General features: G+C 46.9%; 43 protein-coding genes (2 of these 43 cut by a window edge). 16 read left to right on the top strand and 27 right to left on the bottom strand.

Annotated elements, in window-relative coordinates; translation table 11 throughout:
- Window positions 1-1,659, bottom strand: partial view of a parallel beta-helix domain-containing protein gene (locus EDC56_RS00500; RefSeq protein ID WP_123710586.1) — the 5' portion only. It extends 786 nt beyond the left edge of the window; only the first 1,659 of its 2,445 coding nucleotides appear in the window; the start codon lies at window positions 1,657-1,659; the stop codon falls past the left edge of the window.
- A gap of 568 nt (window positions 1,660-2,227) precedes the next feature.
- Here EDC56_RS00500 and EDC56_RS00505 point away from each other — a divergent pair.
- Window positions 2,228-2,800, top strand: coding sequence for a PhnA domain-containing protein (locus EDC56_RS00505; RefSeq protein ID WP_123710587.1), 573 nt, complete (start codon window positions 2,228-2,230; stop codon window positions 2,798-2,800).
- A gap of 68 nt (window positions 2,801-2,868) precedes the next feature.
- On the opposite strand, the gene meaB is transcribed toward EDC56_RS00505, so the two are convergent.
- The 5 genes from meaB to EDC56_RS00530 form a co-directional block, all read right to left on the bottom strand.
- Window positions 2,869-3,828, bottom strand: a complete 960-nt coding sequence (gene meaB / locus EDC56_RS00510; protein WP_123710588.1) for a methylmalonyl Co-A mutase-associated GTPase MeaB — start codon at window positions 3,826-3,828, stop codon at window positions 2,869-2,871.
- A gap of 135 nt (window positions 3,829-3,963) precedes the next feature.
- On the bottom strand, window positions 3,964-6,138 hold the full coding sequence (scpA, locus tag EDC56_RS00515; RefSeq protein WP_123710589.1) for a methylmalonyl-CoA mutase: 2,175 nt from the start codon (window positions 6,136-6,138) through the stop codon (window positions 3,964-3,966).
- Window positions 6,139-6,320: 182 nt separating this feature from the next.
- Window positions 6,321-6,734, bottom strand: coding sequence for a methylmalonyl-CoA epimerase (gene mce / locus EDC56_RS00520; RefSeq protein ID WP_123710590.1), 414 nt, complete (start codon window positions 6,732-6,734; stop codon window positions 6,321-6,323).
- Between the two features lie 108 nt (window positions 6,735-6,842).
- Window positions 6,843-9,704, bottom strand: a complete 2,862-nt coding sequence (locus EDC56_RS00525; protein ID WP_123710591.1) for an ATP-binding protein — start codon at window positions 9,702-9,704, stop codon at window positions 6,843-6,845.
- Between the two features lie 35 nt (window positions 9,705-9,739).
- Entirely contained in the window at window positions 9,740-11,467 is a 1,728-nt protein-coding gene (locus EDC56_RS00530) for an acyl-CoA carboxylase subunit beta (protein ID WP_123710592.1), read from the bottom strand.
- Window positions 11,468-11,898: 431 nt separating this feature from the next.
- On the opposite strand from EDC56_RS00530, the gene pabB reads away from it, so the two are divergent.
- On the top strand, window positions 11,899-13,287 hold the full coding sequence (pabB, locus tag EDC56_RS00535) for an aminodeoxychorismate synthase component I (protein WP_123710593.1): 1,389 nt from the start codon (window positions 11,899-11,901) through the stop codon (window positions 13,285-13,287).
- Window positions 13,288-13,422: 135 nt separating this feature from the next.
- Window positions 13,423-14,307, top strand: a complete 885-nt coding sequence (locus tag EDC56_RS00540) for a lysophospholipid acyltransferase family protein (protein ID WP_123710594.1) — start codon at window positions 13,423-13,425, stop codon at window positions 14,305-14,307.
- 51 nt (window positions 14,308-14,358) lie between these two features.
- On the opposite strand, the gene thrH is transcribed toward EDC56_RS00540, so the two are convergent.
- The 3 genes from thrH to cysB all read right to left on the bottom strand — a co-directional run bounded on the left by thrH (window position 14,359) and on the right by cysB (window position 17,586).
- The gene (gene thrH / locus EDC56_RS00545) at window positions 14,359-14,976 is read right to left on the bottom strand and encodes a bifunctional phosphoserine phosphatase/homoserine phosphotransferase ThrH (protein WP_123710595.1); all 618 of its coding nucleotides are present in this window, start codon (window positions 14,974-14,976) and stop codon (window positions 14,359-14,361) included.
- An 89-nt stretch (window positions 14,977-15,065) separates the two neighbouring features.
- A complete protein-coding gene (gene dbpA / locus EDC56_RS00550; protein WP_211333575.1) occupies window positions 15,066-16,448 on the bottom strand; it encodes an ATP-dependent RNA helicase DbpA in 1,383 nt (460 codons plus the stop codon).
- Between the two features lie 163 nt (window positions 16,449-16,611).
- On the bottom strand, window positions 16,612-17,586 hold the full coding sequence (gene cysB / locus EDC56_RS00555) for an HTH-type transcriptional regulator CysB (RefSeq protein WP_123710597.1): 975 nt from the start codon (window positions 17,584-17,586) through the stop codon (window positions 16,612-16,614).
- 388 nt (window positions 17,587-17,974) lie between these two features.
- On the opposite strand from cysB, the gene EDC56_RS00560 reads away from it, so the two are divergent.
- From EDC56_RS00560 to EDC56_RS00580, 5 genes are all read left to right on the top strand, one after another.
- A complete protein-coding gene (locus tag EDC56_RS00560) occupies window positions 17,975-19,033 on the top strand; it encodes an AraC family transcriptional regulator (protein WP_148059265.1) in 1,059 nt (352 codons plus the stop codon).
- Between the two features lie 144 nt (window positions 19,034-19,177).
- Window positions 19,178-21,436 carry a TonB-dependent receptor gene (locus EDC56_RS00565; protein WP_123710599.1) on the top strand — a complete coding sequence of 753 codons (2,259 nt, stop codon included), beginning with the start codon at window positions 19,178-19,180 and terminating at the stop codon, window positions 21,434-21,436.
- 176 nt (window positions 21,437-21,612) lie between these two features.
- A complete protein-coding gene (locus tag EDC56_RS00570; protein ID WP_123710600.1) occupies window positions 21,613-23,181 on the top strand; it encodes a flavin monoamine oxidase family protein in 1,569 nt (522 codons plus the stop codon).
- A gap of 342 nt (window positions 23,182-23,523) precedes the next feature.
- Window positions 23,524-24,093, top strand: coding sequence for a CBS domain-containing protein (locus tag EDC56_RS00575; RefSeq protein WP_123710601.1), 570 nt, complete (start codon window positions 23,524-23,526; stop codon window positions 24,091-24,093).
- Between the two features lie 304 nt (window positions 24,094-24,397).
- Window positions 24,398-25,180: a thioredoxin domain-containing protein gene (locus tag EDC56_RS00580; protein WP_123710602.1), complete on the top strand. Its 783-nt coding sequence runs from the start codon at window positions 24,398-24,400 to the stop codon at window positions 25,178-25,180.
- A gap of 93 nt (window positions 25,181-25,273) precedes the next feature.
- On the opposite strand, the gene EDC56_RS00585 is transcribed toward EDC56_RS00580, so the two are convergent.
- Window positions 25,274-27,262: a BCCT family transporter gene (locus EDC56_RS00585; protein WP_123710603.1), complete on the bottom strand. Its 1,989-nt coding sequence runs from the start codon at window positions 27,260-27,262 to the stop codon at window positions 25,274-25,276.
- A 416-nt stretch (window positions 27,263-27,678) separates the two neighbouring features.
- Here EDC56_RS00585 and EDC56_RS00590 point away from each other — a divergent pair, with 416 nt between their 5' ends.
- Window positions 27,679-29,220 (top strand): hypothetical protein, encoded by a 1,542-nt coding sequence (locus tag EDC56_RS00590; protein ID WP_123710604.1) that lies wholly within the window; start codon window positions 27,679-27,681, stop codon window positions 29,218-29,220.
- An 851-nt stretch (window positions 29,221-30,071) separates the two neighbouring features.
- Window positions 30,072-30,686 carry a VPLPA-CTERM sorting domain-containing protein gene (locus EDC56_RS00595; RefSeq protein ID WP_123710605.1) on the top strand — a complete coding sequence of 205 codons (615 nt, stop codon included), beginning with the start codon at window positions 30,072-30,074 and terminating at the stop codon, window positions 30,684-30,686.
- A gap of 684 nt (window positions 30,687-31,370) precedes the next feature.
- On the opposite strand, the gene EDC56_RS00600 is transcribed toward EDC56_RS00595, so the two are convergent.
- From EDC56_RS00600 to EDC56_RS00610, 3 genes are all read right to left on the bottom strand, one after another.
- Window positions 31,371-31,811 (bottom strand): hypothetical protein, encoded by a 441-nt coding sequence (locus EDC56_RS00600; RefSeq protein WP_123710606.1) that lies wholly within the window; start codon window positions 31,809-31,811, stop codon window positions 31,371-31,373.
- Window positions 31,812-31,826: 15 nt separating this feature from the next.
- Window positions 31,827-33,407: a hypothetical protein gene (locus EDC56_RS00605; protein WP_123710607.1), complete on the bottom strand. Its 1,581-nt coding sequence runs from the start codon at window positions 33,405-33,407 to the stop codon at window positions 31,827-31,829.
- Window positions 33,408-33,840: 433 nt separating this feature from the next.
- Window positions 33,841-34,701: a sulfotransferase domain-containing protein gene (locus EDC56_RS00610; RefSeq protein WP_123710608.1), complete on the bottom strand. Its 861-nt coding sequence runs from the start codon at window positions 34,699-34,701 to the stop codon at window positions 33,841-33,843.
- Between the two features lie 495 nt (window positions 34,702-35,196).
- On the opposite strand from EDC56_RS00610, the gene EDC56_RS00615 reads away from it, so the two are divergent.
- The 3 genes from EDC56_RS00615 (at window position 35,197) to EDC56_RS00625 (ending at window position 40,041) form a co-directional block, all read left to right on the top strand.
- Window positions 35,197-35,904, top strand: a complete 708-nt coding sequence (locus EDC56_RS00615; RefSeq protein ID WP_148059266.1) for a hypothetical protein — start codon at window positions 35,197-35,199, stop codon at window positions 35,902-35,904.
- A gap of 318 nt (window positions 35,905-36,222) precedes the next feature.
- Entirely contained in the window at window positions 36,223-37,800 is a 1,578-nt protein-coding gene (locus tag EDC56_RS00620; RefSeq protein ID WP_123710610.1) for an ATP-binding cassette domain-containing protein, read from the top strand.
- A 426-nt stretch (window positions 37,801-38,226) separates the two neighbouring features.
- Window positions 38,227-40,041, top strand: a complete 1,815-nt coding sequence (locus EDC56_RS00625; RefSeq protein ID WP_123710611.1) for an ABC transporter ATP-binding protein — start codon at window positions 38,227-38,229, stop codon at window positions 40,039-40,041.
- Window positions 40,042-40,148: 107 nt separating this feature from the next.
- Here the strand turns inward: EDC56_RS00625 and EDC56_RS00630 are convergent, their stop codons facing one another.
- The 10 genes from EDC56_RS00630 to EDC56_RS00680 all read right to left on the bottom strand — a co-directional run bounded on the left by EDC56_RS00630 (window position 40,149) and on the right by EDC56_RS00680 (window position 51,160).
- Window positions 40,149-41,651, bottom strand: a complete 1,503-nt coding sequence (locus tag EDC56_RS00630; RefSeq protein WP_162844036.1) for a hypothetical protein — start codon at window positions 41,649-41,651, stop codon at window positions 40,149-40,151.
- A 272-nt stretch (window positions 41,652-41,923) separates the two neighbouring features.
- Entirely contained in the window at window positions 41,924-42,295 is a 372-nt protein-coding gene (locus EDC56_RS00635) for a hypothetical protein (RefSeq protein ID WP_123710613.1), read from the bottom strand.
- A gap of 170 nt (window positions 42,296-42,465) precedes the next feature.
- Window positions 42,466-43,581: a porin gene (locus EDC56_RS00640; protein WP_148059267.1), complete on the bottom strand. Its 1,116-nt coding sequence runs from the start codon at window positions 43,579-43,581 to the stop codon at window positions 42,466-42,468.
- A gap of 482 nt (window positions 43,582-44,063) precedes the next feature.
- Window positions 44,064-44,579, bottom strand: coding sequence for a YgjV family protein (locus tag EDC56_RS00650; protein WP_123710616.1), 516 nt, complete (start codon window positions 44,577-44,579; stop codon window positions 44,064-44,066).
- 484 nt (window positions 44,580-45,063) lie between these two features.
- Entirely contained in the window at window positions 45,064-46,407 is a 1,344-nt protein-coding gene (locus EDC56_RS00655) for an alanine/glycine:cation symporter family protein (RefSeq protein WP_123710617.1), read from the bottom strand.
- Between the two features lie 261 nt (window positions 46,408-46,668).
- A complete protein-coding gene (gene trhP, locus EDC56_RS00660; RefSeq protein ID WP_245980652.1) occupies window positions 46,669-47,964 on the bottom strand; it encodes a prephenate-dependent tRNA uridine(34) hydroxylase TrhP in 1,296 nt (431 codons plus the stop codon).
- 319 nt (window positions 47,965-48,283) lie between these two features.
- Window positions 48,284-48,616 (bottom strand): preprotein translocase subunit YajC, encoded by a 333-nt coding sequence (gene yajC / locus EDC56_RS00665; protein WP_123710619.1) that lies wholly within the window; start codon window positions 48,614-48,616, stop codon window positions 48,284-48,286.
- 91 nt (window positions 48,617-48,707) lie between these two features.
- Window positions 48,708-49,481 (bottom strand): exodeoxyribonuclease III, encoded by a 774-nt coding sequence (locus tag EDC56_RS00670; RefSeq protein WP_123710620.1) that lies wholly within the window; start codon window positions 49,479-49,481, stop codon window positions 48,708-48,710.
- A gap of 77 nt (window positions 49,482-49,558) precedes the next feature.
- Window positions 49,559-50,344 (bottom strand): DUF4126 family protein, encoded by a 786-nt coding sequence (locus tag EDC56_RS00675; RefSeq protein ID WP_123710621.1) that lies wholly within the window; start codon window positions 50,342-50,344, stop codon window positions 49,559-49,561.
- 66 nt (window positions 50,345-50,410) lie between these two features.
- Entirely contained in the window at window positions 50,411-51,160 is a 750-nt protein-coding gene (locus EDC56_RS00680) for an SDR family NAD(P)-dependent oxidoreductase (protein ID WP_211333514.1), read from the bottom strand.
- 162 nt (window positions 51,161-51,322) lie between these two features.
- Between EDC56_RS00680 and EDC56_RS00685 the strand changes: the two genes are divergently transcribed.
- Window positions 51,323-52,582, top strand: coding sequence for a TIGR03790 family protein (locus tag EDC56_RS00685; RefSeq protein WP_211333515.1), 1,260 nt, complete (start codon window positions 51,323-51,325; stop codon window positions 52,580-52,582).
- A gap of 30 nt (window positions 52,583-52,612) precedes the next feature.
- On the top strand, window positions 52,613-54,091 hold the full coding sequence (locus EDC56_RS00690) for an FAD-dependent oxidoreductase (protein WP_123710623.1): 1,479 nt from the start codon (window positions 52,613-52,615) through the stop codon (window positions 54,089-54,091).
- Between the two features lie 72 nt (window positions 54,092-54,163).
- Here the strand turns inward: EDC56_RS00690 and EDC56_RS00695 are convergent, their stop codons facing one another.
- From EDC56_RS00695 to EDC56_RS00710, 4 genes are all read right to left on the bottom strand, one after another.
- Window positions 54,164-54,610, bottom strand: a complete 447-nt coding sequence (locus EDC56_RS00695; protein WP_123710624.1) for a nuclear transport factor 2 family protein — start codon at window positions 54,608-54,610, stop codon at window positions 54,164-54,166.
- Window positions 54,611-54,646: 36 nt separating this feature from the next.
- Complete coding sequence (locus EDC56_RS00700) at window positions 54,647-55,519, bottom strand: amidohydrolase family protein (protein WP_123710625.1); 873 nt, start codon at window positions 55,517-55,519, stop codon at window positions 54,647-54,649.
- Between the two features lie 109 nt (window positions 55,520-55,628).
- Complete coding sequence (locus tag EDC56_RS00705) at window positions 55,629-56,003, bottom strand: response regulator (protein ID WP_162844037.1); 375 nt, start codon at window positions 56,001-56,003, stop codon at window positions 55,629-55,631.
- Window positions 56,004-56,110: 107 nt separating this feature from the next.
- Window positions 56,111-57,016, bottom strand: a complete 906-nt coding sequence (locus EDC56_RS00710) for a diguanylate cyclase (protein WP_123710627.1) — start codon at window positions 57,014-57,016, stop codon at window positions 56,111-56,113.
- 624 nt (window positions 57,017-57,640) lie between these two features.
- Between EDC56_RS00710 and EDC56_RS00715 the strand changes: the two genes are divergently transcribed.
- A protein-coding gene (locus tag EDC56_RS00715) for a TetR/AcrR family transcriptional regulator (protein ID WP_123710628.1) crosses the window boundary here: on the top strand, window positions 57,641-57,671 show its start. The gene runs 605 nt beyond the window's last position; 31 of the gene's 636 nt are visible here — the first part of the coding sequence; the start codon lies at window positions 57,641-57,643; the stop codon falls past the right edge of the window.

Genomic DNA, 57,671 nt, shown 5'->3' on the forward strand with positions numbered 1-57,671 from the left:
CTCAGGGTAAGCCATATCTTTATCACTAGTATCCCCTGCCACACGATCAAAATCGATCTTTGCGCCAGGTGGTACGAACACCACACGATGCTTCTTCGAGTAATCACTAAACAGTGGTGTGCTCAAGTCATAGACAACACCGTTGTTATTACCGGTACTTAGCGGGTTACTGTTATCGGTAAATAAGTTGTAGTCGGATAACTGCGGGCAATCGACGACCAGCGCCTGCCAATTAACCTCTGACCCGGTATCTGTAGCACACAGTGCGGCAACTTCTTCAGGCGTATACTCATCAGTAACAGGTGGCTCTGTCTTCTCTGCCAAGACAACTTCTGGCAACAGGTCATAACTACAGTCAAACTTCGAGGCATCGGTATCGATAGGACCTAAAGGTAGACCTGTAGCCTGATCAATATTCCACATATTAAGATTAGCGAAGGCAGTTAGGTTTTCATTGCTATCAATGTTTTCACCAATGCAAATATCCCCTTCAGGCAAGGAATCCAAGCCCATGCCACCCATTTCAGGTGGCCCCTTGAAAATAACCTCAGCAATACCGTCGTATATAACTTCAGACGGCTTCATACCATTGCGTTCAAATAAGTTAATAATGCCGTAATTTAACAGGCTGCCGTCATACTGGTAACCCGCATCCTGTTCAAAAACGTTGTCGAAGATATAGGCTGCCTCAGGAAATGCATCGAAGCCATCGGGTACAGGGAAACCCGTCACCGCATAACTTGCAATACCGGCACTCATCGTATAATGCCCGCGAACCACATTCTCATAAACTTGTACTTGGTCGGTGCCCCCCATCAGAAGAAAGCCTGTACCTGCGGGAACAATGCCGACTATATTACCTGCAGGTGCAAAGTTCGGCAGTGTGTTATCTTCAATTAAGTTCTTAAAGACACGTACGCGATCACCTTCTTGACTCAGCCCTGGTAAATCAAACACCAAAACACCACCGGTATTGCGACGAGCAATATTGCCGTATACGTCGGCATCTTGTGAGTTTTCAATTTCGATACCGGCAACGTTCATCTCGGCAATATTGTTTCTAACGATAATGTTTTTTGACTGGCCAACATAGATACCGGCATCCGAAGCGCCAATAACGACACTATCTTCAATCAACACGTTGTTATCTTGTACTGGGTACAGACCATAAGCACCGTTGGTTGGGTCAGACTCATTGGTCCACTCAACTTTTACACGATGAAAATAAGAACCATCAACGCCTTCAGTACGGATACCATCGCCAGCAGGGTTAACAATAGCGAAGTCTTGAACGGTAAACTGGTCACCAAATGACAAGATACCCTGAGCACCAGTCTGCTGATCGGTGAAGTCGAGTATCGTCTTGTTCATTCCCCGACCGGCTAAGGTGATATGCGATGTATTAACAATCAATTCATCGGTAAACTTATGTGTCCCCCTTGGAAAGACTATCGTTGTTCCCGGCTTAGCCGATAACACAGCCTCTTGCGCTCGATACTCTAAGTCATCGCCAGCTTTAAGGAAAATAACATTTGGGCCTGGTCTGATTCTTTCAGGTTTAGTATTAATAGGTCCGTATTCAGGTTGTTTACAACCTGCTAAGGCGAGTGCCGCCACTAGCGGTAGCAGCATTGCTTTCTTATTATTCAATAGCTTCATTGTTAAACCTTTATTATTTTTTTTTATTCTTGTAGTAGGCCCTCAAAAGACCAAGTACAGCAAGCGACTTAAAATATACGGCAAAGGCTTCAAATACTCTTTCTATTCATGAATAAAGGCCATTGCTCTTAGCACTTAATATCTATGCAAATATATTCATAGGTAGCTTTTTGATAGTAACAACGCATTACACGATTGTCATTTCTAAAACTAAATTTCTACTGATTATTCAGTACGTTGCTTTATACAAAAGCGACACATACGTGGGAGCCAGCAACGTAGAGGGGGTCTTTTAAAAAGCAGCGCCTAGCGAGATTAAAAAACTGACCAAGAGGTCATCCTTATCAAGCTTAAATTTGATGGAATACGTCTTATATTGATGTAATTACAGCCTTAATAACGTCATTGATCGTCGATAATACTGACAGTCCTATCGATACGAGCACAATAGAGACCCAGCTGTTGACTCTTTAGCGTCTTAAGTTGCATATACTTTACCCACCAGAGGCTTGTTTTGTTTGCGTAGAAAGACAGGCATAATACGCCGCAATTATACTGAGGATCCTCCATGACCGAAAAGACTCTACGCCAACGCAGTGGCTCTAAGTGTGAGCTATGTGCTGCAAGCGATAACCTCTCCCCCTATCAGATCCCCCCTGTTATCACCGCTGCAACAGCCGCCAACAGCGTACTTATCTGTCAGACCTGTAACGACCAGCTATCGAACCCTGAGTCTATGGAACCCAATCACTGGCGTGGCCTCAACGACAGCATGTGGAGCACCGAGCCACCAGTACAAGTAATGGCCTACCGCGCTCTAAGTATGCTCAGCAAGAAAGAATCCTGGGCTCAAGACCTCATCGACATGATGTACATTGAAGAAAACATGGTTGAGTGGGCAAAAGAGGGAATCCCAGAAGATAGCGATCGCCTGCCCTGTCGTGACAGTAATGGCGCCGTTCTTTCTGATGGTGACACCGTCACACTGACCAAAGACTTGGTCGTTAAGGGAGCTAACTTCACGGCTAAACGTGGCACCGCTGTCAGAAACATATCTCTCACAGATAATCACGAGCAAATAGAGGGCCGCGTTAATGGCTCACGTATTGTTCTGCTGAGCTGTTTCCTGAAAAAACAATAAACCCCATTACAGCAGAGTAACGGGTGTAACAAAGCCAACAGAAGAGCCGCATCCGTGCGGCTTTTTCTTTACAGTAAACTAATAATGCTCTTTGCCGCAGCGTAAGGTGTTGTCTGCCCTCCTTCGACCAGAGACTTCTGTCGCGGAAGCTGCTCAAGCACATCCGGGTTCTGTCGCAACTTCATTTCGAGCATTTCATGAATCAACTTTTGCATCCAGTCGATATTCTGTTTGTCCCGCTTCTCGTGAAAGGCGTTTTCCTTTAACGCATCCACACGATAATTTGAGATCATGCCCCAAACAGAGTCAATATTGTCATGATTTAGCGCTGAACACGTTAGCACCTCCGGCGTCCAAAAGCTGTTGCTCCCCAGCAAATGAAAGGCATTGCGATAGTGACGCTGTGTCTGTTTAGCGAGATTGACACTCTCACCATCAGCTTTGTTAATCACCAGCGCGTCCGCTAGCTCTATAATGCCTTTCTTGATCCCCTGTAGCTCATCACCGGCATTCGGAATCATTAACACTAGAAAGAAGTCCACCATCGCCGCCACTTCATATTCTGACTGCCCCACACCCACAGTCTCAACGATAATGACCTCATAGCCAGAAGCCTCACAAAGTAGCATAGTTTCCCGTGTTTTCTGCGCCACACCTCCTAACGCTCCACCGGAGGGCGATGGACGAATAAAGGCATCATTCTCTCGCGAGAGCATCTCCATACGCGTCTTGTCGCCGAGAATAGAGCCGCCATGTACGGGAGAGCTCGGGTCCACCGCCAATACTGCCGTCTTCAAGCCCTGCTTGACCAAATGTAGACCGAACGCTTCGATAAACGTTGATTTACCCACGCCCGGGATACCACTAATGCCAATCCTGATACTCTTACCGGTATGAGGTAGTACCTGCTGGAGAATATCTTGTGCCTGCTCTCGATGCTTATCGAGCGTCGACTCAACCAACGTTATCGCCTTAGCTAACGAGCGGCGATTACCGGATAAAAGCTCTGGAATTTTAATAACCGACATAATTACGTTTCTTCAAAAATCAGCAGTTAACATAACAAAAAAAGGCCGGTACAGTCATCCTGTGCCGGCCTCTCTGACAATCTCTATAGCGCTTCAGTAAAAAACTTCAGTGCTAAAGAATTCCGCTACAATCAGCTAGGCCGATTCGCTGACTGTCGCTTCATTGATGGCCGTTAGCACATCACGTGCGGCGATAGGGATCTGCGTACCAGGGCCAAAAATCCCCTTAACACCTGCGTCATACAAAGTGTCATAGTCCTGTCGTGGGATAACACCACCTGCAACCACGATAATATCATCCGCGCCAAGTTTTTTAAGCTCGCCAATCAAAGCCGGAACCAGCGTCTTGTGCCCTGCAGCCTGCGAACTGACACCCACGACGTGCACGTCATTCTCAACGGCCTGTTTGGCGACTTCTTCGGGGGTGGAAAACATCGGCGACAAGTCGATATCAAAGCCGACATCCGCAAAAGCAGTTGCGATGACCTTAGCACCACGATCATGACCATCCTGCCCCATCTTACACACCAGCATGCGTGGACGACGGCCGTGCTCTGCAACAAAGTCTTCAATATCGGCCTGAATACCCTGCCACTCTTCATCCCCTTGATAGGCGCTACCATAAACGCCCGAGACGGTTTGTGCTTGCGCGTTATAGCGGCCCCATGAACGCTCAAGAGCATAGGAGACTTCACCAAGACTGGCACGTAAACGCGTCGCCTTAATAGCGAGGTCAAACACGTTGCCCTCACCTGTTTCCGCCGCTTGATAAAGAGCCTCTAAAGCGTCTTCGACAGCAGCCTCATCACGATTTGCACGTAACTCCTCGAGACGCTTAATCTGAGACTCACGAACAGCCACATTATCAACATCGAGGATCTCAACATCATCCTCTTCAGACAGCTTGTATTTGTTTACACCAACGATGACGTCTTCACCACGATCGATACGTGCCTGCTTCTTCGCGGCAGACTCTTCAATCTTCAGCTTGGGCAAGCCTGACTCAATCGCCTTCGCCATGCCGCCCTTCTCTTCGATTTCTTCAATCAGCCCCCAGGCTTTGTCCATGATCTCCTTCGTTAACGACTCCATCATGTAGGAACCGCCCCAAGGGTCAACAACGTTGGTAATACCTGTTTCTTCTTGGATAATCAGCTGCGTATTACGTGCTATACGTGATGAGAATTCCGTTGGTAGGGCAATCGCCTCATCGAGGGCATTCGTGTGTAGAGACTGGGTACCACCGAAAACTGAAGCCATTGCCTCAATCGTGGTCCGTACAATATTATTGTATGGATCCTGTTCGGTCAGCGACCAGCCAGAGGTCTGTGAGTGTGTACGGAGCATCTTTGAGCGAGCATTCTTTGGGTTAAAGCCTTCAACAATACGCGCCCACAACAAACGGGCTGCACGCATCTTGGCAATTTCCATATAGAAATTCATGCCAATGCCCCAGAAAAAGGAGAGGCGGCCTGCAAACTGATCAATATCTAGGCCGGCATCGAGTGCGGCATGAATATATTGCTTCCCGTCAGCGAGTGTATAGGCAAGCTCAAGTGCCGCATCTGCACCGGCTTCCTGAATGTGGTAACCCGATATGGAAATGGTATTGAACTTCGGCATGTGCTCAGTGGCGTAGGAAATAATGTCGCCAATAACACGCATCGAGGGCTCTGGTGGGTAAATATAAGTGTTACGCACCATAAACTCTTTCAAGACATCATTCTGGATCGTTCCGGCCAGTTGATCTTGACTAACACCCTGCTCTTCAGCGGCGACAACATATCCCGCCAAAACAGGTAAGACGGCACCATTCATCGTCATCGATACAGAGACTTTGTCCAATGGGATACCGTCAAATAACACCTTCATGTCTTCTACAGAATCGATCGCAACGCCCGCCTTACCAACATCGCCGGTGACACGGGGGTGATCAGAGTCATAACCACGGTGTGTTGCAAGGTCGAAAGCTACAGAGACCCCCTGACCACCGGCAGCCAATGCCTTGCGGTAAAAAGCATTAGACTCTTCAGCGGTCGAGAAGCCCGCGTACTGACGAATCGTCCATGGACGACCGGCATACATGGTTGGCTGAGGACCGCGGATGAAAGGCTCCATACCCGGCATAGTGTTGGTATATTCGAGATCGGCGATATCCTCTGCAGTATAGAGAGGCTTAACATCGATGCCTTCCGGCGTATTCCAAACTAGGTCTTCAATCGTCTTGCCGCTACGAGAAAGCTGCTTATTGGCGAGTTCCTGCCACTGTTCAACCGACATTTGCTCGGGCTTGTAGTTGTTATCTGACATAATACGACCAACCTTTCGAGTTATTCTTCATTCAGCTAGAGTAAACGGGCTTCGATCTGATCGAAGCGCTCTCGCTGGCTATTCTAACGCTTTTCTTCATAAACAAGGAGATAGAACCACAACCATTATCACCTTGCACCAACTGCTTACAACCACTATCACCCCAAGGGGCGAACGTTAAATCAATGATTTGCAGGCGGTTGGCTGAGTTCAATCAGAACGCCATCACTGCTCTTCGGGTGAATAAAAATCACCTGGCAGTCATGCGCACCAATCGTCGGTGCATCCGACAGAAACTGATAACCCTTTGCCTTTAGCATCTCAACATCAGCAAGAATATCGTCGGTAGAAAAACAAATATGATGCAAACCACCACCCTTCTTCTCTAAATATTTGGCAACGGGCCCCTCACCTTCACGAATAGGGTGCACCAGCTCAATCTGGGTGCCCTCTATCGGGAAAAAAGCCGTCGTGGTCTTCGCCCGCTCAACCTCTTCTGTGCCTTTAAACTCAATACCAAAATCATCCATAAAGCGCTTAATGGCTTTGTTCAGGTCAGGCACAGCAATCGCAATATGATCCAGTGCTGTAATCATCTTTACTCTCTCTTTTTATACGGCGGGGTAGTATCGACTACCGCAAGTAAAACTCTAATATAGGTGGAGAGAGGGGGCACTCAATGCCCCCTCTCTCTACTTGCCTAATTAAGCATTTGCGGCGAGAAAAAGGCCCGTCACTTTACGCTTACGCGCCATGATTTCTTCATCACTTTCGAACACTGCAACCTCATCTGGAGTGATCTTAAAGAGTGGCTGCCCTTTCTTGATAATCACCCCGTCACCCTCGAGTAATACTTTATCAATGGTGCCCGAGAAAGGCGCATAAACCTTATTAAACATCTTCATAACTTCGACGATGTACAGTGGGTCGCCAGCATTAAAATGCTCACCTTGTTTTATGAACTCCTCCATTCCTGGCGCTTCACGAGGGTAGAACATTCCGCCTGACTCCGCGACGATCTCATCAGATTTAGCCACTGGCGGCGGCACTAGAACCTTAGCCATTTGCTCCTGGAGTTGCTCGTCAAGTAAGGCATCAGGAATCTCAATGCTTAAATCGCTATTGATGACCAACGAGAAGAAATCCGTTTGGTCGGCGATGTAAGGCAGTATCGACAACAGGTCAACACCCGCTTGGAAGCCAATATGCGCGTTGACGACCGCATCCCAGAGTGGCGCATCAAAACCTGCAGGCGGTGTATTGCTCTGCAATGTGTTGCAGATGACATCCCAATTCTTGGTTTCTAGGCGTTGCTCAAGGTCTGCGTAAAAGGCTAATGCTTCAGACAACAACTCATCGTCATGATCCCAGATCTGATACAAGGCGGGAGCGCTATCAACATAATCCATATTCAGGTAATGGTAGAGCTCTGAGAGGACCTCTAAAGGGTTCTTCGACCAAGTTACTTCGCCCTTGTGAACCGAATAGTTAGCTTTATTCAGGCTCAACCAGCCTGAATAGATATGCGGCTCACTCAATAGCATCTCAATTGGACGCATCAACAGTGTCGACTTACGATCAATCGCAGTCGCCAAAGCCTTAGAGGTGGTCTGGTGCGCGGCACTTTGCACATAGGCATTTTTGAATTGTTGGAAGGCATAAGGAATATCGATGTTATTGGCGCGATCCTTCAGCTGCCCCACAGCGGTCAGATAAGGCACAATGAAGCGTGTCGTCGGTCGAGCGTTGATGCCTTGGCCAATAAACCAGTTAACGAGACCGTAATGGAATTCTAGGTTTGTACAAAGATTGCTGCCAGAGATCGTCGTTTGACGAATCGTCTCAGCCATCGCCTGGTAGGTGTCTAAGCGTGTTTGGCCGGTCGTCAGTAACAGCGCGATATTTGAGTCATAGGCACCGGCGAGATGGTATTTCATGAACACGTCGGTATCAGGATTGTGTACGCTGATTCCCTGATCGTCACGAATCTCACCCTCAACGGCATTAGACCACTGTGTGATCACACCACCGGCATGTGGCTGCAATGCTTGGTTGGTGGCATTGAGGCGCGCCTCAACAGAGGCGTTATCACGTGCAACACGCTTAGGTAGTGGCAGACGTGTACTATGACGCGCAATCAACACCATGGCTTCAACAAGGGAGTTAACAACGAAGCTATCCGAAGGGTTCGCAGGGTTAGAAAATTCAAGGCCATAACAAAGCTCAGTGACTCGATGCTCAACCTGAATCCGCGTATTCATCTCCATGAAGAAGTGGCTGGGTCCATCCACGATACACTCGAACGTTGAAACACTGTTCAAGCCAACTGCAGCGCCAAAGCGGGCCGCCTCTGCCTCCATCTTCTCAAGCACCACTAGATCTTGCTTGAGTGTGGCTATTTCGTCGGTATGGGCGTTACGTTGCTCTGCCTCCGTGATCGATGACTTGAGCTCTTCAATCGTCACCGATACCTCAAGTAACTTCTGCTCATGCATCTGCAGAGAGCAGTCACGCCCCCCCATGGTCATGCACCAGTCGCCATTACCAATAACCTGAATTTCTTGGTGGCGAGTTGTTTCGATGTTCAACTCAGCAAGAATATTCTTGTTATCACCAACACCGTTACACTTTACCTCGTTGAGAATTTCAAGCGCCAACTCAGGCGCTCTCGCTGTGGCCTGCTCGATACGCTCTTCTAACGATCCTTCATAGCTACTTGGTGCTGGCAAAATACGCTGTCCTTTACCACCACCACCCGAGATCGCTTTCATACGCACACGATTTTCTGGGTAGTCTGCGAACATCTTGGCGACAGCAACTTTGAGCTGCTCACCGAGCTCTTCAAGGTCAAAAAGGTCGATGCCCTTTTCGAACGAAGCGCTCAAAATGGCGTTGGCTTTTTCTTCAAGCGTTTTGTCTTTACTGTCAAGCAACGCTGGCTCGACATTCAGCGCCTCATCAGCCACCAACTTCTTCAGCCCAGCAAGATCTTTATACTTTTCTATGACAGTTAATGTCGATGCATTATCAATACCGGGAGTGACCGATACACCTACCGCCAAAGCGGTGCGCTTAGCCTCATCTTTCAAACCAGCGTCACGAACTGTGTCTGCGCAGGGACCGATAAAATTCAGCCCCGCATTTTCCATAGAGCGTACCATCTCTTCATCTTCAGCCATGAAACCATAGCCAGTGAAGATTGAGTCATAACCATTCTCGTGCGCGATAGCAATTATCTGGCGAATACGCTGCTGACGCTCTTCTTTATCTGCACCAGTATAGTCGGGTACACGGTGTACACGACCAGGGTCTGTTAACTTACGCAGCTCCGGCGCCAATGCATTAGCGTAGGTAATGGAGTCCTTCTCTGAAAGCAGGATACCGTATCCGTTAATACCCATCTCATCGAAGACGTCCATCGCCTCTTTGCGGATGGGGCCACGGCAAATGATCAACGGCTTCATGTCTGTGCAGGAGAAACTCTTCACCCACTCATTATCACTGTTCGCAAGCTGACGATCGGCGTGGACCTTGGGGTTGTGTAGATAATGCTTATTACTTGTCATTGGATAAACCTCTTAATCTTTCTCAGCTTGCCTAATTAATGGAATTCGCGCTGCGTACTAGCCAGTGGTTCTGGCTGATAATGGCCTAGGTGGAAGGCCATCTGGTCAGCAAGCACCTTACGTAGATCAGACGGCATAACAATCTGAGAGATTGAGCCGAGGCTCAGAGCTTCGTTCGGGTTCATCAATTCTTTTTCATAGCGCTGCACCAACAAGGCCTCTTGCTCGGCAACCCACTCTTTAATTTCTGTCTCTGCAGCTTGCACAGCCTCTTCCTGGGTTAAGCCATTGGCGACATGCTCGCCGCGTGCAGCCTCAATACGTCCTGCAACACTACCGCGAATTTCACGAAGCTCTTTCTTATAGACGTATTCAACACCAGCCGGCCCCATTACCGCCGCACGTGTGGTCGGTAAGGCGCAGACAAAGTCAGCTCCCGTAGGGTAGTTGTTATACGATGCGTAGGCACCACCGAAAGCGTTACGAAGAATCAACAAGAAGCGTGGCGTACGCAAATCAATAATCGCATCAAGCATCGCACGACCGGCCTGTACAATGCCCCCTGCTTCCTGCTCAGAACCTGGGAGGAAACCGGTAGTATCTTCGAGGAAAATAACGGGAATGTTATAGAGGTTACAGAAACGGATAAAGCGGGCGTTCTTGTAGGCAGCTGCAATGTCGATTTGACCAGAGGCAACCGATGAGTTGTTGGCGACGAAACCGACCACGTTACCGCCCAACCGGCCTAACGCTGTTATCGTGTTACGGGCGCGCTCCGGCTGAATCTCAGTGTAATCCCCGTGATCACAAATTTGCTGGATAATGATTGAGACATCAAGCGGTGTATTGAAGCCAGTTGGTGAGTTGAATGCCTTCTTCAATAGAATATCAACGTCCCAAGTTTTACGATCTGTTGGGTCAGAGGTCTCTTGATAAGGTGCTAATTCAGCGTTGTTGTCAGGCAGGTAGTTCAGTAACTCCTTCACTTTCTGCAGTGCAGCTACCTCATCCTCAACCACAAAGTCTGTCACACCGCTCTGTGAGTGAACTCCGGGGCCACCAAGCTCATCTGGCGTGACATCTTCACCCAGCACCGATTTAACGACACCAGGGCCAGTAAGGCCGAAGAAAGTCTCATTTGGTTGAATCAAGAACGAACCTTGACGGGGAAGATAAGAGCCGCCACCGGCATTAAAACCAAACATACACATGACTGAAGGCACGACACCGTTAATCTTGCGAAGCGCGGTAAAGGCTTCTGCATAACCGTCCAGGCCACCAACGCCCGCCGGTATATAGGCGCCAGCTGAATCGTTAAGGCCTATAAGCGGTATCTTGCGCTTGCCGGCCAACTCAAACAACTTAGCCAGCTTCTTACCGTTAGTCGCGTCCATTGAGCCGGCGCGAACGGTGAAATCATGGCCATAAAGGGCGACATATCGGCCGTTGATTTCAACAATAGCGGTCACCAGGGAGGCACCGTCAAGGTTCTTACCCCAATTTTGATAAAGCACCTGAGGCTCTTTATCCGTCAATACCTGGATACGCTCCCAGATGGTCATACGCTTCTTTTGATGCTGCTTAGTGACACTTGCAACGCCGGCAGCCTTCTTAGGACGCTGAATCAAGTCATAACCCGCCTTCAACGATTGCTCGTAGAGACCTGGCTCATAGTTAATCTGACCGGGGATGGTAAATTCAACTTCCTTGAGCTCTGCAAAAGGATTGGTCAGAGAAGGAGTCTGCTTTGTTGTTTTAGTCATAAGTTCTGTCTCAACTCAACGTATTGTACCCTGCTACGACAACCGACGATGTTTTTAGCGTTATCTCGTCACTTTATATCGGCATAGCTAATGGTCTTTATGCCTATTACTAGGTCTGTGCATTCCCAACACGTGTTATTATTATCAATCAGTCTAACTAGCACCGATTGCACATGCCAGGCGTTAACTCTTTAAGCAAGGTATTTAGCCCTACTCTTTACGCATTCCGCGGCTTTCCAGCCACTGAAACTATAAATTCGTCATTAAAGTAAGATTTTAGGTACGCAATGTCAATGTGATAAACGCTCATTACGATCGACATTTACGCTCACCAAGACTAGCTTTAAGGGCTATGGAGGCGTTAAAATCGCGTCCGCTGGCAACACCGGCAGAGAAAGACCACCACCCTCTATTCACAGGCGCAGTTTACCGTGATCAATAGTGATATCGTTCTGCTTGAAAGTATCGTCTACCAAAGCGATAGCAACCAACTCTTTGCCCCCATACATCAGCTCAAAGATGCGGTATTGCTTGATAGCAGTCATTATCCCAGCGAATCTCGTTGTACTGACATTATCAGTGCCTTCCCCGCCACCAGTATACGGTATGATGGTAGCCAATTAGCGATTAATAATCAGCTAACTAAAGCGACTATTAACGAGGTACTCAGCCGCCTACAGCAAGAGCTAAAAACCCTCCCCAAGATCAGTGGAAATGACTACCGTCACCTCCCCTTTTTAGGTGGACTGATCCTTCAATCCAGCTATGAGCTTGGTCTTCAGCTTGCGGGTATCGAAGCCAACCCCAGCCCCGACGGGCTCGCGGAACTTTCTGCAGGCATCTATCACTGGGCTATAATCAACGATCACGTCAGGCAGCAGACAACAATCGTTACCGTCAGCGAACAAGGGCGTGCCGCTGCCGAGCGCTATAAGCGACTCTATCAGCAATACACCGCTAAGAATGGCGCAGACAGCCCGAAATTCACTCTCAGCAAGCCCTTTACTGCCAGCACACAGAAAGAACAATATTTCGCCGATTTCGAAGTAATTAAAGATTATATAGCCTCTGGGGACTGCTACCAGGTTAACTACAGCCAACACTTTAGCGCCCCCTACCAGGGCGACAGCTGGGATGCCTACAAAGCACTTAAGCGTGCTCTACCCTCTCCTTTTTCGGCGTTTTATAATACCGGCCAGCATCAAGTGCTGAGCATTTCCCCAGAGCGTTTCATCGAGGTCCGTGACGGCAATATCAGAACCAAGCCGATCAAAGGCACTCGTCCTCGAGGTAAAACCCCACAGGCAGATCGTGCATTAGCTGATGAGTTACAAAACTCAAGTAAAGATCGTGCGGAAAATCTCATGATTGTCGACTTATTGCGCAACGATCTTGGTATGAGCGCTAAACCTGGCAGCATTAAAGTACCAAAGCTTTTTGCCCTAGAAAGCTTTGCTAATGTTCACCATCTTGTCAGTACCGTCAGTGCCGAACTAGCCGATGACTCAACGGAGCTCGAGTTACTGGCTAAAGCCTTTCCTGGAGGCTCCATCACCGGTGCCCCCAAAAAGCGTGCAATGGAGATAATATATGAGCTAGAAAACGTCGGTCGCTCAGCTTATTGCGGCAGCATCGCCTACATCAGCTGCCACGGCCAAGCTGATAGTAGCATTGCCATCCGCACCGTCGTCGCAGATGGCAAAAATCTACATTGCTGGGGGGGAGGTGGAATTGTCATGGACTCAGAATGCGAAGATGAGTATCAAGAATCCATCACCAAGGTCCGATTAATTATGCAAACATTAGAAAAGCTCGGCTAAATCTCCTCTTGGTAGATTCAAGCTTGCTACAATAGACCCGTGAAATTAGCAGCCGGCTAATAGCCACGCCTGCAGTCTCGCGTTTTTACTAAGCGAAGTGGCTTCTAAATCTAAACAATCAAAGGTTTCTCTATTATGGCCGTCCTTCTCGTCAAACTACTCGGACGATTACCCCTCAGCGTGCTTTACTCAATCGTTGCGCCAACGATAAGCTTTCTATTATTCACTATCGCTGGTTATAGGAAAAAAACCATTCGCGATAACTTGGCAAAAGCCATGCCTGATCTGAGCGACCAACAACGCGCGGTTATCGCCAAAGACTACCGTAAACATGTCGGTCAACTTGTCGTCGAGATACTTCACACTCGCTACCATAGTGAAGCGGAAGTGAAGCAGCGAGTCACATTCCGTAACCCTGAGCTTATCGAGCAGCACTGGCAACAGGGTAGTAAGGTCATCATCATGGCCCTACACCAGAGCAATTGGGAGTGGCTGTTACACGCCGTTGCCGTTCAGTTTGGCCATAAACTCGAAGTCGTCTACAAGCCGCTCCACAATAAAGGCTTCGACCAGTACTTCAAGGAGTCACGAGAGCGCTTTGGTTGCGTTCCTATACCACATAAAAAAGTGTTAGAGGCTGTTGGCCACCGTGAAGACCAATACTTCTTCGGTATCCTGTCAGATCAAAGCCCACTGAAAAAGAGCCCTAAAGTCTGGGCCGGGATGATGGGTATCGAAACAGCCTTCCCTATCGGCGTCGAAGTGATCGCCAAGAAAGGTCAAGCGACTGTTGTATTCTGCGGCATGCATAAAGTGAAGCGTGGGCATTACGAATGTTGGTTTGAAGAAATTGCCACGCCACCTTATGCCAAAGGTGATCACAGTATTCTTGAGGGTTACGCTGATTGCTGTACTCGGGCTATCACCGCCCAGCCAGAGACCTGGCTGTGGAGCAACCAGCGCTGGCGCTTCGATCGCAGCGAAGACCGCTATCAACTGAAGCCTGAGCACGATATATAAACCATAAAAAAGCCCGCCTAGGCGGGCTTTTAGTCTGCTACAAAGAAGAACCTATAAGCTTAGATCACGGTTACTCGCTTTAATAAACTCTTTCTTCAAATCATCAAAAGTCTGAACCGCTGGGAATTGAGGGAACTCATCGATAACATTCTGCGGTGAATGGAACAGAATGCCCGCATCCGCTTCCGCAAGCATAGTGGTATCGTTATATGAATCACCTGCCGCAATAACACGGTAGTAAAGACTATGAAAAGCAATGACCGATTGACGCTTCGGATCTTTCTGGCGAAGGTGGTAGTTGACTACCTTACCCTCTGCATCTGTCTCAAGCCTATGACATAACAGTGTTGGGAAACCGAGCTGCGCCATGAGCGGCTGAGAAAACTCGTAAAAGGTATCCGACAAAATCACCACTTGAAAGCGCTCACGCAACCAGTCTATGAATTCACGCGCTCCCTCTAACGGCTCTAGTGTTGCAATAACCTCCTGGATCTCATTTAGCCCTAGACCATGCTCAGCCAATATTGCCAAACGTTGTTTCATCAGAACGTCGTAATCAGGGATGTCTCGAGTGGTTGCTTTCAGTGCTTCGATACCAGTCTTCTCTGCAAACTTAATCCAGATTTCTGGAACAAGAACACCTTCAAGGTCTAGACATGCGATTTCCACGGTAGCACTCCATTTATTATAAATTTGATGCTGCCAAATCTACCTTGTTAACTACGTAATAGCAACGCTGTCAGCGCTATAGGCCGCGGCTAGTGCGCCTTTCTTGCCCGGAAGCGACGTCCCTTGATTCGCCCTTCTGTCAACATTTTCAAGGCTCGATTAGCGTCACTCTTAGCAATGGCGATGTAACTGACATTCGGGTAGATCGCTATATTACCCACCGCACTACCCTGGATACCGCCCTGCGCTGTCAGTGCACCCAACAAGTCTCCGGGTCGTATCTTGTCACGTTTACCTGCTTGCAACTCCAAACTAATCCATTCAGGGCGGCTTAGTGGCTTTGACTCGTCAAGCTCAGTAGGATCAAGGTAACTAATCGGCTGTTTACGGTAGTCCTCAATCGCCTCCAATTTGTAAGCTTCATTTGGGCTGTAGATACACACGGCGCGACCACTCTTTCCTGCCCTGCCCGTACGACCCACACGGTGAATATAGACCTCCACATCCCGAGGGATATCGTAGTTAACCACAAGAGCTAAATCATCGATATCAAGCCCTCGTGCCGCCACATCAGTAGCGACAAGAACACAGGCACTGGCCTGACTAAAACGAACCAACACCTGATCACGGTCACGTTGTTCGAGGTCACCATGTAACGCGACCGAGCTACCACCCGCCTGATAGATGGCGTGGCTGACCTCTTTCGTCTCCTGCTTGGTATTACAAAACACAACAGTAGAGTTAGGCTGATAGTGACTCAACAGCTTCAGTAATGTATTGACCTTTTCTTTACGTTCAACCTCGACAAACAGTTGCTCGATATGAGTGTCACTATGCTGAGCGTCAACACTAACTACTTGCGGGTCTTTCATCAGACGGCGACTCAGCGCCTCGATTTTTTCTGGGTATGTTGCTGAGAACAACATCGTCTGCCTTGAAGACGGACTATGACCTGCGATCGCCTCTACCGCGTCAACAAACCCCATTTCCAACATCCTATCGGCCTCATCTAACACCAAAGTGGTTAGACGGGATAGATCTAATGTGTTTTTTCGCAGGTGATCCTGTATACGGCCCGGCGTACCGACGATGATATGAGCACCGTGCTCGAGAGAGCCAATCTGCGGGCCAATTGATTGCCCACCACACAGCGTCAATACCTTCACGTTATGCTGGCTGCGCGCTAAACGACGAATCTCTTCTGCCACCTGTTGCGCAAGCTCACGCGTTGGACACAATACCAAGGTCTGAATGTAGTAATTCTTCGCATTGAGTTTATGCAGCATCGGTAATGCAAAAGCCGCAGTCTTGCCACTCCCCGTCTTCGCCTTGGCGATAAGATCTGCTCCAGACAATGCAATCGGCAGGCTTTTTTGCTGAATATCAGTCATCTCCTTATAGCCGAGGCGTTCGAGATTGCTGAGCTCTGCAGAGTTCAGCGGCAATGAGTCGAAGGAGGTATCTGTCACAATAGGTGCCTACAAAGTCAATCGGGAGTAAAGGGTGTTGCGCCAATAAAAACGGCAGGTGCTATCAACACCTGCCGTTTTTAGAGTAATTTTCACCATTATACATCTTGTGTTAACAAGCCTATAGCAATATCGTCGTTATCGACTTATTGACTCAACAAGCTGGTCAATAAACAGGCAGGCGGACGTTGGCAAACAACTGATCGAGTTCCTGTTTGGTATGGCACTGATAAGCTTCTTCAACCATCTCACGATCAAGGTGAGGGGCAAATTTTTCGATAAAATCGTACATGAAGCCGCGGAGGAAAGTGCCTCGCCTAAAGCCTATCTTGGTGACACTGGAGGTAAACAGATGGCTCGCATCCAGTGAGACTAGGTCCTCATCCTGGGTAAGGTCAAAAGCCATCGTGGCAACAATGCCAATGCCAAGCCCAAGGCGAACGTATGTTTTGATCACATCTGCATCGGCCGCAGTGAAGACAACCTTAGGCGACAACCCTTCATCAAGAAACGCCTCGTCAAGCTTTGAGCGGCCAGTAAAGCCAAAGACGTAAGTAACTATGGGGTGCGCGGCGATATCGGCCAGCGTAATCTTATCAATTTTCGTCAGCGGATGATCTTTAGGCACGATGACACACCGGTTCCAGCGATAACACGGCATCATCACCAGATCACTAAAGAGCTCTAGCGCCTCTGTTGCAATGGCAAAATCGACCGTACCATCAGCAGCCAGCTCGGCAATTTGCATTGGTGTTCCCTGATGCATATGCAACGATACATCAGGGTATTTCTCTATAAAACCACCGATTGTCGCCGGCAGTGCATAGCGAGCCTGAGTATGTGTCGTTGCTATCGATAGGCTGCCTTTCTGCTCGTTGCTAAACTCTTGAGCGACCTGCTTTATACTCTCCACTTTTCGCAGAATTTCACCGGCAGTCTTCAATATAGTCTCACCAGCAGGCGTCACCCGTGTGAGGTGTTTACCGCTACGAGCAAACACTTCAACACCCAATTCATCTTCTAACAGACGTATTTGCTTGCTAATCCCTGGCTGCGAAGTGTAGAGGCTCTGTGCCGTTGCGGAGACGTTTAAATCGTGATGTGCCACCTCCCATATATAACGAAGTTGTTGCAGTTTCATACGCCCTCCACTTTGGCATCTTATAATTAATTGTCTTATCGATAGATCGTCTGGTAACAAAAACCCTAACTGATAGAAAAATAGTACAATTTGATGAACTTGCTAATGAAAAGACGCTTTTTAATAGCCAAAAACCTAAATACTGGCCGCAATCAGCATCAAAAAAGTCAAAAAACACAAATAACCCATTGATATATTAAGATTAAATTTAATGCTAAGTTTACTATAGCAAATAGAATAAAAGACAACCAGCATATAACTTAAAACACAACCACTGGCGCCATTATGGAAACGTTGTTTTTCTACGGTGTGGCTTAAATTTCATTTGAATGCTCAAGCTCTAGGCATAAACTGACAGGCAAATAAAAAAATAATAACGAGGTCAGTTTTGCCAAAGCCTATGCCTAGCCGATACGCCCTCTCTCTGCTAAAAATGCTTCAGAGTGAAGAGGATCGCCAGCAGGTCCTATTACAAGTCGGCGTGAGCCTAAGTGAACTACAGTCGTGCGAATTTTCTAGCTGCAAAACCTACTGCGAGCTTTTCATCGCTATAGTTCACAAGTTACAGCACCAATTACACGGTGAGGATGCCAACGAGTTATCACGCCTAAGTAACTACCGCCTTATCTTAATGTCTATGGTGGAAGCAAAGACTCTGGGCGACGCCATAATCAGGCTCACCGGCTTTTTTCGTCGCCTCGGCGCAGATGGTAGTCAGTGTCGGCTGATAACCAATGGTGATACCGCAACGCTTCGCTTCGATTACGCCCGCCCGATAAGCGATGAGCAGCATCTATGGTCTGCTGAAATGTTCTCGATGGATCGACTAAACTGGTTACCTGGTACTTTAGGTATCATTATCAACTTATGGATATGGCACCGTTTCTGCAGCTGGCTTATTGGTGATTACCTTCCCCCTACCAAAGTCTCCGTTCAAACACCTTGCAGCGGCAGTAAAGCCGCCGGATATCAAGCACTATTTAATAATGCAATTAGCTTTGCTGAAGAAGGCTGCAGTATCAGTTTTGATGCGCGGTTCTTGCAAAGAAGCATTGTGCAGAACGAAAAGTCGACCGCGCAACTACTCAGCACCTTCCCTTATGAGTTAATCATCGTCGACCAAAAGTATGCGTCAATAGAGCAGCGAATACGCAGCATGATTGGCAATGACTTTAGTCGTCCGATGCCTGCAGCAGAAACTATCGCCGAGCGCCTTAGCATCGGTGTAGCAACGCTGCATCGTCGATTACAGAAACAGGGCACTAGTTATCAGACCATCAAAGATCAATGTCGCTTCCAGGCAGCACAGGACTTCCTTCACGATGGCGAAACACCAATAAAAATCATTGCACAACAACTCAACTACTCAGATGTGAGTACTTTTCATCGCGCCTTCAAAAAGTGGTCAGGGCTTAGTCCGGCACAGTTTAGAGGAACATTAAACTAATCGATCACGATCTTTTTGAACGATAGAATTTGCCAACAACACACGAGAGTTACCGCTATATGAGAATCTAGCTCCATCCCATAACCTAGTTACGTCATAACAATAATAGATCACTCATAGTGAGTGAACCTAGGGAGCATCACCATGCAATCCAACACTTTCCCTCGTCGTAGTCTCCTTACTTCGGCCATCAAACTCGTCATTGCCGCTAGTCTTGCCAACAGTACCAGCGCCTATGCTGAGCCCCTCGCCCTCGAGGAGGTCGTGGTCACTGCACAGAAGCGTGCAGAATCCCTACACGATACCCCTATTTCTATTTCAGCCTTCACCGAGTCGGATCTTGAGAATTACGACATAAAGGAAGTGCAGGATATCTCTAACACCACGCCCAATGTGCGCTTTAGTAAGTCTGGTGGTGGCAGTGGTGGCAACGTACTACTTAACATTCGTGGTATCGCAGAAACTGATCCCGCTATTACCCGCGACCTCACCGTAGGAATGTACCTGGATGGCGTCTTCATCGGCCGCTCTGCCGGTGCTGCCTTCGATATCGTTGACCTCGAGCGTGTCGAAGTGCTTCGTGGCCCTCAGGGCACGCTTTATGGCAAAAATACCATTGGCGGCGCCGTCAATTTCATCACTGCAAAGCCAACGGGCGAACTTGGCCTAAAACAAACCTTCAGCGCTGGCAACTACGGCCTACTTGGCTCTCGCACTAGCATCAACCTTCCCGCGCTTGGCGAAACGGGTGAAGGGCTCGGTAAGCTCAGTGCTAAACTCGCTTATAATTACACCCAGCGAGATGGCTACTATGATGCACTCCTAGGCTCCTCCGTCGATGAGTTTGATAATCTCGACTCTCAGGGGGGCCGTATCGCGCTACTATGGGAGCTGACTGATGACACACGGGTAAACTGGAGCAGCGACTACACAGACAAAAAGAACATCGGCCAACCACTCGTGTTCGATACTGATCGCGATGGAGACGTGAAGCGGCCTGACGAGGTTATGGGCTTCTATACCGACGAGAGCTCTCTTAAATCTCAGGGCCATGCCCTCGAAATTAGTAGTGACTATGCAGACCTTGGTTTCCTCGGAGACGTGACCTTCAAGTCTATCAGCGCCTACCGCAAACAAGCTCAAAAAGAAGCTGGTGATTATTCACCTAACGGCATTTTCTATTCCAACTCGACAACAGATGTTAAACAGCTCAGTCAAGAGTTACAGGCTGTCGGTACCACACTAGATGATCGCTTAGACTATGCCATTGGACTCTATTACTTCAGCGAGCAAGGTGATGTATGGAACCCACAAACAATTCTAAACCCAGGTAAAAATCCGCCAGCAACGATGGGATGGGTATCGACAATAGGCCGTTACGGTATGGATAACACTTCCTACGCAGCCTATGGCCAGGCTACCTATACACCTGAGTTTCTCGAAGAGCGCATGAGCTTCACTCTCGGTTTGCGCTACACGCGTGATGAGAAAGACCAGTACCTTGGTTATGACAGAACATTCAATGACTTCCCACTACCATCACCTATGCCAAGAGCAGAGGCAGAGGATACCTTTACTAAAACAACACCGACAATCACCGTCGACTTTGCTTGGACTGACAGCTTAAGCACCTACGCTAAGATCGCTACCGGCTTCCGTAGCGGCGGCTTCAATACCCGCACAGCCACGGCCGAAGAATTTCAAACTGCCTTTAAACCTGAAGATATGACTTCTTACGAGCTCGGTATGAAATCAGAATGGTTTGAAAACCGGATGCGCCTGAACGCAGCTGTCTTCTATAACGATTACACCGATATGCAAGTCGTAGACAGCGAATTTAACCCCGGTCTCGGTATCATGGGCGGCATCATTACCAATGCAGGTAAAGCTTCAGTTTATGGTGGAGAAATAGAATTAACCGCCCTTATCTCTGAGGATCTTACCGTCAACGCTAACTACGGTTACACCGACATTGATTACAAAGAATATGTCAAAGGTGGAGTCGACATTGCAAATAATGCTGACATGAGCAGTACACCAAACAATACTTTCAGCCTAAGCGCAGACTACTTTATTGCCGATATCGGTATCGGCCAGTTACGCGCCTTCGCCGACTATAGCTGGCAAAGTGACAGCGACTTTAACACCGATGTATTCGACCCCAGCGTGGTTAACCCTACCGGAGGGATGAAGCAAAGCTCATACTCCATTGTTAACGGCCGTATCGTATTATCAGAAATCATAGGTATCAGCCAAGGCGACTTGCAAATTGCGGCCTGGGGTAAAAACCTGACCGATGAGGAGTACTACGTCCACGGCATCGACTTTGGTCAACAGCTAGGGCGCTCAGTGACCTTTGGTGATCCACGCAGCTACGGCGTCGACATAACCTACCGGTATTAATCTCCCCCTAGAAGCTATCATCTGCTAAGTTCATAGCCGGGTTTCCCGGCTTTTTTGTCTCTAACTACAGGAGACTTAGCAAATATGTTAGATCAAAAAACAAGCAGCAGACAATAATATCAAAAACACATGCGTCGCATTGTTTCAATATTACCAAAAATTCAATAAGATACATTATGGTGCAATCTCGTTACGGCGGCAAAGATACCGTCACGGCAAGTGAGCGCATCTTAGAAATGAAATTAAACAAAATAAAACAAATAGTTACGGCAAAGCTGGGTAAAAGCATGCTAGCCACACGTAACAATAACAACCTATCAGGATATATTATGATCCCTTCTTTATTGAAGAAGTTAGCTGCAGGCTTAATGTGCTTCATTTGCTTGTTGCAAATTCAAGGCGCTAGTGCCGACGAGCACAAGGCAATCGTCGTCGGTGCAGGCCTAGCAGGACTAACGGCTGCGTATGAGCTTGAACAGAAAGGCTACCAAGTCACGTTATTAGAGGCAAGAGACCGTGTAGGTGGGCGCATGGGCACACTCGACATGGGTGATAAGCATGGCGAGATTGGCGGAGAGCTACTCGATCACAAAAAGGTTCACTCAGAAATTTTTCGCTATGCAAAGAAGTTTGACGTAGCAATAGTTGACGCGGGTAATTGGGAGAATGTCGAGGAAGGTGCCTACTATCTCGATGGTAAGCTCGTGCCTTACGGAGACTTCAAAGCGGAATATTCACGAGCAGTAAAGCGTGAAATGGATCGTTTTTGGGAAGCTTTCGAAGACCTGGCTTTAAACGTGCCAGACTATAAGCGTCCAGATCTAGCGCCGAACGCTAAGAAACTTGACAATATCAGTGGTCAAGAGTGGATTGACAGCTTAGGTTTATCACCTCTCGCTAAAACCCTCGCTGAACACTCCATCCGCAGCGAGTATGACGAGCCTAGGGACGTCTCTCTGCTTTGGCTCTCACATCAATCTAAAGTCTACGAAAATGTCAGCGACAACAAAATAGAAGTTAAACGCTTCCTCGACGGTGGTCGCGCATTTGCAGAGGCTTATGTTGATCATATTGACGGCCCCGTATTACTCAACCACCCTGTGACAAAGATACGTCAAAATAAGAAGGGCGTGACAGTGACCGCTGCTGGCAAAAAGTTCAAAGCCGATGTCGCTGTTGTCACTGTTCCCTTACCGGTATTGAATAAGATTAAGTTTCAGCCTGAGCTACCAAAGAAAAAGCTAAGGGCTGCTGCTGAAATTAACTATGGTTCACACACCAAAGTGTTGATGAAATACAGCAAAAGATTCTGGATTGAGCAAGGTTTAGGCGGCGATACTCTCTCTGAACTACCAATTGGCTGGGTCTGGGAAAGCACAGAGCGTCAAGGTGGTGAAGGTGGCATTCTAGTCTCTTATACCTCAGGTGATTTTACTGACGATCAAATTAACTGGTCTGAAGACAAAATTATCGAAGATCGCCTAGAGCAGATGGAGAAGATGTACCCCGGCTCTCAACAATATTTCGAGTCTGCTTCAGTACATGCATGGCATCGCGACCCTTACACCATGGGTGGTTTTACTGCGTATGGCCCAGGACAAATGACTCGTCACTGGAACGCATTCCTAAAGCCAGCCGGCAAGATTTACTTTGCAGGTGAGCATACTGCCGTAGACTATATCGGCTACCTCGAAGGCGCTGTTCGCAGCGGCATGCGAGTTGCAGAGCAGATTGCAGAAAAGTAATCTGAATTAAGCACTAAAAAAAGCCCGGTTTATCCGGGCTTTTTACTATTTAAAATATCATTCATCTATCACAACCAACTTCACATACCGCAAATATCAAACAAGTTACAAGCGCATTCTAAAAGTCTTACTAAAATTTTAACTTGTGCAATTAATTAAATTTAATTACCAGATTATCGATTGACCCAGCGACTTTTTTTGACATACATTGATAGACGTAAACAGCGCAAAGTCACTGTATACAAAACACAAAAAGAGTATTCACTGAAAACATAAAAACACAGGTGGGCACGTACATTAAATTAGTAAAGTGATTTACTTATAGAATAAGGTGGAAGGATTATGAGAAATTTAGAATTATTTAGCACAGCTTCAATCGACCATTTGCTTTGGTCCTCCGGTGAGCAGGCCACCCTGCTCAGCTCCCCTGCCCTGTCAATCCTCACCGACTTCGACCATTCACAACCGATGGTTATTGATGTCGACACCTCGATACCGAACACTGTCGATATCATGGAAAAAACGCACACTTATATGCGTCTAGTGGTCGATAAGAACAATAACTTTATCGGTATCATCAGCAAGAAGGAGTTATTACATCGCCGACTAATTAAACGCGGCACACAGTTAGGTTGTAACTTCACTGAGCTGACCGTCCAAGACCTCATGGTACCAAGGGACAAACTCCTCGCGCTTGATTACCAGCAGATGAAAACGGCTGTAGTGAGCGACGTGGTACGAGTACTACAAGAAAAGGGGCTTCACCACATGCTGGTCATTGATCAAGATAAGCATCATATCCGTGGCCTCATTTCAGCGAACGATGTGGCCAGAAAGCTGAATATACGTATCGATATTCATCAGCCACCATCATTTCAACATATATTCAAAGTCTCCAGTCACATCGCTTAATAAGCAATGCTAGACGATAAGACGCCTGCTTTGTGCAGGCGAATTACAGTCAAAAGCCGCCTTCCAAATTATAAACCCCCTCCACTTTCAACTATAACAACGATAGCCAGCCTTCTGTTTAGGGCTGAAAGCTCAATAACGGGGCTAAATATAAGCTTGTGAATCAGTCGGTTAAAAGGAAAAAGAATAACCACTTTAATCTCATGCCTGTTGGTTTAACAAAAGATAATCTTAATCAATGACGGCACCAATAATATCCCGCCTATAATGCGCAACTTATACTTCAACAGATCAAGGCTAAAGAATGAAACTACCGATACTAATCGCCGCGGCAACAATGGCATTAGCTGGCTGCCAGAGCGATCAATCAACACTTGACCTTTCGAAGCTCAACGCGGAGCAAAAGCAAGAGATCGGCGAAATCGCAGGGCAATACCTCAGTGAGCACCCCGAATTTCTCGTACAAGCCTCTAAAAATCTGCGCGAGAAGGCAGAGCAGCAACAGAACAATGCAATGCTGAAAGCAGCTGAAGCGCAGCAACAGCAACTTACTCAAGACCCGAGCAGCCCTTTTGTTGGGCCTGCTGACGCGAAAGTTACTGTTGTCGAGTTCTTCGACTACCAATGCATTATGTGCGCCAGAGCAATGCCGAGCGTACAGAAACTCATCGATGAAAACCCCGATGTTAAGTTCGTCTTCAAAGAGAGCCCTATCTTCGCGCAACGTTGGGAAGCCTCTAAATACGCCGCCGAAGCTGGCCTATGGTTATACAAGAGCTATGGTAGCGAGGCCTATGTGAAGTACCATGACGGTGTGTTCGCTACAGGCAAAAACGAAGGCAAACTCAGCATTGACGATGTCAACAAACAAATTAAGGTCGCTGGTGGTGATATCAGCAAGTTCAAGCCTAGCAATCACTACATGGACAACCTAAAGTTATTCCAAGGCTTGGGACTAGGTGGCACACCGACACTGTTTTTCATGCCTAGCAAGAATGCTAAGGCCGATGACATTGTCGTCGTCCCAGGACTTGCCCCCGACCGCTTCGAAGCAGCCATCGAGCAGGTTAAGAAAAGCGTCGGTTAATGCTTACGTGAAAGCAACAACAAACAAGGGCGCTGTAGCGCCCTTGTTTGTTTTTAGCTAGCCAATAGTCACACTGACTGTAGTCACGCCCTATTAGCTTTCTGCTGAATTGCTCCCCAGGTACTCCGAGTTCAATAGGTGCAAGAAGTGTAAGTACTTCTCATATTGAGTGACAACATCGGCCAATATCTGCTCCTGAGTGAAGCCCATAACATCATAATGCTGACCACCGTGCTCTAGGAACACCTCAACACGATAATACTTTTCGTCATCATTGCTCTCGTGCGGCTCTATCGCATTTGCCTGACTACTAAAAGCACGCACCCGTAGGCCATAGACAAAGTCGTCATGATCATCATTGACAATGATAAAGCGTAGTCGACTCTCTAAATTAAGCAGCTTGGCGGATATCTCACGACTAGCAAAGCTCTCGCAAATCTTCATCAACGCCGGTTTCGCGACATTATCGAGGAAGCTCTGTGCCTCTTCTTGCGTCGGGCGAGAGATCAATACATCCATGTGATCCTCCCAGCTCACATTGGTCTCAGTAAATTGCACGCTCGTATTATGCTGCTGCACACTTTTAATCTTTAACCAATCCTCTTGCAGTGCCTTATAAAGCCCCAGACACATCAACAACATCACCAACAGGAAGGGCAAGGCGCTAGCGATCGCCGCCGTTTGCAGAGCTTGCAAGCCACCTGCCAGCAACAAGACCGCAGCAACAACACCCTGCAACAGCGCCCAAAAAACACGCTGCCAAACCGGTGCATTAAGATCGCCACCAGAGGTCAGGTTATCGATAACCAGCGAACCCGAGTCCGATGAGGTAATGAAGAAGGTGGCAATCAAACACAGCGCAATAGTCGAAAGTAATGTTGATAGCGGCATGTGCTCGAAGAAGACGAATAAGGCGACCGAGACATCTGTACCGACGGCGTCGGAAAGATAGCTAGCGCCGTGGTTCATGATGGCATCGATAGCCGTGTTGCCAAATACAGTCATCCATAAGAAGGTAAACGCTGAAGGCACGAACAACACACCGACCAAGAATTCACGTATGGTTCTGCCGCGCGAGATACGCGCAATAAAGGTACCAACGAAGGGTGACCAAGAAATCCACCAGCCCCAATACAGCAGAGTCCAGCCCCCCAACCAATCATCTTTATGCTCATAGGCATAGAGGTTGAATGTCTTACTCACGATCTCGCTGAAGTAAGCGCCGGTGTTCTGCACAAAAGATTGTAGCAGCACAACGGTAGGCCCAAACACTAAGACAAAGAGCATCAGTAACGTGGCCAAGCCGAGGTTCAACTCACTCAAACGCTTAACCCCCTTGTCCAAGCCAGAGAACACCGACAACGTCGCGATCAGTGATATCACTATAATTAACACCACTTGGACACTGGCCGCCACAGGGATATCGAGGAGATAATTGAGACCGGCATTTAACTGAAGTACGCCAAAGCCTAGTGAGGTGGCGACACCAAACATCGTGCCTAGTACTGCAAAGGTATCCACTGCATGGCCGATCGGGCCATAGATACGCTCACCAATCAGTGGGTATAACGCACTGCGTGGCAGTAGTGGCAGCTTATGGCGATAAGAAAAGTAAGCAAGACTAAGTGCCACGACAGCATAGATAGCCCAAGCATGAATCCCCCAATGGAAGAAGGTAATCTTCATTGCCGCCTTGGCCGCTTCGATCGTCATCGGGTCGGCATCCGGCGGTGTCATGTAATGCATCACCGGCTCGGCCACACCAAAAAACATCAAACCGATACCCATACCCGCCGAAAACAGCATCGCGATCCAGCTTTTATAGCTGTAATCAGGCTCCGCATGATCAGGGCCAAGCTTGATACTACCAAACCGGCTAAACATGACAAATATGATAAATATCAGGAAAATAGCAACACCCAAGATGTACAGCCAACCGGCCTGAATCTCGAACCATGATTGCGCTGACTTAAAAAATAGGTGGGTCTCATTCGGCCAAACGGCAGCGACAAAGACCATAAGAACAATAAGAAAAACAGATGGGAAGAAAACTGATGGATTAATACTGGATTTAATCGGCATAAAACTCTCAGAAAGTGCTCCGTATAAGATTAGCGTAGTATGTTTTCATACCTAGGTCTCACCACTGAACGGATTGATCTTCCGTTTCCTACTACAGACATAAGGCTGTATGGGCGATAAAGTACGAGAGCTAAAAACAAGATGATTATAATTTCGATCAAATTTTACACTATTACTTAACATCTTGCTATACGGAAAGACGGTGACAGCGCAATGTTATGCGCTATTTAGCGGCATATTCATTCCTGATCGAGACGAATCGCGTAAATTATAGCGTAGGATAACTGAGCTATCCCCCCGGAGTCAGCACCAATAATAGTAACCCTAATTGGCTTGAAGCCTGTGCGTCTATTATTCCAGCAGGCAATCGTTATATCATATTCAAATAATCTAACAGTTTTACCATTGGAGACGCTATGAGCGACGGGCTATGGAAAGTCATTACAGAGGGCACCCCCGCCGAAGGGTATAGCCAGGAACAGGCAATTGCAGGCCTTATTACCTTGCTCAAGCTTTCACCTGCCAACGCTCAGCGACTATTACAGGGCCGTGAGGTCGTCGTTAAAAAAGACATCAGTAAGGCGACGGCTAGCGTTTATCAACAGAAACTCTATAGCGCCGGTGTCAACGTGCGCATACAGCGTCACGACGCCTTGGACAGCCCCGTTAACAGCACTGCAGCTGAGCGCAATAAAGACAAGCCAAAAAAGCTGACCTTAAGCCATAGCGATGACCACTCTACTGAAGACTACAACAACAAATTCTGCCCGAAGTGCTCAAAGCCGAGAGCAAACGGTAACGAGTGCCCGCACTGCGGTATTTTTTACACCAAATACATTGAGGGCCAAGCCAAACAAAACGACATCGCCGAGCAAGCATTAAGGCAAGAAGAACAAAACAGGCGACCAAAGGTAGAGCATCCCCCCCTACCCTGGTTTCGTATAGGTACAGGCATCGCGATTGTGGCTGCGATACTCCTCTCTAGGCTCTCTTATTTCAATCCCCCGGACTTCAGCCTGATCGGACAATCAGCAAAAGCTCAAGCAGCTGCTTGGGCTATGCATAACAACATCGAGAGCCATCATAGAGAAGCAGATACGGTTAAAGAGCATCTCGCTGATAAAGATTTTATCGGCCTCGAACAGATCATTGCCGATATTGAACAAACAGTCCAAGTAGATATCACTAAAGAGTGGTCATATTATGCAATCTATAACAACATCATAAATTCGATAGAGTCAGAGACCCTATTAGATGAATGGGTTGCGGCTACGGGATCTAGTTACGCTTATGCTGCACGCGGAATTTGGTATACCTCTAAAGGCGCCGATGTACGCGGGACCTGTTTTGCTCGATGCGTCACAGAAGCACAGTTTGTAGAGCACGCTCGATTAACCAAAATAGGCTTGAAAGACCTACGACTGTCACTCGATCAGAACGCAAAACTATTACCTGTCTACCTGTACTTAATTACGGCTAGTAGTGCTAGAGGTGTCAGAATCGATCTTAAATCGACCCTTGACCAATCCATTGAGCAATACCCTGCCAACTATTATATTCGTGATTATTACCTCGATAAGCTCAAGCCCCGCTGGGGCGGCAGCCACGCCAAAATGGAACGTTTCGCAGAGGAACAGCAAGAGTACTTTGAATACAACCCAAGGCTTTACACCCTGCTCGGAGAGTCTTATGCCGATCAAGCATGGTATGCAAAGTCAAACGATGCCTGCCCTACTGCCATCAAGCTGCTGCGTAAAGCCATTGGCTACGGCATCACTTCACACTGGGCAGATAGCATGGCTTGGTGCCTTGCCGAGACAGGACAAACACTGGAAGCCCTTGACTTCGCCAAACTCGCATTGAACATTAGCGAATCAGAAAAGCGCCAAGATATGGTAACGATGTTAGAACAACGAGCTCAAATACCTGTGCTTCAACAGCTTCTTAGTTATTTATGATGCCAACAACTAGAACCACCTGAACAAAAAGAGCAACAATATAAGTAAGGATTAAACAAATAAACGTTTACATACACACTACATTCACCCGCACGACTCTCTACACCTGTTTTACTGAGTTTTTTCTGCACTGCGACTCGACATAAAAGTCGAGCGCAGTCATTTGGCAGACATTAAAAAAAAATTCGAAGTTCTATGAGGCGGAAATAGTACCGAGCTTAGTCTAATCGGCGGCATTCAGTGTCAAAATTGGGGGCCAGGTGTAAAATATTCACGCTTTGATAGCGAGGCGAAAGGCATATCGACCTACCTTGTCGCCACCACCTACCCATTTGACTAAAATATGACTAACGCCGATATAAAGCCAAAGCCTAGTGTGTGTGTAATTAAAAGCGACATTAGTACTAAGACCATATTTTCTTTTCAAGTTAAGCAATAACGTTATTTATGGAACGCATAGCATCAATACCCTAAAACTAGCCTAACAACGAATAGCAGCGATAGTGCCCCCACATCAAAGTGTGAGTTTTCATCATAACTCAAAGTAAGCACCGCCGTCAGAAAGGCACATGCAATTCGAGAAAAACTCCTCAAAATAGAACGACAGACAATCGTAAGCCGATAATTACAAAGAGAATGACACGAAACAAGGTATAAACTGCAAGCGGAAGTTTATATAAAGTCATTAAATAAGAATGCGCAACTTGATTAAATTAACAGTAGATTTGTCGCTTAATTACTACGTGAACTTATTCGCAGAAAACGATTTAAAAAAAATGATTGCTGAAGCAATTAACACAAGTTAGAATCTCGCCGCGTAAGGACACACAAACAAAAAATGGAATACGAAAATGAACTTTAAGACAATCGCATTGACGGCGGCAACACTCGCACTATCAGTTAATACACACGGTGCAATCGTTACTTTTACAGATACTGACCTTGCCTCTGGCAATCCGCTCAGCGTTGATGGGGTCACACTCACAACAAGTAATACAGGTGGGAGCATAGCTTTCATCGGCAGTGGAATATATACCGGGCTTCACCTTGGCGGCAGTAATACGGGAGGAAGCTACTCCTTAAGCTTTTCTGAATCGATAAGCTCTATAGAAATTGAGTTCGATGCATTAAGTGGCGCTGAAGTTACAATTACTCCCGTTGAAACACTATTTAATTTTTCAACAGAAAATGGCGCTGCCAACATTGCTTATACCAATCAATTTGGCACCACATTCGATGGCAGCACTATTACGACAACAGAGCCTGATGGCCAAGGAATTATTGATTTCTCTGATATTGGCTTATTCAATACTTTTTCATTTGACCACGACCAAGGAACTCAAGCTGGATTTGTTATTGAACGCATTGTTATCGAAACTAATGAGGTGCCTATTCCCGCAGCAGCATGGTTATTTGGAACAAGCCTTGTAGGCCTCGTTGGAATAGCTCGTCGTAGAAAAGCTTAATTATATTCGAAAGAAATAATAGTGACCGCTGACAAGGTCACTATTGTCTTTCCTTTACGTGCAATAAATAAATTCCCCCCCCATTGATCAGTTCCTTACTACTCCCAACGACTAGCGTGAGATGTAAGCCTAAAATCACACAATAGGCAGCTATTTGATGGTCGCTTCCTTTATTAGCTCAAGCTAGCAACGAGGAAAACCTAGCGAGAACCTAGCGATATCATGAGTTTCATCCATGCTCTACATACACTCCGTGCTGCCCGCCTCGCCGCAAAGCAAAAGAATCAAAGGAAGGATTAAACCCAGCCTATACAGCACCGGGTGCTGAGGGTGGGTGTCCTATTGGGCTCATGGAAGTTTATCTAATGCTGAATTTACCGAGTTAACTAACCTTCTTGCGGATTTAGACAGTATTTCACCACTAAAACTCAACTATTCAGCGTTTTTTGGAAAAAGTTAGTTGTATAACCCATGATTAAATGAGCTTCTTTTAGATTAATGCCATGAGGGTTTGAATCAACACAATTTCTAACCAATGTGTTGTAATAAGCACCTTCTTCAGCCAACTCATCATACTTTGATTCAATCTGCTACTTCATCTAGATAGGAAGACGGTATCCCTTGCCTATTAACCTCAAAATCGAATCGATCAGGATTTCTTAGTTTAGTGTCTGGAGCTACGGGCTAAGCCAGATTATTCCAAATACGTTCAATTTCCACCCTGCCGATATAAGGCTCTAAAAATTCTTTGCCCTTTTTCTTCGTTCGGCTGTTTATTTCCGTCGGCCTCCAATAATCACCCACAGAATCATCAATTAGAATTCCACCCTGAAATTTTTCAACAAGACTAGCAATTAGTTTTAAGCAAGCAAGCCAACTATTAGAAGACCGACCAACGTCAATGCCTAAAACCGTCTTGAACTCTAATTTAGGCTCCACTCCAACAACTTCCACTCTGACATCTTCATCTTCATCCACAAATGGATATAAACAAAGATAAAGATTCGAGCCCTCAACACCATCAAAGAAGAGCTTCTCGATATCACTCCCCTTAACTCCAAAGTTGAAAAGCTCACTACTTACATAATCAATGTCTGACGTTAAAAATACAGCTATGGATTCCATCGTTCCCCTCTATTTCTATTGGTGAAGATCCCTAATAATTTCATCCAATTCATCAAAAGATGCCGCTACATCATGAAGCCCACTGTCCAGTAGATGCTGACGTTGCGCGGAGGTCATTCGCTTATGCGATTTAGAAAATTGTATGACAGGTTTTTGATTCGGGTTCAAGGTTTCACTCAGCAACCTCTCCCTCTGAATACGAGCCTTCCTACCTTTTTTCAGGCCAACAGAAACTTCAATTATAGTATTAGGCAGCTCAACATCAATCTCGCCATCCGCCCCATTAGGTCCGAATTTTTTATTGAAATTTTGGAGCTGATCTTTGTATCTACGAGCAACTTGACCTTCAAGAATATCTCCAGGATTACTTGATTGGAGCGACTTACGCACGTTTTGGAGCATTTCTAAACGCGCTACCCTATCAACAGTGTCTGGAACAACATCTACCTCATGCATCATACTGTTATTATCAGCATTTTCAACCGGAGGCCCTCGCCTGTTGCTTGTAGCCGGTTCGATCCAGCGCGCTGAGCTCCCGGCCGCCTCAGATTCGAAGTCTGCAAGCGAAGATGGCTGAGCATCGGCATCACTACCCACCTCGTGCTGGCTTTTCTTTTTCTTGCCACCACCGGTATAGCTCAACAACAAGTCACCGAGCTTGTTGAACTTCGGAGTCTGGAGCGATTTTCTCGCCGTATTGACCACTGCGCCAGCCCCCCCGATCGCTAGCAGCAAGAGGGTCAAAATCAATTCAAACACCGCTGCACCGGCCATCGTGGTATATTCTATGGCGTGCTGAGCATCGGCGTAGCCTTTGGCGAAACGCGTCAGATCGCCACGTAGCTCCGCATCCTCGTAGATCATTTCCGCTGCGGCCATCGCTTGCTGCAAATGCTGAAGAGTCAGCTTATTTGGGTCAAACCCTAAGACATCGACGAGCTCGCGCCACTCTGATGCCGCCAAGCTTTCCTTGCTAGCGGTGATAAAGTCATCACTGTTTGCTCCCGCCTGTATCGCACGGAAGGCATGCTGTGCTCGCACCACTGGGTTCATCAGGTCGCTAACATCCTTGAGCCAGACCGCTAAGCCCCATGCAGGCTGCCCTAGCCCAGTCATCGCCGCACCGGTATAGATTAAGGCCTTATTAATTGTCCCCTCTCGCCCCATCTGCGCCGCGAGCATCTTAGCGTGTTGCCGCTCATCCATCAGGATCTCGCTACAGGCATTGGCAATCTCTAGGCGTAACTGTGAGCGTGGTGGCGTTGTACTCGATCCATTGCTGCGAACTAAGATCAACTCACTGTTGACCATCGCGTCACCTAGCGCGATCTTGGGACAAACAGGTAATAAATCAACACGACCACGATAACCAGAGGAAGGTGTGCGTGCCTCAAGACAGCGATACAAATAGCCTTTGGCGTAACCTCGATAGAAATGATTGACCGCTTTATAAAGCTCAAGCGGGTCAAAACGCTCTAACTCAGCTCGACCTATAATCGGACACTGCGCTAAGTTATCTTTCGATGGCCATTGACGACCGCCACCCAAGAGGATGTCAAAATCATTACCATCTTTATCCTTGATTATAATAGACATATCCGTGTCGTTATATTCGCTAGCGAGACTAACAGTTTATGGCATTCTTACTCCGTACGCGAGCCCTTTAACAAACCCTACACTAACGAAAACAAACAGGAGTAAAAGCATCCACACTGGGGGGAATACAAATGAAGACTAAGCGACAATACATCGCCCTCTATTTCTCTTGGATTAATAGAGGCTTTAGATATTTCATAGAAACATCGATCAGAGTTAATCACTCATTGAGTACGTTATTATTGACTTGAATTGATGCGAAGAAGTAGTCGATGTGTCGAAATTTATGACACTTACCGTAATATTAATTAGGTTTTTGGCTTATAAAGCGTAGGAAATATGTTTATCGCTTTTCTTCCTGACCAACGCCCCTAGAACCGGAATAATAGACGCAGGCCAGGTACTACATGCACTTAGTTAGATAAGGTATTAATCAACAACTAGCAAGCAATGCCTCGTAGTCATCATACCCTAAAGGCTTTATATATTCCGCCCAACGAGCGTCAAAAGCACGTTTAACTGCCTCTCCAAAAGCTTCACCTTTACCGCTCTTACCTTGATGAATTTTCCCAGAAGTTGCCTGGTCAGGTTGCTGACCGTAAACAAGCTGCATTGTACGTTCATCAAACTTACCGGCATGCTGCTTCATAAACTCAAACGAACTATTTTTAATGGCAGTATTAATTGAGGCTTCATCGTCAACGCCAATGAATCGAGCTACCCTATTCACCGCACCGCTGAAATCTTTACAGTTGTTTTCGTAGGCCATAAACAGAACATTCTCCTCCTCTCTTCGTTTGATCCAGCTGGCTAAATGATGCCAATAGTGCTCGAGATGCGGATCGTCAAACATATACTCGAGCGCAAACTCTTCCATGGAGATACTGCCTTGCTGAAAAAACCACCCCTCCATATATTGATGGTATGACATCGCCACATCGTAAGGGTCTCTGGTGGTGAAGATATATCGCCCACCCTCGGGCAAGCGTTCTGCATGAAAGTGAGTCTTAAAAGCATGTGGCCTTGCCACTTGTGGCTGGTATAAGTCCGGGACCATCTGATCGCCGCCCTCAAGATACGGCACGATGGTGGAGATGTCGTCAAACGACATGTCACCGTTTGAGCGTAAACTATGTACTATTTGCTGCATCCAAGTGGTACCACTCTTAGGGTACGTGGCAATAAACACATCACTGCTATCTGGCTGATATTGTTCTGCTCTATCGCCGGCACCTTCTGGCAAGTAGCTATCCAAAGCGGCAATAAAGCCCTCTATATTATTCGGCTGCTCCATAACACTTCCTTGTCTGATCTTCGTTTCATCTAATCCCGCCTCAGCGTAACGGCTTATGGCTAGCGAGAAAACATGCAAGAACCGAAAATAACACGCTCATCACCCCATGATGCGTCTTAGTAATCGACAAGTTGAACAAATGCGTATATCAGAACGGCATTGCATTGTATCGAGAAAACAGACTGGTCGGTATTAGTGCAGAATAAAAGCTAATGCCTTATATGCTGGCAAATAAATTTAAACATTATTAGAAACAAGCGATATCTCACTAATATTTCTCATGATGAATTACGAAAAAAGAAGTATTCAACCCTCTATTCCAAACACAAAACAAAGTCGGCATTTAATTTGCTAAAGGTTAATAACCTTATTATCACGTTAACCGAGAAATAGAATGTAATAACCAATAAAAGTTCCAAGTAGCACACTGACGCCAAGGCTGAAGATGACTTATCTGCAGCCATCAATATAATTTTAGAGAGAGTGTATAATATTATGTCTATTATTTTTTGTTCAGGGGATAGCGTAGGCGGCCCTTCAAGACTCCAAATAAACAATGTTATGGGGTTATCAAGGAGAAGAGCGACTGGAATAGCAGGCAAAGTTGCAATGCGCCAATATCTATACCAGGTTCAGTGTTGGGCTGACAGTAACTCACCTACAGCAAAAAGGCTGCTCAATATAGCCCATGATAGTGACGAGAATATATATCTAGTAGGAATGAAACATGGTGGATACACATGCTTTGATGATGGGGAAGGCACCCCTGCCTATGGTGGAGGGACAGTCGGCCAACATGGAGGAAGCATCATTTATATTAATGTTGATATTGTCGCTCAAGTGAACCCAGGCGGCGCCACCACACACGCAGGATTCCAAAATATGCATCCGTACATTGCTTTCTTCCATGAGCTAGGGCATGCAATACAAAAAATAGAACAACCAGAGCTATGGGTTAATGGAGGTCGTGGGCTCGCGGCAGCCTTTTTAGGTGATATCAATAATGCCGCTCGTTCTTTCGCTCAAAGAGCACATGGACGAACCTTTGGGCAAGCAAGAGCCGAGTACAGCGCAACAGGTCATACTAGACAGCCATGGAGCGTTAGAATTGAGTATGACAATGTTTATCGCCATGAAAGGCCTATTTGCCAAGAAGCAGGTATGCCAATGCGGGATTTATATGGTGATATTCGAGAAGTATAAAGTAGTAGATTATTTATAAAGAAGGTATCTTAAACAACATTATACACCACGCCATCTCATCATGATTATAAAAATGCTTGCCAGTTTAGGTTAATAGCGTTTAGAATTCGAAAAACACTTTTTACGGAGCACTACGCCACGATGATTTACTAACACCTGTCATCCATCTTCATTTTTTATACTTTGGATTAACAGGGTTAGTAGGCGTAGCTTCGTCTTCTGCTTAACGGTATTTGTAGCATTGCTGCAACTCATTCTAAGCACTGCCATTCTCTACTCGCTACGCCTATTGCCACCCTGATACACAGGAGGCAATACATGCCACTACTTCAAGCACAGCAAATCAGTTACCAATTCGATAGCGGTGAAATGCTATTTAGCAATATATCCTGCAAGCTGTCGGCGCGACGCACCGGCTTGATCGGACGCAACGGCTGCGGAAAATCCGTGCTCGCCTCAATCTTAGCGAAACAGCGTAAGCCGAGTGATGGTAACGTGATACTAAACGGCAGTGTAGAAAGTTTTAGTCAACTCACGTCGACAACCGACTTAAGTCACTTGACTCTGCTGCAATATTTACAGCTCGACTCTATTTTAGGTGCGTTAAGGCAGGTAGAGCGAGGCCATTACGATGATAACTGCTTAGAAATTATCGGTGATAAGTGGCGGCTGGAAAACGAGCTCAAACTACTCTTTGCCGAGCTGGGTCTTAACGACGGTTTCAATAAAAAATGCGATGAGCTCAGCGGTGGCCAACTGACCCGCCTTAAACTGTGGAAGCTTCTTCATTCAGGGGTAGATCTGTTGGTTCTTGACGAACCCTCAAATCATTTGGATCACGAAGGAAGGCAGTGGCTAGCGCGGGAGATGGCACAGTTCAATGGCCACATCCTTCTTATTAGTCACGATCGTATGCTACTACGCCAAGTATCACAGATCTGGCATTTAAGCGGGCTCGGCCTGCGCCAATATGGTGGCAACTTCGATACATTCTTTGAGCAACAACAACTTGAAAAGTTAGCCATCGAGCGGCAGCTTGATAATGTGCAACGGCACCAGAAAAAGCTGAAGAAAGAAAGCCAATCGAACCGTGAGAAGGCAGATATACGGGCTAAAAAAGGTTTGCAAGATCGCCGCCAAGGCAGCCAGCCTAAGATTGCGATGAACACAATGCGGAGCATGGCTACAGCTTCAGCAGCAAATCGCGCCAAGAATGATCATGGCAGACGAGAACGGCTAGAAGCGAAATACCAGTCATTACAAGCCCGTCAAGAGAAGCTAAAACAGCAGGCATTCACTATTACAACAACGCACAGCAAAATAACAACACTCGTCAGCTTCACAGACTGCGTATTAGCCCATGGCATGCAACAACCTATCAGCTTTGTTGTTAAAACGGGCAGCAAAGTACATGTTTCAGGCCGCAACGGAAGCGGCAAGTCGACACTGTTAAAAACGTTACTAGGCAGGTTGCCTGTAGCTTCAGGTGAGGCCAGTGTGAACGCCCCACTCTATTATCTCGATCAACACTTCAGTTTGCTAAACAAAGAGCTATCATTGCTCGAGACGCTTAGCCTACACTGCCCTACCGTAGAAGAGCACCATGCACGAACAATGCTCGCCGGAATTGGCTTTAGGCATGAAAGCGTGCATCGCTTAGTCAAACAACTGAGCGGCGGTGAGAAAATGAAGTTGGCGATGCTGGTAGCTAGTCGGCAAGCTGCAAACCCTCTGCTGCTACTTGATGAGCCTGACAATCACCTTGATCTTGATTCGAAAACACTTTTAGCTAGGGCACTGAAAGAGTTTAACGGGAGCTTTCTTTTAGTCAGCCATGACCAAGACTTTATCTCAGAATGCGATATCAACTACACAATCGACATCAAGTTGCCATAGCAATATTATCTTGATATAAAAAAGCTGAGGGCGGACGCTCCTGCTACCCCCGTTAGCCTCACTAATAACTCTACTGACGATCCACTCTAGCTCTATGCGTCATTAACGTCGAGGATAGAAAATAGAGAAATATTACTATTTATTTCCAAAACAGACCGTGATTAGCTTTAAGCCGCCATAAATCAAAGGATCTGCCCTAAAACAACCTACTACGCTGTTGCGCCATTTGATACCCCCAAGGAAGTGGAAGCACATTGCGCCTACTAACCTCTAAATACTCGACTTTGTCCGTGCTAGCGCTTAAAATTTTCTGCCCTGTTTGCCATGGATAGCGCAACATGAATTCAGCACGGGTTAGCGGCCGTAGCGATTGAAGAGACTCAGCCAAAACTGGCCGGTCGCTCACACTTTAAAGGAATAAAAATAGTGGACAACAAAACACCCTCTAATTTCAGCATCGTTACCGTCTCGGCGAAATATATTTTTAAAAGCTTGCATGGAAAAAGGCTTCGTCAGATGGGCTTTGCCGTTATTTTAATGTGCCTTGCTGGCTGGATGACAAACTATCCCGCTATCCTATTGGGCGGGATGGTGACTGAAGCAACACAAACGGCCGTCTCTTTTTCGCTATTATATGACTATGCGATAATCGTAGGCTGCCTGCTCTTTGCACGCGAGCTTGTCGTCGTCTTAAGGAAGTATATTGTTGAGAAAATAGCCACCGAGCTGGAGCGAGATGAGTTTGTAAGTGTGGTTGCCCATCTGCTTAAGGTGGAGATTAATGTGCTCAGCAAAAATCAAGTCGGCGCATTAAACATCAAAGTTAACAGGAGTATTGAGGGCGTCATCAAACTAATTAAGCTTTGCTTTCTTGACTGCCTGCCCAACCTAATAACCGCCATCACAGCCCTCGTTATTGCCGCCTTATTTCACTGGTCTATAGCATTGGTGATGCTCGTCGTACTCATTCTTGGCGGCTCAGTGACCGCTTGGCAGGTCACCTCTCAAAAAGGTATTCGAATAGATCTATTTAGGGCGAAAGAAAAGATCGGCGCCAAGCTGGCGGAATTAATACTGGGAATTGAGTATGTTAGGGTTGCCGGAGCGAGCGAACGTGAGGTCGAAAAAACACGAGAAGTCGCAGCGAACTTGCAGGAGAAGGAGTTTCTGCATCATAAATGGATGATGTTCTTCGATGCACAAAAGATGCTGATTGAAGGCATTGGCTTTATCGCCGTTATTGCTATTGGCTTTTTCTTGCTGCAAAAACAACTCATAACTGCCGGCGACATTCTTACCTTTTCGGTTCTCTATATAGCAGCAGCGACACCGCTCAGGGATTTACACCGCATAGTGGATGAGGCTTTTGAAGCTAGCTTGATGATTTTCGACCTCCGCTCAATCTATGAGATGAAATCAGATGACTTGCTATTGGGACGCAAAGTGCCCGCCAAAAAAGACGCTATTTTCTTTCAGTGCGAGAATTTGTCAGTATTCATCGACGACGGCACGAAAGACATAAAAGTCTTATCTAACATTAACATGCAAATTCTATTGGGCCAAAAAATCGGTTTCGCCGGTGAGAGTGGCTCAGGTAAGTCAACCTTGTTAAAAGTTATGCTCGGCATTCAATCCTATGAAGGAAGCGCAAAGATTTTCGGCGTGGAAGTTAGGGATCTATCCAAGGATCATTTGGCTAAAATAATCTCATATGTACCTCAGTCTCCCTTCTTATTTAAAGGCTCGGTCATCGATAATGTTGCCTATCCTGATGAGCTGGAGTCTGTTGATATCGCAGAAGTAGAACATGCTCTCAGCGTTTCTTCTGCGACAAGCTTTGTTAACAATAAGTCTGAAGGCATATTGCACGAGCTTGATGAACAAGGTCGGAACTTATCCGGCGGCGAACGTCAGCGCTTAGCGATTGCCAGAGCGATTAGAACTCAGTGCGATATGCTAGTTCTCGACGAAGCAACATCCGCGTTAGATGCCGAAACCAAGGCCAGCGTAGAGGGGGGTGTAAGGGAATGCCTCGCAGATAAGTCGATTGTGACCGTTGCGCATCGCTTAAGCAGCATCGAGAAAGCTGATTATATTTACTGCTTTCAGCAGGGAGAGCTTGTCGAACAAGGCAATTATAGCGCCCTAAGCCGAAAGGAAGGTTACTTCAAGGAGCTGCTCAACAATGAGGATTTACGTAAAGTTAAGCTTGAACCTAAAGTAGAGTCGTTAGCGACTTGATCAACAAGAAAAAAGAGCATCCTAGCCCTATCAAAGGGCTAGCTGTAATCCATCTTACCTCTTTCTATCGATTACATTGATTATATTAACGACCTACCATTGAAGGCCTATTGAAACGCCCACCTTATAGTATAAGAGGACTTCAATGTAGGGTGCTGCTGGGCAAAGGAGGCCGTAAAAAACTCCCCCTGCTCTTTAACTGTTAACTGATAACAGTGGTCGACGACAAAGGCCTCGCTTGCCTCATCAAAAGTCGAATGTTCAATGATCAGCTCAGGTTGCTTGCCGCCACTCTTCTCAATAAGTTTTCGTGGGAAGTTGCATTGTATTGACAGAATACGAGTCGGTTTATTGATCCTACAATCAATTTGCTCAGTTTCATCTAGCTCAAAATACTCAGCAACCACCAACTTATCATCAGCTATAAAGTCTCGTTTAGCTGGCTCTAACAGATGGGAGAAATATTTCATCTCACCATTATTAATTGGCTCTGAGCCCCAGTCAGCATCAGCTATTTGAATATCTACCGAGTCCTTATTAATAGCAGAGTGCTCTTGATCAAAGCGATATTTCAATATATTACCGTATATTGCAATTGACTTGCTCGTAATATGCTTTACGTAGCCTGAAAAAGATAATTTTTGCAGGGCCTCTAACGAAGGATTCATATTCTCATCAAAGTATATTTTTATATCATAGCTATCAACGTGATGACGATAGGTGTCCTTATATTTCAAGAAGTTTTCAAAGGCAGACATTGCGGGCTTACTTTCACTGACCCTTGCTAGCGACACGAAGAAGGAAGATGGTTTAGCGATCTTTAAGCGACTAATAAACAAGCAAAGCCTAACGACCCACTTCATCAATCGCGAGTTTAAGATTGTCTGTGGTGCTTTGCTCGCAAGCAACTGGGGGATAAGCTGACCAAGCCAGAGCATAATAAGCGCATTTAGCAAACCCAGCTTAAAAGCGATGAAATCGATAAATGAAGGAATGCTAACAGTATGAATAACGCCTTTTATATTAGGGAAAGACGTCATTAGAGAGAATATTATCACTAACGCGACGACAAGAAGCTGACGACCAATAAGATAGTCCTCTATACCCTCTTTAGTTCTTATTAGCTTTTGTATTTGAGAAGCAATAGGATAACGATCAGCAACATTAGCAAGATCTTTATCAGCAATATCAATGATTGCTATTTGAGAGCCTTCTAAGAGTGCAATAAAGAATATAATAGCTACTGCAATCAAGATAACAAAGCCCGGCTGAATACCGAATTCAATAGTAGCTCTTGATTGTTCGTTAACAATAAGCCAAGTGAAAAGGCTAAACAGGCCGATAAAAGCAAGGTAAGAAAGTCCATCCGTAATAACGTCCAACCAACCTTTATCTTTATTCAGACCATCACCGTCATTTTCCCTAATCGTATCATTTAATTGAAACAGTTCTTTTTTAGAGATAGGTGGGTGGTTTTCGGGGCTATAGACCTTATTAACAATTTGAGCACAAACTTGCTCTTCAAGCCCCTGCCCTTTAAGCAGATCTTCAAGTATAACGGCATTTAATCCATTGTCGGCCTGTATCTCAGCCAATATCTTTTTATTCATGGTGCGGTATCCCAGCATAAAGGTAGCATAATGCTATTATTGCCACGTTATACCTGTGTCACCGAACTATCTGTCGTCAAGCTAACAACCTTGCCCATGACTCTTCTTTTAAATGAAGCCCGAGCCCAACAGCCTTGCCTGCATTTAAAAACGCTGTCTCTACTTGCCGCTAATAGCTTAGGAATTTTCAGCAGGTATAGTGCCGTGTTTATTATTGAACGTACCCTCCCTGCTTGAGGGAGCGATGTAAGCAACTTAAATACTCAAGTTTTTCAGCTTATATTGATCGATTCATTAGCGTCTAGCTCTGTCGACTCTGTTGAATTTATCCATTTCATTTCGAGCTTAAATACAAGCTCGCCCCTGGGTGCCCTTTCGTGGCGGATAATTAACTCAATGTTTTCATTCGGAAGCACAACTTCATTATTGTTAATATTAACGCGGCCCTCCTCTTGTATCTTACTACCAATACTTTTTATGTACTCACCGATTTGATGAGATGTAAGCTCTTCATTATGTATATTAAACAACCACTCAACATGATGTGGTGGACGATGTTTATGGTGACCTGCAGCGGCATGATGATGGGGTTTATGTCGCTTAGGACTGCCAATATGATGATGTGACTTAGGTGCTTTAGGCATAATATAAGCTCTTATTAAAAAATAATTATAAGTTATAATACTGCGACGACTGGCTTTTTTATCATTAAATTAATAGGCCTTGATTCGCCAAACATTACCACACTATGAGCAATGATTTACTTTTATTATCGCAACACCTCAAACAAAGAGGCGCTGCAACTTAATACATATTAAAATTTAAACCATATGCCTACACCGGCAATTTTATCTGTTTCCTCATTACCATCATAACCTGAAACATAGGAATAGTTTCGCGCAGAGATATAGCTGCTAAGAGTGATCACATCGGTTAATAGATAATCATAACCCAATGTCAGTTGCCTTGATTTTGTAGCGTTTTGCTTCAAGGACTCACTGGTAAAAATTAGCTCATTATCTGTCTCACGAGACTCAGAAAGCTGCATTTTGTAGATAGATCTTTTATTAGAATAAGCAGCATTGAAAAGAATAGCGTATTGATCATCATCCTGGGTGTTGGTCGCTAACTCTTTATGCGCCTCGGACTCTTGTACTACAGCGGTGTAGTAGAATTTCCCCGTTACATACTGAAGAATAATCCTGTTGATATCACGGTTAGCTATGTTTCTATCGGCTGCAAATAGCAAATAGATACCAAGATCCTTGCTAGTATAACTCAGAGCTTGCGATAACCCCGTCGACTTCCCATCACCTGTTTCCGTTTCTTCTTCTGGGCTTAGTGTCATAAAGTAATCAAAGTCTTTCAAGGTAGGGCTTTTGTAACCAACCATATGATCTAAGCGATTCTTTCCCATCAACGAATACTCATAATCTGCACCTGGGAAATTATGAAATAGATCGGTGGTTAGATTAGTCAACTTTGATTTGACGGTTTTTTTCAGTGCAGAATCATGACGACCCGCCATCACCTCACCCCAAATAGATGACTTAATACCCACTGCTTGGTTGCGTGAATAAAGCTCTTTTCCAACGCCGACCTCGTACTTGTAGACTATCTTTAGGGTCTCTATCATGGTCGGCAGCTCACCCTTAACACCAAAGCGTGAAGAGAGAGTATTTACCTCTGTTTGAGAGAACTCACCATCGCCGTAATCATCTATTTCATAGTTATCATTAATTTTATTGTAGCCATGATTACTATTGAGAAACACCTCCGCCCTTCCATATACCACTACTGAAGAAGGATTTTTTGCCCAGTACTCCCATAACGGGTTCATATCTTCAGTATCTTTATCCTCTGCTATAGCGGCAGCTGATACTAGGGGTAATGCTAAAAGCAAACTACGTATTTTGGTTATATTTTTCACTGTCAATTCAATCCCTGAAAGCGCTAATTATTATTTTTGGCAACACCTATTACCGGTTAACCCTGTTATTCTTGCTGTCATCGAATTCCCGTTCGATGTATCAAGCAGAGTATTTTCTCAAAATTATCACTCTTGTCATGCAGCGTGTTAAGCACCCTGCATTAAGCCGAACCTTCCCAGCTTTTGAACACCCCTACTACATTACCAGTGCAGCAGTAGAAAATAGCACGTTTTTAGCACAATTTTTGTTATTGCTCATGATAACGGCGACCAAACCCGTAGCTATCGGGTGCTCGTTTGTGGTAGCACAAGATACAGGATCCCGCGATTAATTAGAAGGTAGCTAGCCGAGAGTTAGTGTAAAATAATTCGACGCGTCACAAACACTACCATTCTTTATTTAATCAGCCTATCGCCCATGGCATACATGAGCAAAGTTCTTGGCGTGGATGCCTCGCTAACTCCTCGACACCAAGCCCCTGCTATTGCTCCCACGACTGCCGTGGCTTCTTACGCATATAATCGTGATAATATGCCGCGAGATTACTCACAAAAAATAAAATCTCCATCGCCACCGCTGCTGGAGAATGAACAAGATAGTTGTTCAAGATCCAGCAAGCGGCGCCAACCATCATCAACTGCCTTAGGCGCTCTCCTTCTTTCTTAAAAGCCGCCATGGTTTGAAAAATGGCCCCACTACAACTCAAAATACTGACTAATCCAGCATAGGTGTAAGCCGCTGCCAAAATCGACAATCCACAGAACCAGAACATCAATTTCGGTGAGGTTGAAAATACACTGGTCAAATATCGAAAAGTTGCTAGTACCATTAGCGTGGCGGCAGTCCACTGCTCAAGCAGGGCAAAATGAGTTGCGACCAACACCCCGGAACAAAATAAACAAGCAACAATACTACCCCGACCTTTAAAATAAAATGAAATCAGGTCGAAGAATATAGCAGCAACAATCAACATTTGAGAAATATAAAAGAACGACATCAACAACCTTAAAAAAAAATACGACAGCGACAAGAGCTACCTATCAATAACTCTACATATAAATATTAAATACAAAAATTACCCTATAAAAAGTATAGAATTATAAAATCAATTTATAGAATACAAAATATCGTTCAAAGAAAAACATTCAGAATACTTATCTAACAACCCAGCCAATAAACCTTACCCAGGCATCTTTTAGGGATGCAAAAGAAAAAGATATTTGCAAAAGCAATCACGACATACCTGTCATTAAAAATATTACCTTGCTTTTAACAATGCGGCTATAGCGTGCTTTGCGAAAGGGGTTAACACAGATCAAATGTATGCGGCTTTTACATAACTAGTACGATCGTACGCTTTTGAAATCATAGGCTTTATGCTTCTCATGTGTTAGATGACAACATGACCCTTTCCCACTTTACGCTATAGCTCAGAAACAAAAAAGCCGGCAAAGTGCCGGCTTTTTAGTCTAAAGAAACAGTTAGGCTTTCTGTTTTTCCCAATACTCTCGCGTTAACTTAAAGACTACTGGGCTTAGTAGCGCTAGGGCAATAAGGTTAGGTACCGCCATCAAACCATTCAACGTATCAGCTAACAACCAGACAAATTCAAGGTTGGCCATAGCACCTAGTGGCACGGCAAGCACCCATAAAACACGGAAGGGTAACACCGCTTTATTACCGAAGAGGTATTGAACACAACGCTCACAATAGAAGGACCAACCCAGAATTGTCGTGAAAGCAAACACGCTCAACGCCACCGCAATCACTACCCCCCCTATCGGCATGGTTGACTGGAAGGCATGTGAGGTTAGTACTGCACCGGTTTCACCGCTGGTCCACACTCCCGTGACCACAATCGCCAAGCCGGTAATCGAACAGACGATAATCGTATCGATAAACGTGCCCAACATGGCAACTAAGCCCTGACGCACCGGATCGTTCGTCTGTGCCGCCGCATGGGCAATCGGCGCGCTACCGAGACCCGCCTCATTTGAGAATACGCCACGAGCGACACCGAACCGTATCGCCATCCACACCGCGGCGCCGGCAAAACCACCTTCAGCCGCATGACCGGTAAAGGCCGACTCCAGCACCAGGGCAATGGCCCCTGGCAACGCTTCAATATTCAACGCCAACACAAAGAGCCCCAACGCCAAATATGCAACGGCCATAAACGGCACCAGCACACCGGCAACAGAAGCGATGCGCTTAACGCCACCGAGAACCACTGCCGCCGTTAATACCATCAGCACTAAACCTGTAATCATCGGATCAATTGCAAAGTTCTCTAAAAGTGCCTCGGCAACAGAGTTTGACTGTACTGAATTGCCGATACCAAAGCCTGCCAACATGCCAAAGATAGCAAAGGCTGTTGCCAACCAGGTCCACTTACTGCCTAGGCCATTCTTGATGTAGTACATCGGGCCACCGCGGTAGTTACCCTTTTCATCGACCTCACGATACTTCACAGCGCAGACTGCCTCGGCATATTTCGTCGCCATACCGACCAGCGCAGTACACCACATCCAGAACAGCGCGCCCGGTCCACCGAGTGCAATCGCCGTGGCCACACCGGCTATATTTCCCGTACCAATGGTCGCCGACAAAGAGGTCATCAAAGCATTAAAAGGGCTGATCTCCCCTTCTTTCTCATCGCCCTTACGGCCCGCAAACAACAACTTAAAACCATGCCCTAACTTAGTAATCGGCATCAATTTCAAGCCAAAAGAGAGAAACAAGCCGACACCTAGGATGAGCGTCAGCATAGGCACGCCCCAAACTACGCCATTAATGGCGCCAATAAACGATTCAATCGTTTCCATAAAACAGACCCTTTGTTTTTTATGGTTGATTTATAATGACAACTCAAGAGAGTCGATAAGTTTTTATCATTCTAAGCAGGTCAAAAACAGGTACTATCCCTTATCTGACTGCGCGACCTACATAGTGGGACAATACGCTACCATAACAAAGCGATCAGCGGTTATCTTAAGTGTTGTTAATGGGTTTTTTCTGCTATTTTGCGATCCATCAAAAAAGGCGGCCGAAGCCGCCTTTTTGAGTACGCGCTAAATATCTAATGGCTACAAATCTCGAACCAATAAGCCAAGATTTGCGTCGGCATCAATCGGGCAAGGGATGGTCACAATATGACCTGAACCTGGTGCGACATCCACAGACTGACCTTTTTTGTTCTCGATATTCTCAAGTGAGAAGCGACGATTGCCCGCAGGTGTCATCAGCTCGACGCTATCCCCGACTTCGAAACGGTTTTTCACATCGATGGTGACTGTGCCACGTTGGCGATCTTGGTCGACAACCTCGCCGACGAATTGCTGGCTGGTCGGCAAGGAGTTGCCACGCTCGTAATTCTGGTATTCGTCATGGACGTGACGACGGTAGAAGCCCTCGGTATAACCACGGTTAGCAAGTGCCTCGAGGTTATCCATGCCCGCCATATCGAAATCACGACCGGCAACCGCATCGTCAATCGCCTTACGATACACCTGTGCCGTCCGTGCCACATAGTAATGTGACTTGGTACGCCCTTCTATCTTGAGTGACTTAACACCCATCTCAAGCAAGCGAGGGACATGCTGCAATGCCCGCAGGTCTTTGGAGTTCATGATATAGGTACCATGTTCATCTTCGAAGGCCGGCATATAATCATCGGGACGACCCGATTCCTGTAGCAGATACATCTGATCTGTCGGCTCTCCGGCCCCCAGTGTTGGCTCAATGCCGTCTTCAGGCGTCCAACTCTCCACTGCCGTGGCAGGTATAATATTACCGCTACTCGTCTCTACTGCCTCGTGGGCATCGTACTTCCAACGACACGCATTGGTACAGCTGCCCTGATTCGAGTCACGCTTGTTGATATAACCTGAGAGCAAGCATCGTCCAGAATACGCCATACACAAGGCACCGTGTACGAAGACCTCCAGCTCCATCCCCGGCACCTCCTGACTAATCTGTCCAATCTCATCCAGTGAAAGCTCGCGAGAGAGAATCGTGCGGGTCAACCCCATCTGCTGCCAAAACTTAACACTCGCCCAGTTGACGGCGTTAGCCTGCACAGACAGGTGGATATTAATGTCGGGCCATTTCTCACGCACCATCATAATCAAGCCAGGGTCTGACATGATCAAGGCGTCTGGCTTAAGGTCAATTACCGGCTCAACATCTTTCAAAAATGTCTTTAACTTGCTGTTATGTGGTGCAATATTGCTCACCACATAAAACTGCTTACCCGCTGCATGTGCCTCATTGATACCCACTTCGAGGTTAGCGAGATTAAACTCGTTATTACGCACGCGCAGGCTATATCGGGGCTGACCCGCGTATACCGCATCAGCGCCATAAGCATAGGCATAACGCATGTTACGCAACGAACCCGCTGGCGAGAGCAATTCAGGTGTAAAAACATCGGATTTAGACAAGATTGAGGCCTCTTTGCAGGAGAGAGTGTAAATTTGGCCGGAGTGTACCATATTGCCGAATCATTTCACTGTCTTAGCCGCAAGGCCTACGCAATGTCCCTGAAATGGTCAATAAATTCCTTAGCTTTACCTATCGACGGATCAAAAATAAGATCTTGTATCCATCAATCACTCGACTCCAGTGCATTGCCGCTACATCGAGATAATAAAAAACCCGTGCCACAACGTGACACGGGTTTTTCTGGCCAAAAGAAAATACTTAGATTTTCTTCAGTGTGCCCTTTGGCAGTACAGCGTGTACCGATGACTTCTGGAACTTAAGCTCGACATTGTCTGACACTTTCAATACAACATAGCCTTCATCAAGGCTAACAATCTTACCCAGCATGCCGCCGGTAGTCATGACTTCATCACCTTTAGCCAGCTCATTCATCATCGAGGTATGCTCTTTCTGACGCTTACGCTGCGGACGAATAGCAATGAAGTAAAAGACGACGAACAAACCGCCCATAAATACCAGCTGAATAGGGTCAAAACCTGGCGCTGCGGCGGCAGCATCTTGTGCATAGGCCGATGGAATAAGGAAACTCATAAGGGAAAAGCCTCAATAGGTAAATCTAGGGTTAATGGCCGGTAACATACAGCGTTTAAAGATGCTTATCAATATCACCGGCAAGTATTCATTATAGCTCGCCGCTGTAGTCGATACTCAACGGTGCATGATCGCTAAAGCGTTGCTCTTTATAGACAGAACTGCTCAGTACTCGCTCAGCGATCGCTGGCGTAACCACCTGATAATCGATGCGCCAGCCCGTATTATTAGCCCAAGCTTGGCCCCGCGTCGACCAGAAAGTATAGGTATGAGGCTCTTGCTCGATACAGCGGAAAGCATCCACCCAACCGGCATCACCAAACAAGCCATCCATCCAGGTACGCTCTTCAGGCAGGAAGCCTGAGTTCTTCTTGTTGCCCGTGGCATTTTTAATGTCAGCCACAGTATGGGCAATATTCCAATCGCCACAAATGATGACCTCTTTATCACGCTTCTGCAGCTGCTCAAGATGCTGCATGAACTTGGCCATAAAGTCGTATTTAACATCTTGACGCACATCGCCAGCAGTACCGGAAGGCAAATACAGTGAGGCGACATAGGTGTTGGCGTATTCAGCGATGATGTAGCGTCCTTCACTGTCACAGGGGTCCCAACCTAAGCCTTTCACCACCGACAGTGGCTCGGACTTACTGTAAATCGCCGTGCCGCTATAGCCCTTCTTTTCGGCATCGAAGAAGAAGCGGTGATAGCCCTCAGGCTTAAAAACATCATCACCAAGCTGCTCTTCCTGTGCCTTGGTCTCCTGTATACAAACAACATCCGCCTGCTGCGCCAACATCCAGTCGAAGAAGCCTTTCTTTGCAGCGGCACGAATGCCATTGGTATTTACTGAAATAATTCTCACGTACAACCCTATCTCATTTATCTAACGTCAAACATCCAAAAAAGGCCGCTACTGCGGCCCCCTACTCTCGCTATGCCTTATAGACCTAATATCTTGCGTTTTGCCGCACTGAACTCCTCTTTGGTGAGGCTGCCCTTTTTATACAGCGCCTCTACCGCCGCCAGCTGATCCGCCAACTGCTCATCGGTGAGATCATCCATCGCATCGCTACTTAGCGCTAGGTTCGGCATAATCGGTGGCTGGTTAGGAGGCTGTTTATCGCCGCTAAGCCAACGCTTCACTTTACCAAAAATCAAACGCAGTGCCCGCCACAGTTTCGGCAGAAGCCAGATAACCAGAACAATAAACAACACGAAGGCGACCAAAAACAACGCGGGGTGATTCAGCGCAACAAAAAGACCGCCGATCACCGCCAAATCTTCGCCGATTGATAACGTCCAGTTACTGAACGGCTCCGGCGAGGTGTTGACCAACATACGGGTCCCCGCCTTAGTCGCATGGGTCGCAGCGGCCACCGAGCCGCCCATCAATCCCGCGGCCACCTGTAGCGCAGGCGTGACATCACCAACCGCAGATGCTGCCAACATGGCGCCAGCGGGTATACGGATAAAGGTATGTAGGCCATCCCAGACGGTATCGGCTCCTGGTGTCTTGTCAACGAAGAACTCGACAAAGTACATTAGGCCCGCCGCGGCAATCACCATCGGGTCTTGCACCACCGCAAGCTCTGGCGGCAGATCAATGTTACCCGTGCTGCCACCGATACCTAATACCAAGAGTGCCGCATAAAGATTAACGCCACTAGCCCAGGAGACGCCCATGGTCAGCGCCAAGGTACCGATCAGTTGTGAATAAGCTTCCATGTGTTACCTCTATTGAATAGACGGCCCTACTATAAGCAATTCACAATTAATAGACCAGCCGGTCCGTCAGCCAGCACTGGAGCCACCATCAAGGGGCAGCGCCACACCGGTCATATAACGCGCCTTATCACTGGCGACAAAGGCCGCAGCCTCTGCTATCTCGCTGGCTTCAGCCATATCCAGCAGTGGAAACATTCGGCTAAAGAGTGCCATATCAGCCCCCTCTGGGATTGAAAACTGGCTGGTCAGCGGAGTATTAACCGCACCGGGGCACAGCACGTTAACGCGAACACCTTTTGCCGCAAACTCCATCGCCAAAGATTTGCTCAAGCTAATGACCCCACCCTTGGTAGCGCTGTAGATCGAGTTATACGCCTGCCCCTCCAGCCCTGCCGTTGACGCGACGTTAACGATATTACCTTTGCTTTCGATGAGGTGCGGCATCGCGGCATGAGACAGGTAGAAAACACTACTAAGATTGACCGACAACATCTTTTGCCAGTCACTGATCGTTAGCGAAGTAAAGTTCTCACTCTTAGCGTAACCGGCGACATTACACAGCACATCCAGCCTGCCGAAGCATTCGACACAACCCAGTATCGCCTCACTGCAAGCCTCCGCATCTCCGACATCAAAGGCCTGTGACTGCACATCAACCTGATACGATGCCAACGCCTGTACGGCCTCCGCTAAGCCTGCAGCATTAATATCACACACAAATAACGATGCCCCCTGCGCAGCAAATTTCTCAGCAATAGCGAAGCCAATCCCGCTCGCCGCCCCCGTGATAAATACCACCTTGTTAATAAATTCCATAGCACCACTCATATTTATTATCTGACAGTGTTAAACGACGAGAAAAACTCTCAAAGCTAACCCCTTTGTCAATTTACATCGTTATCGTTCCGGCTTAACCTATCCGAATAGAGCCGACCAAACAACACAATAATGACAAGTCCGCTTAGGGAATGGCCGTCGATGAAACAGCCTAGACTACTAACAGTTCAATACGTTATCGTCGCCTTATGTTGCGCCATGATCGCCCCTGCTTGCTATTCACTCACAACACTGCCAGAGCTCTTCTTCCCCAAACAAGGTATCAGTAAAGAACAGCTGGGTATCGTCATTAACGGCGCAGATCCCATGAGCCGATTAATTGGTCGCTATTATCAGCAAGCACGTAATATCCCCGACAGCAACGTCGTCTACATTCACATTCCCAATAGCAATAAGCTATCTCCCTTTCGCTTTAAAAGAGCCAAGCAACGAATAGAAGAGCAGCTGCCCGATAATATACAAGCACTTGCTCTGGCCTGGAATAGCCCTTATCGGGTCGGCTGTATGTCGGCAACGGCAGCGTTTAGCTTGGGTTACGACACTGCTTATTGCGCCGAAGGCTGCAAACCAACCAAGTCGAGCCCCTATTTCAACAGCACCACAGCCACACCGTTACAACAGTTTCATCTTCGTCCCAGCATGATGCTAGCCGGCAGTGATTTTGCCAGCGCCAAAGCAATGATCGATCGAGGCATCAGCAGTGACAACAATCAAAATAACGGCGAGGCTTGGTTAATGCAGACCAGCGACCCCAACCGCACCGTTCGCCAGCAACGCTTCACGCTGGCAGAGCAACGACTAGGCTACCGCCTACCCGTGCACATTGAGCAGGCAGACAGCCTCCGCAACAAAGACAACGTGATGTTTTACTTCACCGGCCTCACTCGGGTCGCCGACATCGACACCAACCATTATTTGCCCGGCGCCGTTGGCGACCACCTCACCTCCTTTGGCGGCATGCTCACCGACAGCCGGCAAATGAGTGCCATGCAGTGGATCGATGCGGGCCTTACCGGCAGCTACGGCACCGTCACCGAGCCATGTAACTTTCTGCAAAAATTTCCCGACCCGCTAACCATGATTGAACACTACATGACTGGCGAGACGTTGGTTGAAGCCTACTGGAAAAGCGTACTCTGGCCCGGGCAAGGTGTTTTCATTGGCGAACCATTGGCACGCCCCTATAGCGGCTACCAGATTAGTCGAAAAGAGGGCGGCTTCGATGTCAGGCCAGCAAGGCTTCTACCAGGGCTCTACCAGATAAAAGCAAGCAACAAGCAAAACGGTCCCTTTGTTAGATCGCAAGAGCCGATATTGATTCAACCACAGACACTTCGCTTCACCTTGCTCGATAGGGGCTACCGCTATTATCAGCTCAGTCGCTACGATCAATCTCATTAACTTCACCGTCCACAAATAACGAGAATAACGATGAACGAGAAAACCACACCCAGCAAACCCCGTCATGTACGTGATGTCAGCGAATGGCATAAAACCACCGATGTCGCCGTCATCGGCTTCGGTGGTGCCGGCTCCTGCGCGGCAATTGAAGCCGCAGACGCAGGCAGCCGGGTCATGATCTTCGAAGCTGCCAGCGCCTCGGGCGGCTCTACTGCACTCTCCAGCGCCGAAGTTTATATGGGCGGCAATGGCGGTACTCGTGTACAGCGCGAGTGTGGGCTAGAGGACAAAAGTGAAGACATGTACAACTACCTGATGCAGGCCGGCGGTGATTTTGCCGACAGCGCGAAGGTAAAAAATTATGTTGATGGCTCTGTTGACCACTTCGACTGGTTGGTCAGCATGGGCGCAAAGTACAAAAACTCGATCTATAACGAACGGGCCATCATGGCAATGACTGATGACTGCCTACTCTACACAGGCTCAGAGAAAGCTTGGCCCTATCGCGATATTGCCAAGCCCTGCCCTCGAGGCCATAACTTAGAAGTTGAAGGTGATAACGGTGGCCCGATGTTGATGGGCATTCTCACCGAGCAGGTCGAAAGCCGTGATATCAACGTCCACTACGATAGCCGCGCCCTCACCTTGATCGTTGACGACAGCAATAGTGTCGTCGGTATCGTTGTCCGCATCGATCAGCAGGAGCTCAACATCAAGGCGGAAAAAGGTGTCATTCTCTGTGCCGGCGGCTTCGTGATGAACGAGGAGATGCTGAAGAAGTATGCGCCCTCACTGCTCAAGGCCTCTATTCCTATCGGCAATCCTAACGACACCGGCTTTGGTATCAAAATGGGCATGAGTGTCGGCGGTGCCGCCATCAATATGCACGATGGTTTTGTCACCCTACCTTACTATCCACCTTCTAGCCTCACCTATGGCATCTTGGTTAATGCCAGTGGTCAACGCTTCATTAATGAAGATTGCTACCACGGTCGCGTCGGCTATCACTGCCTACAACAGCCCGGTGATCGTATTTACTTGGTATTCAGCGCCGAAGACTTTGGTGAATATGAAACCCAGTCTTACCTCAACGCCGATATTGCCGGCACGGGCGAAACACTCTGTGAGCTCGAAGAGGAACTCGGCCTACCAAATGGTGTATTGCAGAACACCGTCGAAACCTACAACATCAATGCCGCCAAAGGCGAAGATCCGCTACTGCATAAATCTGACGAGTGGCTCAAACCGATCAAGGCTCCCTTTGCCGCCCTCGACTGCACCCCAGGTCGCGGTGCCTTCTACCCCTACTTCACATTAGGCGGCCTTGACACCCTACCCTCCGGCGAAGTCGTCACCTCTAACGGCGACGTGATACCGGGGTTATATGCCGCTGGACGAACCGCCTGTGGTATTCCTAGAACCGGCGCCTGTTATAGCTCCGGGCTCAGCGTGGGTGATGCGACCTTTACTGGTCGCATGGCGGGTAAGCAAGCTGCGAAACGCAAATAGCCGCTATCGATATGACTCGAGCTTGAGCGCCAACAAGCTCGAGTCATATGACTTGCAAGCACACACCAAACATCAAACCCCCGCCATCTCCCTTGGCACATTGTGGCTGAAACTCTTTCGCTCAGCGCGGCGACTAATACGCCAGCCCTGTTCGGTACGACGATATTCATCGATATACCACAAACCTAAAAACATCACTTGCTCCCCTTCTGCCGTTGGCACCACCATGGGGTTTAAGCACATCACTTTTCCGGTTGCCGTATCACCATCAATCACGACTTTTTGATTAGCATTAAGGTGCTGATACGCTGGGAACACAGGCATAGCCTGACGAAGAAATTGCTTTATCGATGGCAAATCCCCTTCAATTCCCCCCATCGCTGTATAGTCAATGTAGGCATCTTCGGTAAAGATTTTGTCGAGCGCAGAGTAGTCCTGCTCATCAATCGCCGTCGCATAATCGATAACGAGCTCTTGCAACTCTAGACGATCACTCACTTCCTGTAGTGATAAGGTCATTAAGCCAATCTCCTTTGTTATTCTATTTATGGTGCTTTAAAGTGTTAATTTGAATACCCGCGCAGCATTTTCCCGCAAAAACTTTGGCCAAACGTGGTCCTTGAACGCCACCTCTGGCATCTCTGCAAAGATACGATCTAACGTTAACGCCATGGGGAAATAGCCCGCGTACATTATTTTATCGCTGCCCCGTGTATTGGCATAGTCGATAATATCCTGCGGATAATACTTTGGAGCAAAGGCACTGGTCATATAGTAAAGATTGGGGTATTTCAGCATCAATTTCCACGCCAGTTCAGTCCACGGTTCAGCGCCATGGCGCATGACGACTTTTAATTCAGGAAAGAACCAACAGACCTCATCTAACAGCTCCACTTTCTGTGCATCCATCGGCAGCCGCGGCCCAGGAACACCTACACAAGGACAAAACGGAATATCTAAGTCTACAAGCGCCGCATAGATCGGGTACCATTTTTTATCATTGATAGGCACCTGAGGACACAGGCCGGATGGAAACCCCGTCACCGCCTTGATGTCATACTCTTCCTTTAATCGACGAATTTTACGTACTTCATCCATCGCTAAGTTTGGGTTAGCTTCATAAGAGGCAATAAAACGTTCGGGATATCGCTTCAGCGCCTCTTGGGCGACGAGGTTATCATCGTCGACACCGAGCATGGCAATTTCAATATTATGCTTATCCATCTGCTCAACGGTATAAGCGATATAATCAGTCTGCTCACCTGCCTCAGGGATATCTTTAAACATATATTGCGCAGGCATCTTGAACATCTGCCGACTCTGCTCATCGAGCAGCATCGGTGCCATATAATCATACCACTGGCTGTTATCGACTCCGGGGACGCTCAGCATAAGGTCAATAATCTTAATATCGCGGGGCATAGTCATTATTATTTTTCTCTCAATCGATCACTAACAGTAAATACAAAGCAATATGCTACCACCATTAGAACGATAGGAAACGAACCATGCAGCCGTTAATCAATAACTTAAGTATTTAGTGCACCGTTGGTGTGAATTTCTCTAAGACAGTATGCAGTAGCTGATAGCTAACCGGTTTTGTCAATAATGCATCAAACCCTGCCTCCAAGAGCGCAGACTCGCGTCCCTTCACCTCAAGACCTGTACACGCTACAACAGGGATATGACTGGTCAACAACTCCCGCTTTAACTTTTTTGTCGCCGTTAGGCCATCCATGCCTGGCAGTGATATATCCATTAAGATCAAACTCACCGCCTGCTCTTCAAGCATCAAAAAACACTGCTCAGCAGTGCCAACTTCCGTATGAGGATAGCCCGCATCCTCGACAAGCCATGCCAACAACTGCCTGTTATCAGCATTGTCCTCAACAATCAGTATGTTTGAGTCCATGACGGCTTTCCTCAATAAAGACATTACCTAATAAATGCAGTACCTAATAAATGCAGTACCTAATAAATGCAGTACCTAATAAATGCAACACCCAACTAATACAGTACTCAATGAATGCTACAGCGATTTCGCCCCTCATTTTTTGCCTGGTAAAGCGCTAGATCTGCCTCTCTCATAATTTCGATGAGATTTAAATCCGAGCCGTGTAACTGACTTAAGCCGATACTCAAAGTGATGCTAAGCACCTGACCGCCAATATCAATCTCCATCGACTCTACCGCTTCACGCAGCCGTTCAACGGCAATGACGGCTTGCTCTGTCTCAGTTTGCGGCATACAAATGGCAAACTCTTCCCCCCCTATGCGCCCAAGAATATCGCATTCCCGCACTTGCCCTTTCAACTCTTTAGCAAGAGATATCAAGACTTTGTCGCCAGCCGCGTGACCATAGCAGTCATTAACTCGTTTAAAATGATCAACGTCAATAATGGCCATCACAAGCCCCTGCTGATGGCGAATAGAGCGAACCACCTCACGGTCGCTTTGCTGCATAAAACTACGGCGGTTTGTCAGTGAGGTCAGGGCATCCGTTGTCGCAAGCATATTAAGGTGCCGGTTCGTTGCTCGAAGCTTCTCCTGTACCTCTCTTAGGCGCAACGATGTACGCATTCTTGCCGCCAGCACCCTAAATGAAAAAGGCTTGGTGACATAATCATCGGCCCCCATATCCAGCGCCTCAATCATCGAATCATCAAGGTCTGAAGCGGTCACCATAATCACCGGCAAGGTGGCTAGCAGTGGGTCCGCTTTTAAGGCCCGAAGTACCTCAATACCCGACATCAAGGGCATGTAGAGATCCAACAAAATCAAATCAAACGTAGCACCTTGCCGCAACAGCGATAGCGCCTCTCTGCCACTTCTCGCAGCCACCGTAGTATGACCTTCATTATCCAGTTCAAACTGCAGCAGCTGTATGTTGATCTCGTTATCATCAACAACAAGAATTCTAGACATTTTTCCTACTCATACTTTCCCGCTAAAGCTAACGATACCGCCACACCCAAGGCAGAGGCATTGAATCAGCGTGAAAAATACCTAAGCGAATCACCGACGATAATAAAAGTATAGGTAACCCACTCAAAGCCGCTCAAATAACGAAACGATGAAGCAGATTCCCCACAGCGATGCGCCCGAACAGACAACTGTAACTTTTATATACGCAAGCTGTGCTATTCATACTAGCTATCGTTAGTAAAAAATTCCGACACCAATGCAATGCAATCCCGCCCCACCACATTACCATTTGTCAACAATTTTCTCTTTGATGAACGCACTCTAACGCTAGACGCATTTTTAACACGCCGTGACACGAGAGACTTCGCCCCGGCTGTGACCCCGTAGTGACTGGAGTTAACAGGAAATAGTACGTTTTCGCAGCATGAATGATTGATCTTGCGTATAAGCGACAAAAAATAAAACGACTCCCTCGCAAGGGTAACTGCAGCAGCGAGCATAGTGACAACTGTAAAGAAAGCAGACACCACGAGGTGTGTCGAAAATCTTGTCAGTTTAGCCACTAGATGCAGTTCAAACAGTTGGATATATTAATAAAAAAACAATAATGAACAGAGTATCCACATGACCAAAATCAAGGATAAGACGCTAACGA

The sequence above is a fragment of the Sinobacterium caligoides genome (genome assembly GCF_003752585.1).
Taxonomy (GTDB): domain Bacteria; phylum Pseudomonadota; class Gammaproteobacteria; order Pseudomonadales; family Sinobacteriaceae; genus Sinobacterium; species Sinobacterium caligoides.

Excerpts from the sequence above, each read along its gene's own strand:
- yajC (WP_123710619.1), bottom strand. The coding sequence starts at position 48,616 with ATGAGTTTCCTTATTCCATCGGCCTATGCACAAGATGCTGCCGCCGCA.
- EDC56_RS00570 (WP_123710600.1), top strand. The coding sequence starts at position 21,613 with ATGGTGCAATCTCGTTACGGCGGCAAAGATACCGTCACGGCAAGTGAG.
- EDC56_RS00615 (WP_148059266.1), top strand. The coding sequence starts at position 35,197 with ATGTCTATTATTTTTTGTTCAGGGGATAGCGTAGGCGGCCCTTCAAGA.
- meaB (WP_123710588.1), bottom strand. The coding sequence starts at position 3,828 with ATGTCGGTTATTAAAATTCCAGAGCTTTTATCCGGTAATCGCCGCTCG.
- EDC56_RS00530 (WP_123710592.1), bottom strand. The coding sequence starts at position 11,467 with ATGACTAAAACAACAAAGCAGACTCCTTCTCTGACCAATCCTTTTGCA.
- EDC56_RS00605 (WP_123710607.1), bottom strand. The coding sequence starts at position 33,407 with ATGTCTATTATAATCAAGGATAAAGATGGTAATGATTTTGACATCCTC.
- EDC56_RS00690 (WP_123710623.1), top strand. The coding sequence starts at position 52,613 with ATGAACGAGAAAACCACACCCAGCAAACCCCGTCATGTACGTGATGTC.
- EDC56_RS00635 (WP_123710613.1), bottom strand. The coding sequence starts at position 42,295 with ATGCCTAAAGCACCTAAGTCACATCATCATATTGGCAGTCCTAAGCGA.
- EDC56_RS00620 (WP_123710610.1), top strand. The coding sequence starts at position 36,223 with ATGCCACTACTTCAAGCACAGCAAATCAGTTACCAATTCGATAGCGGT.
- EDC56_RS00595 (WP_123710605.1), top strand. The coding sequence starts at position 30,072 with ATGAACTTTAAGACAATCGCATTGACGGCGGCAACACTCGCACTATCA.
- mce (WP_123710590.1), bottom strand. The coding sequence starts at position 6,734 with ATGATTACAGCACTGGATCATATTGCGATTGCTGTGCCTGACCTGAAC.
- EDC56_RS00655 (WP_123710617.1), bottom strand. The coding sequence starts at position 46,407 with ATGGAAACGATTGAATCGTTTATTGGCGCCATTAATGGCGTAGTTTGG.
- EDC56_RS00610 (WP_123710608.1), bottom strand. The coding sequence starts at position 34,701 with ATGGAGCAGCCGAATAATATAGAGGGCTTTATTGCCGCTTTGGATAGC.
- EDC56_RS00710 (WP_123710627.1), bottom strand. The coding sequence starts at position 57,016 with ATGTCTAGAATTCTTGTTGTTGATGATAACGAGATCAACATACAGCTG.
- EDC56_RS00680 (WP_211333514.1), bottom strand. The coding sequence starts at position 51,160 with ATGGAATTTATTAACAAGGTGGTATTTATCACGGGGGCGGCGAGCGGG.
- EDC56_RS00585 (WP_123710603.1), bottom strand. The coding sequence starts at position 27,262 with ATGCCGATTAAATCCAGTATTAATCCATCAGTTTTCTTCCCATCTGTT.
- EDC56_RS00600 (WP_123710606.1), bottom strand. The coding sequence starts at position 31,811 with ATGGAATCCATAGCTGTATTTTTAACGTCAGACATTGATTATGTAAGT.
- scpA (WP_123710589.1), bottom strand. The coding sequence starts at position 6,138 with ATGTCAGATAACAACTACAAGCCCGAGCAAATGTCGGTTGAACAGTGG.
- EDC56_RS00630 (WP_162844036.1), bottom strand. The coding sequence starts at position 41,651 with ATGAATAAAAAGATATTGGCTGAGATACAGGCCGACAATGGATTAAAT.
- trhP (WP_245980652.1), bottom strand. The coding sequence starts at position 47,964 with ATGCGTTATGCCTATGCTTATGGCGCTGATGCGGTATACGCGGGTCAG.
- EDC56_RS00525 (WP_123710591.1), bottom strand. The coding sequence starts at position 9,704 with ATGACAAGTAATAAGCATTATCTACACAACCCCAAGGTCCACGCCGAT.
- EDC56_RS00695 (WP_123710624.1), bottom strand. The coding sequence starts at position 54,610 with ATGACCTTATCACTACAGGAAGTGAGTGATCGTCTAGAGTTGCAAGAG.
- EDC56_RS00540 (WP_123710594.1), top strand. The coding sequence starts at position 13,423 with ATGGCCGTCCTTCTCGTCAAACTACTCGGACGATTACCCCTCAGCGTG.
- EDC56_RS00700 (WP_123710625.1), bottom strand. The coding sequence starts at position 55,519 with ATGACTATGCCCCGCGATATTAAGATTATTGACCTTATGCTGAGCGTC.
- EDC56_RS00705 (WP_162844037.1), bottom strand. The coding sequence starts at position 56,003 with ATGGACTCAAACATACTGATTGTTGAGGACAATGCTGATAACAGGCAG.
- EDC56_RS00580 (WP_123710602.1), top strand. The coding sequence starts at position 24,398 with ATGAAACTACCGATACTAATCGCCGCGGCAACAATGGCATTAGCTGGC.
- EDC56_RS00505 (WP_123710587.1), top strand. The coding sequence starts at position 2,228 with ATGACCGAAAAGACTCTACGCCAACGCAGTGGCTCTAAGTGTGAGCTA.
- EDC56_RS00675 (WP_123710621.1), bottom strand. The coding sequence starts at position 50,344 with ATGGAAGCTTATTCACAACTGATCGGTACCTTGGCGCTGACCATGGGC.
- EDC56_RS00565 (WP_123710599.1), top strand. The coding sequence starts at position 19,178 with ATGCAATCCAACACTTTCCCTCGTCGTAGTCTCCTTACTTCGGCCATC.
- EDC56_RS00575 (WP_123710601.1), top strand. The coding sequence starts at position 23,524 with ATGAGAAATTTAGAATTATTTAGCACAGCTTCAATCGACCATTTGCTT.
- cysB (WP_123710597.1), bottom strand. The coding sequence starts at position 17,586 with ATGAAACTGCAACAACTTCGTTATATATGGGAGGTGGCACATCACGAT.
- EDC56_RS00650 (WP_123710616.1), bottom strand. The coding sequence starts at position 44,579 with ATGTCGTTCTTTTATATTTCTCAAATGTTGATTGTTGCTGCTATATTC.
- EDC56_RS00590 (WP_123710604.1), top strand. The coding sequence starts at position 27,679 with ATGAGCGACGGGCTATGGAAAGTCATTACAGAGGGCACCCCCGCCGAA.
- EDC56_RS00685 (WP_211333515.1), top strand. The coding sequence starts at position 51,323 with ATGAAACAGCCTAGACTACTAACAGTTCAATACGTTATCGTCGCCTTA.